The 57,332-nt window shown below is 72.8% G+C and carries 48 protein-coding genes and 1 pseudogene (1 of these 49 running past the window's edge); 32 read left to right on the forward strand and 17 right to left on the reverse strand.

Annotated features, from left to right (window positions below; genetic code table 11):
* The 4 genes and pseudogenes from AC3EUJ_RS26395 to AC3EUJ_RS26410 all read left to right on the forward strand — a co-directional run.
* Window positions 1-154: pseudogene (locus AC3EUJ_RS26395) on the forward strand (flavodoxin-dependent (E)-4-hydroxy-3-methylbut-2-enyl-diphosphate synthase); the annotation flags it as partial.
* Between the two features lie 129 nt (window positions 155-283).
* Window positions 284-1,129: a GNAT family N-acetyltransferase gene (locus AC3EUJ_RS26400; RefSeq protein ID WP_431965507.1), complete on the forward strand. Its 846-nt coding sequence runs from the start codon at window positions 284-286 to the stop codon at window positions 1,127-1,129.
* A gap of 14 nt (window positions 1,130-1,143) precedes the next feature.
* The gene (locus AC3EUJ_RS26405) at window positions 1,144-1,677 is read left to right on the forward strand and encodes a GNAT family N-acetyltransferase (RefSeq protein ID WP_431965509.1); all 534 of its coding nucleotides are present in this window, start codon (window positions 1,144-1,146) and stop codon (window positions 1,675-1,677) included.
* Window positions 1,678-1,747: 70 nt separating this feature from the next.
* Window positions 1,748-3,436, forward strand: coding sequence for a proline--tRNA ligase (locus AC3EUJ_RS26410; RefSeq protein ID WP_431965511.1), 1,689 nt, complete (start codon window positions 1,748-1,750; stop codon window positions 3,434-3,436).
* 506 nt (window positions 3,437-3,942) lie between these two features.
* Here the strand turns inward: AC3EUJ_RS26410 and AC3EUJ_RS26415 are convergent.
* From AC3EUJ_RS26415 to AC3EUJ_RS26425, 3 genes are read right to left on the reverse strand one after another with little or no spacing between them, the layout of a single operon-like run.
* Window positions 3,943-4,878, reverse strand: coding sequence for an aminoglycoside phosphotransferase family protein (locus AC3EUJ_RS26415; RefSeq protein ID WP_431965513.1), 936 nt, complete (start codon window positions 4,876-4,878; stop codon window positions 3,943-3,945).
* A gap of 23 nt (window positions 4,879-4,901) precedes the next feature.
* Entirely contained in the window at window positions 4,902-5,348 is a 447-nt protein-coding gene (locus tag AC3EUJ_RS26420) for a ferritin-like domain-containing protein (protein ID WP_431965515.1), read from the reverse strand.
* Between the two features lie 8 nt (window positions 5,349-5,356).
* A complete protein-coding gene (locus AC3EUJ_RS26425) occupies window positions 5,357-5,917 on the reverse strand; it encodes a hypothetical protein (protein WP_431965517.1) in 561 nt (186 codons plus the stop codon).
* A 148-nt stretch (window positions 5,918-6,065) separates the two neighbouring features.
* Between AC3EUJ_RS26425 and rimP the strand changes: the two genes are divergently transcribed.
* From rimP to AC3EUJ_RS26470, 9 genes are all read left to right on the forward strand, one after another.
* Window positions 6,066-6,590, forward strand: coding sequence for a ribosome maturation factor RimP (gene rimP, locus AC3EUJ_RS26430; RefSeq protein WP_431965519.1), 525 nt, complete (start codon window positions 6,066-6,068; stop codon window positions 6,588-6,590).
* A gap of 2 nt (window positions 6,591-6,592) precedes the next feature.
* Window positions 6,593-7,579, forward strand: coding sequence for a transcription termination factor NusA (gene nusA / locus AC3EUJ_RS26435; RefSeq protein WP_431965521.1), 987 nt, complete (start codon window positions 6,593-6,595; stop codon window positions 7,577-7,579).
* A 78-nt stretch (window positions 7,580-7,657) separates the two neighbouring features.
* Entirely contained in the window at window positions 7,658-7,939 is a 282-nt protein-coding gene (locus AC3EUJ_RS26440; protein WP_431965523.1) for a YlxR family protein, read from the forward strand.
* A 154-nt stretch (window positions 7,940-8,093) separates the two neighbouring features.
* Entirely contained in the window at window positions 8,094-11,177 is a 3,084-nt protein-coding gene (gene infB, locus AC3EUJ_RS26445; RefSeq protein WP_431965525.1) for a translation initiation factor IF-2, read from the forward strand.
* Between the two features lie 144 nt (window positions 11,178-11,321).
* Window positions 11,322-11,615 carry a DUF503 domain-containing protein gene (locus AC3EUJ_RS26450; RefSeq protein WP_431965611.1) on the forward strand — a complete coding sequence of 98 codons (294 nt, stop codon included), beginning with the start codon at window positions 11,322-11,324 and terminating at the stop codon, window positions 11,613-11,615.
* A gap of 42 nt (window positions 11,616-11,657) precedes the next feature.
* On the forward strand, window positions 11,658-12,116 hold the full coding sequence (gene rbfA / locus AC3EUJ_RS26455) for a 30S ribosome-binding factor RbfA (protein ID WP_431965527.1): 459 nt from the start codon (window positions 11,658-11,660) through the stop codon (window positions 12,114-12,116).
* Window positions 12,113-12,994: a tRNA pseudouridine(55) synthase TruB gene (gene truB, locus AC3EUJ_RS26460; protein ID WP_431965529.1), complete on the forward strand. Its 882-nt coding sequence runs from the start codon at window positions 12,113-12,115 to the stop codon at window positions 12,992-12,994. The genes rbfA and truB overlap by 4 nt, the downstream gene beginning before the upstream one ends.
* Before the next feature lie 682 nt (window positions 12,995-13,676).
* The gene (locus AC3EUJ_RS26465) at window positions 13,677-17,333 is read left to right on the forward strand and encodes a serine protease (RefSeq protein ID WP_431965531.1); all 3,657 of its coding nucleotides are present in this window, start codon (window positions 13,677-13,679) and stop codon (window positions 17,331-17,333) included.
* Window positions 17,334-17,553: 220 nt separating this feature from the next.
* A complete protein-coding gene (locus AC3EUJ_RS26470; protein WP_431965533.1) occupies window positions 17,554-18,507 on the forward strand; it encodes a bifunctional riboflavin kinase/FAD synthetase in 954 nt (317 codons plus the stop codon).
* A 77-nt stretch (window positions 18,508-18,584) separates the two neighbouring features.
* Here AC3EUJ_RS26470 and AC3EUJ_RS26475 read toward each other — a convergent pair whose 3' ends face one another.
* From AC3EUJ_RS26475 to eccE, 3 genes are all read right to left on the reverse strand, one after another.
* Window positions 18,585-21,119: an SCO5717 family growth-regulating ATPase gene (locus AC3EUJ_RS26475; RefSeq protein WP_431965535.1), complete on the reverse strand. Its 2,535-nt coding sequence runs from the start codon at window positions 21,117-21,119 to the stop codon at window positions 18,585-18,587.
* Between the two features lie 321 nt (window positions 21,120-21,440).
* A complete protein-coding gene (locus tag AC3EUJ_RS26480) occupies window positions 21,441-22,286 on the reverse strand; it encodes a hypothetical protein (RefSeq protein ID WP_431965537.1) in 846 nt (281 codons plus the stop codon).
* Window positions 22,286-23,623, reverse strand: a complete 1,338-nt coding sequence (gene eccE / locus AC3EUJ_RS26485; protein WP_431965539.1) for a type VII secretion protein EccE — start codon at window positions 23,621-23,623, stop codon at window positions 22,286-22,288. The genes AC3EUJ_RS26480 and eccE overlap by 1 nt, the downstream gene beginning before the upstream one ends.
* A gap of 267 nt (window positions 23,624-23,890) precedes the next feature.
* On the opposite strand from eccE, the gene eccB reads away from it, so the two are divergent.
* The 11 genes from eccB (at window position 23,891) to AC3EUJ_RS26540 (ending at window position 34,661) form a co-directional block, all read left to right on the forward strand.
* The gene (gene eccB, locus AC3EUJ_RS26490) at window positions 23,891-25,423 is read left to right on the forward strand and encodes a type VII secretion protein EccB (RefSeq protein ID WP_431965541.1); all 1,533 of its coding nucleotides are present in this window, start codon (window positions 23,891-23,893) and stop codon (window positions 25,421-25,423) included.
* Window positions 25,424-25,652: 229 nt separating this feature from the next.
* Complete coding sequence (locus AC3EUJ_RS26495) at window positions 25,653-25,979, forward strand: WXG100 family type VII secretion target (protein ID WP_431965543.1); 327 nt, start codon at window positions 25,653-25,655, stop codon at window positions 25,977-25,979.
* Between the two features lie 74 nt (window positions 25,980-26,053).
* Window positions 26,054-26,344, forward strand: a complete 291-nt coding sequence (locus AC3EUJ_RS26500; RefSeq protein ID WP_431965545.1) for a WXG100 family type VII secretion target — start codon at window positions 26,054-26,056, stop codon at window positions 26,342-26,344.
* Window positions 26,345-26,459: 115 nt separating this feature from the next.
* A complete protein-coding gene (gene mycP / locus AC3EUJ_RS26505; RefSeq protein ID WP_431965547.1) occupies window positions 26,460-27,731 on the forward strand; it encodes a type VII secretion-associated serine protease mycosin in 1,272 nt (423 codons plus the stop codon).
* Between the two features lie 22 nt (window positions 27,732-27,753).
* Window positions 27,754-28,074 (forward strand): hypothetical protein, encoded by a 321-nt coding sequence (locus AC3EUJ_RS26510; protein ID WP_431965549.1) that lies wholly within the window; start codon window positions 27,754-27,756, stop codon window positions 28,072-28,074.
* 81 nt (window positions 28,075-28,155) lie between these two features.
* Window positions 28,156-29,622, forward strand: coding sequence for a hypothetical protein (locus AC3EUJ_RS26515; protein ID WP_431965550.1), 1,467 nt, complete (start codon window positions 28,156-28,158; stop codon window positions 29,620-29,622).
* 83 nt (window positions 29,623-29,705) lie between these two features.
* Complete coding sequence (locus tag AC3EUJ_RS26520; protein ID WP_431965552.1) at window positions 29,706-31,064, forward strand: S8 family serine peptidase; 1,359 nt, start codon at window positions 29,706-29,708, stop codon at window positions 31,062-31,064.
* Window positions 31,065-31,202: 138 nt separating this feature from the next.
* The gene (locus AC3EUJ_RS26525; RefSeq protein WP_431965554.1) at window positions 31,203-31,928 is read left to right on the forward strand and encodes a hypothetical protein; all 726 of its coding nucleotides are present in this window, start codon (window positions 31,203-31,205) and stop codon (window positions 31,926-31,928) included.
* A 37-nt stretch (window positions 31,929-31,965) separates the two neighbouring features.
* Window positions 31,966-32,253 carry a WXG100 family type VII secretion target gene (locus tag AC3EUJ_RS26530; protein ID WP_431965556.1) on the forward strand — a complete coding sequence of 96 codons (288 nt, stop codon included), beginning with the start codon at window positions 31,966-31,968 and terminating at the stop codon, window positions 32,251-32,253.
* A 54-nt stretch (window positions 32,254-32,307) separates the two neighbouring features.
* Window positions 32,308-33,558, forward strand: coding sequence for a hypothetical protein (locus AC3EUJ_RS26535; RefSeq protein WP_431965558.1), 1,251 nt, complete (start codon window positions 32,308-32,310; stop codon window positions 33,556-33,558).
* A gap of 2 nt (window positions 33,559-33,560) precedes the next feature.
* Window positions 33,561-34,661 carry a hypothetical protein gene (locus tag AC3EUJ_RS26540; protein WP_431965613.1) on the forward strand — a complete coding sequence of 367 codons (1,101 nt, stop codon included), beginning with the start codon at window positions 33,561-33,563 and terminating at the stop codon, window positions 34,659-34,661.
* A 91-nt stretch (window positions 34,662-34,752) separates the two neighbouring features.
* Here AC3EUJ_RS26540 and AC3EUJ_RS26545 read toward each other — a convergent pair whose 3' ends face one another.
* From AC3EUJ_RS26545 to AC3EUJ_RS26565, 5 genes are all read right to left on the reverse strand, one after another.
* Window positions 34,753-35,439 (reverse strand): hypothetical protein, encoded by a 687-nt coding sequence (locus tag AC3EUJ_RS26545; RefSeq protein WP_431965560.1) that lies wholly within the window; start codon window positions 35,437-35,439, stop codon window positions 34,753-34,755.
* A gap of 19 nt (window positions 35,440-35,458) precedes the next feature.
* Window positions 35,459-37,732 (reverse strand): hypothetical protein, encoded by a 2,274-nt coding sequence (locus AC3EUJ_RS26550; protein ID WP_431965562.1) that lies wholly within the window; start codon window positions 37,730-37,732, stop codon window positions 35,459-35,461.
* A gap of 88 nt (window positions 37,733-37,820) precedes the next feature.
* Window positions 37,821-38,258, reverse strand: coding sequence for a hypothetical protein (locus AC3EUJ_RS26555; protein ID WP_488180968.1), 438 nt, complete (start codon window positions 38,256-38,258; stop codon window positions 37,821-37,823).
* 305 nt (window positions 38,259-38,563) lie between these two features.
* Window positions 38,564-39,259, reverse strand: coding sequence for an alpha/beta fold hydrolase (locus AC3EUJ_RS26560; RefSeq protein WP_431965566.1), 696 nt, complete (start codon window positions 39,257-39,259; stop codon window positions 38,564-38,566).
* Between the two features lie 13 nt (window positions 39,260-39,272).
* Window positions 39,273-39,677, reverse strand: a complete 405-nt coding sequence (locus AC3EUJ_RS26565) for an SRPBCC domain-containing protein (RefSeq protein WP_431965568.1) — start codon at window positions 39,675-39,677, stop codon at window positions 39,273-39,275.
* A gap of 135 nt (window positions 39,678-39,812) precedes the next feature.
* Here AC3EUJ_RS26565 and AC3EUJ_RS26570 point away from each other — a divergent pair, with 135 nt between their 5' ends.
* Window positions 39,813-40,322, forward strand: a complete 510-nt coding sequence (locus AC3EUJ_RS26570; protein ID WP_431965570.1) for a GNAT family N-acetyltransferase — start codon at window positions 39,813-39,815, stop codon at window positions 40,320-40,322.
* A 430-nt stretch (window positions 40,323-40,752) separates the two neighbouring features.
* Here the strand turns inward: AC3EUJ_RS26570 and AC3EUJ_RS26575 are convergent, their stop codons facing one another.
* Window positions 40,753-41,262 (reverse strand): cupin domain-containing protein, encoded by a 510-nt coding sequence (locus tag AC3EUJ_RS26575; RefSeq protein WP_431965572.1) that lies wholly within the window; start codon window positions 41,260-41,262, stop codon window positions 40,753-40,755.
* Window positions 41,263-41,482: 220 nt separating this feature from the next.
* Here AC3EUJ_RS26575 and AC3EUJ_RS26580 point away from each other — a divergent pair, with 220 nt between their 5' ends.
* Window positions 41,483-41,920: a hypothetical protein gene (locus tag AC3EUJ_RS26580; protein WP_431965574.1), complete on the forward strand. Its 438-nt coding sequence runs from the start codon at window positions 41,483-41,485 to the stop codon at window positions 41,918-41,920.
* 77 nt (window positions 41,921-41,997) lie between these two features.
* Here the strand turns inward: AC3EUJ_RS26580 and eccCa are convergent, their stop codons facing one another.
* The gene (eccCa, locus tag AC3EUJ_RS26585; protein WP_431965576.1) at window positions 41,998-45,948 is read right to left on the reverse strand and encodes a type VII secretion protein EccCa; all 3,951 of its coding nucleotides are present in this window, start codon (window positions 45,946-45,948) and stop codon (window positions 41,998-42,000) included.
* A gap of 295 nt (window positions 45,949-46,243) precedes the next feature.
* Between eccCa and eccD the strand changes: the two genes are divergently transcribed.
* The 6 genes from eccD (at window position 46,244) to AC3EUJ_RS26615 (ending at window position 53,400) form a co-directional block, all read left to right on the forward strand.
* Complete coding sequence (gene eccD / locus AC3EUJ_RS26590) at window positions 46,244-47,713, forward strand: type VII secretion integral membrane protein EccD (RefSeq protein ID WP_431965578.1); 1,470 nt, start codon at window positions 46,244-46,246, stop codon at window positions 47,711-47,713.
* 199 nt (window positions 47,714-47,912) lie between these two features.
* Complete coding sequence (rpsO, locus tag AC3EUJ_RS26595) at window positions 47,913-48,200, forward strand: 30S ribosomal protein S15 (protein WP_361804583.1); 288 nt, start codon at window positions 47,913-47,915, stop codon at window positions 48,198-48,200.
* Between the two features lie 292 nt (window positions 48,201-48,492).
* Window positions 48,493-50,727 (forward strand): polyribonucleotide nucleotidyltransferase, encoded by a 2,235-nt coding sequence (locus AC3EUJ_RS26600; RefSeq protein ID WP_431965581.1) that lies wholly within the window; start codon window positions 48,493-48,495, stop codon window positions 50,725-50,727.
* Window positions 50,724-52,100, forward strand: coding sequence for a M16 family metallopeptidase (locus AC3EUJ_RS26605; RefSeq protein WP_431965583.1), 1,377 nt, complete (start codon window positions 50,724-50,726; stop codon window positions 52,098-52,100). The genes AC3EUJ_RS26600 and AC3EUJ_RS26605 overlap by 4 nt, the downstream gene beginning before the upstream one ends.
* 56 nt (window positions 52,101-52,156) lie before the next feature.
* Window positions 52,157-52,909, forward strand: a complete 753-nt coding sequence (gene dapB / locus AC3EUJ_RS26610; RefSeq protein WP_431965585.1) for a 4-hydroxy-tetrahydrodipicolinate reductase — start codon at window positions 52,157-52,159, stop codon at window positions 52,907-52,909.
* A 38-nt stretch (window positions 52,910-52,947) separates the two neighbouring features.
* Window positions 52,948-53,400, forward strand: a complete 453-nt coding sequence (locus AC3EUJ_RS26615; RefSeq protein ID WP_431965587.1) for a hypothetical protein — start codon at window positions 52,948-52,950, stop codon at window positions 53,398-53,400.
* Between the two features lie 12 nt (window positions 53,401-53,412).
* Here the strand turns inward: AC3EUJ_RS26615 and argB are convergent, their stop codons facing one another.
* The 4 genes from argB to AC3EUJ_RS26635 form a co-directional block, all read right to left on the reverse strand.
* On the reverse strand, window positions 53,413-54,291 hold the full coding sequence (gene argB, locus AC3EUJ_RS26620; protein WP_431965589.1) for an acetylglutamate kinase: 879 nt from the start codon (window positions 54,289-54,291) through the stop codon (window positions 53,413-53,415).
* A gap of 170 nt (window positions 54,292-54,461) precedes the next feature.
* Complete coding sequence (locus tag AC3EUJ_RS26625; protein ID WP_431965591.1) at window positions 54,462-55,280, reverse strand: ABC transporter ATP-binding protein; 819 nt, start codon at window positions 55,278-55,280, stop codon at window positions 54,462-54,464.
* Entirely contained in the window at window positions 55,277-56,302 is a 1,026-nt protein-coding gene (locus AC3EUJ_RS26630; protein WP_431965593.1) for a FecCD family ABC transporter permease, read from the reverse strand. Before AC3EUJ_RS26630 ends, AC3EUJ_RS26625 begins: the two co-directional genes overlap by 4 nt.
* On the reverse strand, window positions 56,299-57,332 hold the 3' portion of the coding sequence (locus AC3EUJ_RS26635; RefSeq protein ID WP_431965615.1) for a FecCD family ABC transporter permease. 1 nt of this gene lie beyond the right edge of the window; the window shows 1,034 of its 1,035 coding nt (coding positions 2-1,035); the start codon is cut by the window's right edge — 2 of its three bases fall inside, at window positions 57,331-57,332; it ends in the stop codon at window positions 56,299-56,301. The genes AC3EUJ_RS26630 and AC3EUJ_RS26635 overlap by 4 nt, the downstream gene beginning before the upstream one ends.

Genomic DNA, 57,332 nt, shown 5'->3' on the forward strand with positions numbered 1-57,332 from the left:
CGGCAAGGGGCAGATCTTCGTCAAGGGCGAGGTCATCAAGACCGTGCCGGAGTCGAAGATCGTGGAGACCCTCATCGAGGAGGCCATGAAGCTCGCCGAGCAGATGGAGGCCGACGGCGTCACCTCCGGCGAGCCCTCCGTCTCCGTCAGCTGACCCATCATCCCCTCCGCGTCCCGGACCCCCGGTCCGGGATACGGGCGGGCACGGGCGGAACACGCGTTCCCGAGGTAAGGTTCGGGGACTTCCCCCGACCGCTGCGGCCCGTACGGTGAGGCGCCCCACGTGTTGACGACCACGACGACCAAGGTCATGGAGCCCGGCGAACTCGACGCCGCCTTCGCGGTGCTCGACCGCGATCCGGTGGCCAACGCGTTCGTCGCGTCCAGGGTCGCCGTCGCCGGACTCGACCCCTGGCGCCTCGGCGGCGAGATGTGGGGCTGGTACTCCGGGGGCCGTCTCGAGGCGCTGTGCTACGCGGGCGCCAACCTCGTCCCGATCTGCGCCGGCCCCGAGGCCGTGCGCGCCTTCGCCGAGCGGGCGCTGCGCGCCGGGCGGCGCTGCTCCTCCATCGTCGGACCCGCCGACGCCACCGCGGCGCTGTGGTCGCTGCTCGAACCCAGTTGGGGACCGGCCCGCGAGGTCCGCGCCCACCAGCCGCTGATGGTCACCCGCTCGCTGCCCACACGGGTCGAGCCCGACCCGTACGTGCGGCGGGTCCGGCGCGACGAGATGGACGTGATCATGCCGGCCTGCGTCGCCATGTTCACCGAGGAGGTCGGCGTCTCCCCGCTCGCCGGCGACGGCGGTCTGATCTACCAGGCCCGCGTCGCCGAACTCGTCGGCTCCGGCCGGGCGTTCGCCCGCATCGAGGACGGCAAGGTCGTCTTCAAGGCGGAAATCGGCGCCGTTACCCGGCACGCCTGCCAGATCCAGGGCGTCTGGGTCGCCCCCGAGCACCGCGGCCGCCGCCTGTCCGAGACCGGCATGGCCGCCGTCCTGCACTACGCGCTGCGCGACGTGGCCCCCGTGGCCAGCCTCTACGTCAACGACTTCAACGCGCCCGCCCGCGCGGCCTACCGCCGCGTCGGCTTCACCGAGGTCGGCGCCTTCATGAGCGTCCTGTTCTAGTAGTGTCGCCGCCCATGGAGGACGTGGCGGTCGAGCCGATCGACCTGGCGGCACGGGTGGACGAGGCACTGGCCGTCCAGGCGGTCGCCTTCGGGCTGGGCGCGGAGGAGGTCGCCATCCGGCGCCAGATCGTGCTGCGGCACCTCTGCTTCCCCGGCGTCCGCGCGCTCGGCGCGCTCACCCCCGGCGGACGGCTCACCGGTTTCGTGTACGGCATGCCCAACAGCCGCACCCACTGGTGGTCCACGGTCGTCGAGCCCTACCTGCGGCGCGCCGGCACCGAGGCGTGGCTCGACGACTCCTTCACCATCACCGAACTGCACGTCCACCCCGACTTCCAGGGCCGCGGCCTCGGCCGCGCCCTCATCACCACCATCACCGACAGCGCCGACGAGCCCCGCAGCATCCTCTCCGCCATCGACACCGAGAGCCGGGCCCGGCGGCTCTACCGCGCCCTCGGCTACATCGACCTGGCCCGGCCCGTGCACTTCCCCAGCGCGGCCAGCCCCTACGCGGTCATGGGCGCCCACCTCCCACTCGCGCGATAACGCGTTTCCGGCGGCGCCCCGCGGCTCGATATCCTCGGCGGAACGGTACGAAACCCCCTGGAGAGCCCCCATGGTCCTGCGCATGTCCCGGCTGATGCTCAAGACGCTGCGCGACGACCCGGCCGACGCCGAGACCGCGAGCCACAAGCTCCTGGTCCGGGCCGGATACGTCCGCCGCTCATCGGCGGGGGTGTGGACCTGGCTGCCGCTCGGCAAGCGGGTGCTGGAGAACGTCGCACGTGTCGTCCGCGAGGAGATGGACGCCATCGGCGGCCAGGAGGTCCTGCTGCCCGCGCTCCTCCCGCGGGAGAACTACGAGGCCACCGGGCGCGCCGAGGAGTACGGCGACCTGCTCTTCCAGCTCCGCGACCGCAAGGGCGCGCACTACGTGCTCGGGCCCACGCACGAGGAGATCTTCACCCAGGTGGTGAAGGACCAGTGCACGTCCTACAAGGACCTGCCGGTGATCCTCTACCAGATCCAGACCAAGTACCGCGACGAGGCCCGGCCCCGGTCCGGCGTGCTGCGCGGCCGCGAGTTCCAGATGAAGGACTCCTACTCCTTCGACACCACCGACGAGGGCCTCGCCGAGGCCTACCGGCTGCACCGCGAGGCCTACATCAAGATCTTCTCGCGGCTCGGCTTCGACTTCCGCGTCGTCTCCGCCGTCTCCGGCGCGATGGGCGGCTCGGCCTCCGAGGAGTTCCTCGCCCCCGCCGCGGCCGGCGAGGACACCTTCGTGGACTGCCCCGCCTGCGACTACGCGGCCAACACCGAGGCCGTCACCACGGTGGTGCCCCCTGTCGACGGCGCCGCGCACCCGCCGCTGGAGGAGGTCGACACCCCCGGCACCCCCACCATCGAGACCCTCGCGGCGCACCTCGGTGTGCCGGCCTCGGCCACCCTGAAGAACCTGCTGGTCAAGGTCGACGGCGAGATCGTCGCCGTCGGCGTCCCCGGCGACCGCGAGGTCGACCTCGGCAAGCTCGGCGAGCACCTCGCCCCGGCCGAGGTCGAGCTCGTCACCGCGGAGGACTTCACCGGCCGCCCCGACCTCGTCCGCGGCTACGTCGGCCCGCAGGGCCTCACCGGCGTCCGCTACCTCGCCGACCCGCGCGTCGCCCCCGGCACGGCCTGGGTCACCGGCGCCAACAAGCCCGACACGCACGCCCGCAACGTCGTCTGCGGCCGCGACTTCGAGGTCGACCAGTACCTCGACGTCGTCACCGTCGAGCCCGGCGACCCCTGCCCGCGCTGCGGCGCCGGCCTCAGGCTGGACCGGGCCATCGAGATCGGCCACATCTTCCAGCTGGGCCGCAAGTACGCCGACGCCTTCGAGCTCGACGTCCTCGGCCAGAACGGCAAGCCGGTCCGGGTCACCATGGGCTCCTACGGCATCGGCGTCTCCCGCGCGGTCGCCGCGCTCGCCGAGCAGACCGCCGACGGGCAGGGCCTGTGCTGGCCGCGCGAGGTCGCCCCGGCGGACGTCCATGTCGTGGCGGCGGGCAAGGCGCTGCAGACGGAGCTGGCCCTCGAGGTGGCGGAGAAGCTGCACGCGGCCGGGGTCAGGGTCATCGTCGACGACCGCGCGGGCGTCTCGCCGGGCGTGAAGTTCACCGACGCGGAGCTGCTCGGGGTGCCGACGATTCTCGTCGTGGGGCGAGGGGCGGCGGACGGGGTCGTCGAGGTCAAGGACCGCCGGAGCGGGGAGCGGGAGGAGTTGCCGGTCGCGGAGGCGGTTTCCCGCCTCTCGGCGTAGCGGCTGCGGGCCGCTGCGCCGGGCTGCCCGGTTGTGGTGGTGCGCGGCGCCGTTGTGGTCGGGGTTGCGGTTTTCTCCCCCGCCCGTGCCGGCACGATCCGCCCGGCGGCCGCCTGCGGCAGCGGAGCGTACGCCGCAACCGCACCGGCTCCGGCCGGCCCCGGTCCGACGCGGCCTACAAGGCGCCGTGCCCCCGTCGATGCCCGACCACCGGCGACAGCTCGACCAGGTCTTCACCGGCCCGTCTGCACACAGCACCGCGTCGGCGAGCTCGAAGAGCGCATCGGCTTGGCTGTACAAGCAGTCGTAGAAGTCGACCCGAAAGCGGGACAACACGTCCAACGCAGTACCTGCGGGCGGCGTCTCGGCGGGGAGACTCCTGGGCAGCGGCCGTTCTCCCGTGCTCCGTGACCCGACCTCTCGAAGGGCGGAGAACGGCCGCCCCCACTGTCCCGAGAGGAACCGCAGATCAGCAGGTCGAGTGACCTGCGAGGTAAAATGTAGAGTCAAAGCCAGGCCGCGAACTCCAGCAGCAACTCCCCGCCCTGACGGTCGCCCACGGAGAAGGCCCACACGCCCGCCTCCACGGCGCGGAACAGGGACCAGGCCCGGACGCGGTCCCGGTCGACCTCGAGGGAGTCGGAGAGTTTGGCGACCCTCCGGCGGGCCGCGGACTGCGACCCCGGCGTCGCGACCAGCGTCTCCAGGCGGTCGCGGACGAGCCACGCCAGGTCGTACGCGGGGTCGCCCGCGACCGGCTTGGGGTCGATGGCCAGCCACGGCACGCGGTCCGCGGCGAGCACGTTCCCGTGGTGGTAGTCGCCGTGCAGCAGTACGGCCTCGCCCGGGGCGGCCGCGCACAGTTCGTCGCGGACCGCGAGGGCCTCGTCGACCAGGGCCCGGGCCTCCTCGGGCACGTACGGCTGCTCGCGCCGCTCCCGCAGCAGCGCCGCCAGGCGCGCCGTGCGCTCGGCGACCGGCACGAACGGGTGCCCCTCGCCCGGGGGGATCCAGAGCCGCCGCAGGGTGGCGCAGGCCTCGAGCATCGCCTTCTGCTCGGGCAGTGAGCGCAGCGACACGTCGCTGTGCAGGCGCTCCAGCAGGAGCGCCCCCGCTTCGGGGTCGGCCTGCAGCAGGCGGACCGCGCCGCGGCCGTCCCAGCGGGCGAGGGCGGCGTGCTCGTGCCGGGTCTCGTCCGTGACGAGGCCGACCTTGAGGGTCGCGGGGGTGCCGTCGGCCTGCCGTACCAGGACGACCATGCTGATCTGGCCGCCGGGGGAGAGAACCCGCTCCGGCCGCAGCTCCCAGCGCGTGAGATGGTCCGCGACGCGCTCGGGGAGGCCGGCGAGCCAGGCGCGGCCCGCCTCGCCCTGCCAGGCGCTGACCGTGCGGACCAGCCGCTCGGGCGGTTCCAGGTGCTGGGGCTGTGGTGCCGAGGCCATGCGTGGGTACGTCCCTCCTGGTGCTAAACGTTCTCCGCGGCCGTCCGCGCGCGTTCGGCCAGCCCCGGGAAGGCTACGCTGCCCCCGCGCCAGCGCACGGCGCGGACCGCCGCCTCGCGCAGCGCGTCGGCGGCCTCGCGGCGCAGGTCGGCGTCGGCGGCGCGCACGAGGTCCGCGTAGACGCCGGCGACCCGGTCCTCGATCTCCGCGGCGAGGCGCACGGCCGCCGCGCCGTCCGGTACGTCGAACGGCAGGGCGTACGCGGGCTCGGCGGCCACGGGTTCGGCGCCGAGGTCGCCGACGGTGCGGCGCAGCGAGTCGCGGCGGGCGCGGTGCGCGTCGTACGCCTGCTGGGCCTGCTCGCCCCGTTCGCCGCCGACGCGGGCGCCGACGATGCCGTAGCCGTACACGGCGGCGTGCTCGGCGGAGAGTGCGGCCTGGACGGCCTTGAGCAGCGCTTGCTGTGCCATGAGTCGGGTCAGTGCTCCTTGAGCAGCAGGACGTGCCCGGCGCCGCAGGCGGCCACCGAGGCGAGCAGGCGGGCGAGTTCGGGCGGCGCGCCCAGGAGCACGGCGGCCCGGGCGTCGGCGAGGGTGCGTTCGGCCGCCGACAGCGCGGACAGCGCGTCCCCGGCCCGCGCGGGGACGGACGGCGAGGAAGTCGGCGACGGGGTGGACGACGGCGAGGACGACGACGAAGGCGCGGCGGACGGGGACGCGGCCCGCCCGGACGTGCCGAACGCCTCGACGTGGCGGGCCACTTCGGCCCGCAGCGGCCGCAGTCGCTTCGCCAGGTCCGGATGCGCCGCGATGGTGGCGTCGTAGCGCGCGAGCAGCGCCGCGCTGTCCCGCACGGCCCGCCTGCGCAGCGTCACGTTCGCGTCGGCGGACGGCGAGCCCTTCGCGGAAGTCCCCTCGGGCGGTGTCTCGCTGGAGCAACCGCCGAGCAGTCCGGCCGCGGCCGGCAGGACGAGGGCGGCGCGGACCGCGCGCCGGCGGGGAATGTTGCTGAGCGGCACAGTGCCCCTTCCCGTGATCACCTCACGTGAGGGTACCCGCGCGGCGCCCGGGGGCCGTGACGGCGCCCTCCGCTGTGCCGAATCGTCGTTCCGGGGCCCGAACCGATAGGCTTTGGCCCGACACACGACCTTCCACCACAACAGCACACGCGGCCGAGGAGTCACCCGGATGAGCACCACCCAGAGCGAGAGGCTGCGCGGGCTGCTTGAGCCGCTTGTCGCGAAGACGGGGCTGGAACTGGAAGAGGTCAAGGTGACCGCCGCCGGCAGCCGGCGGCAGCTCCAGGTGATCGTGGACTCCGACGAGGGCGCTCCGCTGGACGCGCTCGCGGAGCTGAGCCGGGAGATCTCGCAGGTCCTCGACGACGCCGACGCCATGGGTGGGTCGCCGTATCTGCTGGAGGTCTCCTCGCCGGGCGTGGACCGCCCGCTCACCGAGCCGCGCCACTTCCGGCGCAACGAGGGCCGGCTGGTCAAGCTGACGACGGCCGCCGGTGAGCAGCTCGTCGCGCGGATCCTCGCGGTCGACGAGGAAGGGCTCGACCTGGAGGTCCCGGGTGTCAAGGGACGCAAGCCCAAACCCGCCCGTGTCGCCTTCGGCGAGATCGCCAAGGCGCGGGTGGAGATCGAATTCAGTCGCAAGGACCCGGCCGGTGCCGATACTGACGGCGACGAGAGCACTGAGGAGGCGTAGCCGTGGACATCGACATGAGTGCCCTGCGGGGTCTGGTACGGGAGAAGGAGATCTCCTTCGACCTGCTGGTCGAGGCGATCGAGTCGGCGCTCCTCATCGCGTACCACCGCGAACCGGGCAGCCGCCGCAACGCGCGCGTGCAACTGGACCGCACCAACGGCCACGTCACCGTGTGGGCCAAGGAGGACCCGTCGGAGACCCCCGAGGGCTCCGAGCCCCGGGAGTTCGACGACACGCCGAGCGGCTTCGGCCGGATCGCCGCGACCACGGCCAAGCAGGTCATCCTGCAGCGGCTGCGGGACGCGGAGGAGGAGATCACCTTCGGTGAGTACGCCGGCCGTGAGGGTGACATCGTCACGGGTGTGGTCCAGCAGGGCAAGGACCCCAAGAACGTGCTGGTGGACATCGGCAAGCTCGAGGCGATCCTGCCCGTGCAGGAGCAGGTGCCGGGCGAGGACTACAAGCACGGCACGCGCCTTCGCTCGTACGTCGTCCGGGTGGCCAAGGGGGTGCGCGGTCCGTCCGTGACGCTCTCGCGCACCCACCCCAACCTGGTGAAGAAGCTCTTCGCGCTGGAGGTCCCGGAGATCGCGGACGGTTCCGTCGAGATCTCCGCGATCGCCCGCGAGGCCGGCCACCGCACGAAGATCGCCGTCCGTTCCGGTCGCTCCGGGCTCAACGCCAAGGGCGCCTGCATCGGCCCGATGGGCGCCCGGGTGCGCGCGGTGATGGCCGAACTGAACGGCGAGAAGATCGACATCGTCGACTGGTCGGACGACCCGGCGGAGATGGTCGCCAACGCCCTGTCACCCGCTCGGGTGAGCAAGGTGGAGATCGTCGACATGGCCGCCCGCTCCGCGCGGGTGACCGTGCCGGACTACCAGTTGTCGCTGGCGATCGGCAAGGAAGGGCAGAACGCCCGCCTGGCCGCACGGCTCACGGGCTGGCGGATCGACATCCGGCCCGACACCGAGCAGGTCGAGCGGTAGCACCGGCGGGTAACCAGGGAACAACCGTGCGTCGAATAACCCGGAGGGGTGAGGTCGGCGCGGGGAGGTAGACTAAGGATGTCTGGCCGGACGCATGTCTCAGCACGCCCGGAGCGCACGTGCATCGGGTGCAGGGAGCGAGCGGCCAAGCGCGATCTGCTGCGTGTGGCGATGGTCGGGGAGTGCTGTGTTCCCGATCTTCGCGGTACGCTGCCCGGTCGGGGTGCGTACGTGCACCCCGACACCGTCTGTCTCGACCTGGCGGTCCGCCGCCGGGCGTTCCCACGGGCCTTCCGGGCCCCGGGACCGCTGGACACCGCGGACCTCCGTGGGTACGTCGAGCCGGCACACCGTGAGTAGGCAGGAAGACCGCTCGGGCGACCGTGCGGTCAGTACCCCGCGAGTTGGAAGTAGGTCGAGATTGCGATGAGCACTCGATGAGCACGCGATGAGTACGCCCATGAAGTAGCGACGGTCCGGCGGACGACCACCCCGGACCTCATGAAGGAGCGAAGTGGCTAAGGTCCGGGTATACGAACTCGCCAAGGAGTTCGGAGTTGAGAGCAAGGTCGTCATGGCCAAGCTCCAAGAACTTGGCGAATTCGTCCGTTCGGCGTCCTCGACGATCGAGGCGCCGGTTGTTCGCAAGCTGACTGACGCACTGCAGGGTTCCGGTGGTGGCTCCGCCTCCTCGAAGCCCTCGGCTGCCAGGCCCGCGGCGCCGCGCAAGGCCGCGCCCGCAAAGCCGGCCACGCCCACTCCGGGTGCGCCGGCCCGTCCCGCTGCTCCGGCCCCGAAGCCGGCCGCGGGACCCGCCCCCACTCCCAAGCCCGCCGGTGGCGCGCCGACCCCGGGCCCGCGCCCGACTCCGGGTCCCAAGCCGGCCCCGGCCAAGCCCGCCCCGGTCACCCCGGTGCCGCAGGCGGAGTTCTCCGCCCCGCCGGCCCCGGAGCGGCCCGCTCAGGAGCGTCCGGCCCAGGCCGAGCGCCCCGCCGCCGCGCGTCCCGGTTCCCCCGGCCCGCGTCCCGGCACCCGTCCCTCCGGTCCCGGTCAGCGTGACGGCGGCCGTGGCCAGGGTGGCCCCGGTGCCTCGCGTCCCGGTGGCCAGGGCCAGCGTCCGGGTGCCCCGCGTCCGGCCGGTCCCCGTCCGGGCAACAACCCCTTCACCTCCGGCTCCACCGGCATGCCGCGCCCGCAGGCTCCGCGTCCCGGCGGCGGCCACGGTGGTGCCCCCGGCCAGCCCGGCCCGCGTCCCGGTGGCGCCCCGGGTGCCGCCGGTCCTCGTCCGGGTGGCGCTCCGCGTCCCGGTGGCGGTGCCGCCTCCGGCGGTCCGCGTCCGACCCCGGGCGGCATGCCCCGTCCGCAGGGCGGCGGCCCGCGTCCGAACCCCGGCATGATGCCGCAGCGTCCCGCTGCCGGCGGCGGCCCCGGCCGTCCCGGTGCCGGTCCGCGTCCGGGCCCGCGCCCGGGTGGCGGTGCCGGTCGTCCCGGTGGTGGCGGCGGCTTCGCCGGTCGCCCCGGTGGTGGCGGCGGTCGTCCCGGTGGTGGCGGCGGCTTCGGCGGTCCGCGTCCGGGTGGTGCCCCCGGTGGTGGTGGCGGCGGCTTCGCCGGCCGCCCCGGTGGTGGCGGCTTCGGTGGTCGTCCCGGTGGTCCGGGTGGCCGCGGTGGCACGCAGGGCGCATTCGGCCGTGGCCCCGGTGGTCGTCCGGCCCGTGGCCGCAAGTCGAAGCGGGCGAAGCGCCAGGAGTACGAGGCCATGCAGGCCCCGTCCGTGGGCGGCGTGCTGCTGCCCCGCGGCAACGGCGACACCGTGCGCCTGTCCCGTGGTGCCTCGCTGACCGACTTCGCCGAGAAGATCGGCGCCAACCCGGCGTCGCTCGTCCAGGTGATGCTGAACCTCGGCGAGATGGTCACCGCGACCCAGTCCGTCTCCGACGACACGCTGCAGCTGCTCGCCGACGAGATGAACTACACCCTCCAGATCGTCAGCCCGGAGGAGGAGGACCGCGAGCTGCTCGAGTCCTTCGACATCGAGTTCGGCGAGAACGAGGGCGGCGAGGAAGCGCTCGTCGCGCGTCCGCCGGTCGTGACCGTCATGGGTCACGTCGACCACGGAAAGACCCGCCTGCTCGACGCGATCCGCAAGACCAACGTGGTCGCGGGCGAGGCCGGCGGCATCACCCAGCACATCGGTGCCTACCAGGTGGCCACCGAGGTCAACGGCGAGCACCGGGCGATCACCTTCATCGACACCCCCGGTCACGAGGCGTTCACCGCCATGCGTGCCCGTGGTGCCAAGTCCACCGACATCGCGATCCTCGTGGTGGCGGCGAACGACGGCGTCATGCCCCAGACGGTCGAGGCCCTGAACCACGCCAAGGCGGCCGACGTGCCGATCGTGGTCGCGGTCAACAAGATCGACGTCGAGGGCGCGGACCCGACGAAGGTGCGCGGTCAGCTGACCGAGTACGGCCTGGTGGCCGAGGAGTACGGCGGCGACACCATGTTCGTCGACATCTCCGCCAAGCAGGGCCTGCACATCGACAGCCTGCTGGAGGCCGTGGTCCTCACCGCGGACGCCGCCCTGGACCTGCGGGCCAACCCCGAGCAGGACGCACAGGGCATCGCGATCGAGGCCCACCTCGACCGCGGTCGCGGCGCCGTGGCGACCGTCCTGGTCCAGCGCGGCACCCTGCGGGTCGGCGACACCATGGTCGTCGGCGACGCCTACGGCCGTGTCCGCGCCATGCTCGACGACAACGGCAACACCGTCGACGAGGCCGGCCCCTCGACCCCGGTCCTGGTGCTCGGTCTGACGAACGTGCCGGGTGCCGGCGACAACTTCCTGGTGGTCGACGAGGACCGTACGGCCCGTCAGATCGCCGAGAAGCGTGCCGCCCGCGAGCGCAACGCGGCCTTCGCCAAGTCCCGTCGCCGGGTCAGCCTGGAGGACCTGGACAAGGTGCTCAAGGCCGGCGAGGTCCAGCAGCTCAACCTCATCATCAAGGGCGACGCATCCGGTTCGGTCGAGGCCCTGGAGTCCTCGCTGCTCCAGCTCGACGTGGGCGAGGACGTGGACCTGCGCATCCTCCACCGGGGTGTCGGTGCGGTCACCGAGACCGACGTCACCCTGGCGGCGGGCTCCGACGCCATCATCATCGGCTTCAACGTGCGGGCCGAGGGCCGCGCCACGTCGCTGGCCGAGCGCGAGGGTGTCGACGTCCGCTACTACTCGGTGATCTACCAGGTCATCGACGAGATCGAGGCGGCGCTCAAGGGCATGCTCAAGCCCGAGTACGAGGAGGTGGAGCTCGGCACCGCCGAGATCCGCGAGGTCTTCCGCTCCTCCAAGCTCGGCAACATCGCCGGTGTGCTCATCCGCTCCGGCGAGGTCAGGCGCAACGCCAAGGCGCGCCTGCTGCGCGACGGCAAGGTCGTCGCCGAGAACCTCAACATCGAGGGTCTGCGGCGCTTCAAGGACGACGTCACCGAGATTCGTGAAGGTTTCGAGGGCGGTATCAACCTCGGCAACTACAACGACATCAAGATCGACGACGTCATCGCGACCTACGAGCTGCGCGAGAAGCCTCGCGTCTGATCGAGGGACACATGACCGGGGCCGGTTGGCGGAGGGTAAATTCCGTCGATCGGCCCCGGCCGTTGCCTTTACTGTGGTGATTGCTGTTCACGGTGTTCGCACCGTTCACGACGAGGCCCCACAGGTCGGCTTGACCTGATGCCCATGTATGTAGGGACGCTGTCCTTCGACCTGCTTCTCGGCGACGTCCGCTCGCTGAAGGAGAAGCGGTCCGTCATCCGGCCGATCGTGGCCGAGCTCCACCGCAAGTTCGCGGTGAGCGTCGCCGAGGTCGACCACCACGACCTCTACCGCAGGGCCGAGATCGGCGTGGCGGTCGTGTCCGGGGACCTCGGGCACATCAAGGACGTCCTCGGACGCTGCGAGCGCTGGATGGCCTCGCGCCCCGAGGTGGACCTGCTGTCGGCGCGGCAGCAGGTGCACGGGGACGACGACTGACACTCACGTACCGAAGCGTGAAGAGAAGAGAGAAGAGCACGCATGACCGACACCGCGCGGGCGCGCAAGCTGGCGGACCGCATCCGGGTCGTGGTCGCGGAGACGCTCCAGCGGCGGATCAAGGATCCGCGGCTGGGCTACGTGACGATCACGGACACCCGGGTCACCGGTGACCTCCGGGAGGCGACCGTCTTCTACACGGTCTTCGGTGACGACGAGGAGCGGGCCGCCTCGGCGGCGGCGCTGGAGAGCGCCAAGGGCGTCCTCCGCTCGGAGGTCGGACGGCAGACCGGCGTGCGCTTCACGCCCACCCTGACGTTCGTCGCCGACGCGATCCCGGAGAACGCGCGCACCATCGAGGATCTGCTCGCCAAGGCCCGCCTGGCCGACGAGGAGGTCCGCAAGACCGCCACGGACGCCTCCTACGCCGGCGACGCGGACCCGTACCGCAAGCCGGCCGAGGACGAGGGCGACGACGAGGGGGAGGACGGCGCCCGATGAAGGACGGGCTTGTCATCGTCGACAAGCCGGGCGGTATGACCTCGCACGACGTCGTGGCCCGGCTGCGCAGACTGGCCGGGACGCGGCGCGTGGGGCACGCGGGCACGCTGGACCCCATGGCCACCGGCGTCCTCGTCATCGGCGTCGAGAAGGCCACCCGGCTGCTCGGGCACCTCGCGCTCACCCGCAAGGAGTACGAGGCGACCATCCGGCTCGGCCGGAGCACGGTCACGGACGACGCGGAGGGCGAGGTCACGGCCGCGGTCCCCGCGGACGGGGTCACCCGCGAGGCGATCGACGCGGCCATCGCGCCGCTGACCGGCGACATCCTGCAGGTGCCGTCCAAGGTGAGCGCGATCAAGGTGGGCGGCGTCCGGTCGTACGCCCGCGTGCGCGGAGGCGAGGACTTCGAGCTGGCGGCGCGACCGGTGACGGTCTCGTCGTTCGTCGTGCGGGACGTCCGGCACGTGCCGCTCGAAGGCGGCGACGTGGTCGACGTCGACGTCACGGTCGAGTGCTCCTCCGGCACGTACATCCGGGCCCTCGCGCGTGACCTGGGCGCCGGGCTCGGCGTAGGCGGCCACCTCACCGCGCTGCGGCGCACCCGCGTCGGGCCCTACGGTGCTGGCCTCGCCCGCACGCTGGAGCAGCTGACGGAGTCCTTCGCGGTGCTGCCCATCGCGCAGGCCGCGGCGGCGGCGTTCCCCCGGTGGGACGTGGACGCCCGGCAGGCGCGGCTGCTCGGCAACGGCGTGCGGCTGGACGCGCCGCCGTCCCTGGGCGCGGTGCCCACGGCGGTGTTCGGGCCGGAGGGGGAGTTCTTGGCGCTGGTCGAAGAGCGGGAGGGCCAGGCCAGGATCCTCGCCAACCTCGGGTGACGCTGCGCTGCGCTCGCGTGCCAAGTGGTTGTGGTTGCGGTCCGTTGTCGTGTGCGGGTTGTCTGCGCCTGCGGCGGAGTTCCCCACCCGCCCACCCGCCCGCCCGATTGCCCGGCACGATCAGTGCGGGCCTGCGCGCGTGCGTGGATGGGCCGGGAACGGGGCCTCCGGGGCTGGGCATTCTGGACCGCATACTTATGTGCATGGCGGGCGGTTCAGGTTGTGCCGTCTGTGCTGCACAACACATATGCGTCAGGGTCCAGAACGCCCACCCCTACGACCCCGCCCCCTCCGTCGGTTCCGCGGCCAACGGCCGGTGGGGGCGTGGGCAGGCGGTTTCACCGCATGCGCAGGGGCACCCCCAGTGATAGCCGGGTGCACAACCACAACGGCGCCGCACGTGGCCGGAATGCCCACCCCAAAGGCCCCGCTCCCGGCCCACCTCGCACGCGCGCAGGCCCGAACCAAGAACCGTGGAGCGCGGGCCCTCCCCCCTCGCGGCCCGCGCCGCACGATCCCCCTCCTCCCGTCCCTATCCACCCCACAAGATCAATTCACTCCAACGGGCAGGCGCTCGGAGTGAAGAGAGGGAGCGCTCGGGGGCGCTTTCGACATGGGACCTGTTGTGTCGATCAACGGACGTCTACGGTCGAAACGGGCACTGTGGCGGGGAGGTACGCAGATGGCGGTACTGCCCGCCGATGTCGACAGGGCGCTGGTGCGCGTCCGTGACCTGGCCGGACGGCCGCGGGGGACGGGGTTTCTGGTCGAGGCGCGGGACGGGCGGGGGACGCTCGTGACGAGCCACGAGGCCGTGGACGGCCTCGTACGGCTCGTGCTGCACGCGCACGGGGAGCAGACGATCCTCGTCGAGGCGCCCGCGATCACGCCGCTGCCGGAGCTGGGGCTCGCGCTCGTGGCGACGGAGGGGCTGGACGTACCGCCGCTGCCCGTGGCCGGGTTCGCGCGGGCCGACGGGCCCGGCCGCTGCGTGCGGTTGCGCGGCGCGGCCTGGGTGAATGCCACAATCGCGGGGACGGCGCCGGTGACGTACACCGCGACGGACCGCTTCCACCTGCTCGACACGGCGTACGAGCTCATAGGTTCGCGCGGCGACGACGAGCCGCTGCGCGCGGTCGCCTCGGGGGAGCCGGTGATCGACGCGGAGACCGGTGCCGTGCACGGCCTCGTGGTGACCGCGCTGCACGCGGGGCGGCGCGCGGGTGGATTCGCCGTGCCGTTGCGGGCGCCCGCGGAAAGCGGGGTGCTCGCGGACGTGCTGGCGCGCAACGCGGCGACCGTGCCCGCGTACGGGCCGCACCTGAACATCGCCGGCGCGCTGCTGCTGAGCGCGACCTCCGTAGGCAGCGCGGCCCGGCCGCGGCCCTGGCGCGAGACCGTCGCGCGCCCGGACACGGAGGCGGAGCTGGCGCGCTTCACGGAGGAAGGACGCGCCCATGTGCTCGGCCTGGTCGGCGCCCCTGGCAGCGGCCGCACGACCGAACTGGAGGCACTGGCCGCCCGCCGCGCCGCGGGTCCGGACCCGGCGCCCACGGTGTGGCTGCGCGGGGCGGAACTGCGGGCGGCAGACGCCGGGTTGAGGGAGGCCGTGGAGCGGGCACTGGCCGCCGCGGGACGCGTCCTGCACGCCGGGAAGGCGCCGGAGCTCGCGCCGGCCGACGCGTCGCCCGATGCCGTCGCCCGCCTGGCGCGCGCCGTGGGACGGCCGCTGCTCGTCGTCCTGGACGCTCCCGAGGAGATGCCGCCGCTGCTCGCCCACGCGCTGCCCGAGTGGACCGCGGAGACGGCGCGTTGGCTGCGTGTGGCGGGGATGCGGCTGATCGTGGCGTGCCGCCCCGAGTACTGGGAGCAGGCCGGCACGCTCTTTCCGCCCGGCCTGCTCCACGACGCCGGCACCCCGCCGGGGGCCCGGCCGCTGCCCGCCTGCCTCCGCCTCGGCGCCCTGCCGGAGGAGCCGGCGAGGCTCGTCCGGGAGCGGCACGGGCTGCCCGCGGGTGCCCTCGCAGGGCAGGACGCGGTTCATCCGCTGGCGCTGCGGCTGCTGTCTGAGGTACGGGCCGCCGGAGGTGGCCTCACGGGACGGCCCGGCCGGGCCGAGGTCTTCTCGGCCCACCTGGACCTGGTCTGCCTGCGGATCGCGGGCCGCATCGCGGCCGCCGCGGCCCACGCCCCGGCCACGGAGGTACGGCGGCTGGCCGCCCGCGTCGCCGGTCAGGCGCACGAGGCGGCCCGGCGCTGCCTGGGCCCCGGGCAGGGCGAACTGGACCGCGCGTCCTTCGAGGAGCTGTTCCCGTGGCGCCCCGGGTGGGCGGCCGCGGTGCTCACGGAGGGGCTCCTGGTGCCGGCCGGCGCCGGGTACCGCTTCGCCCACGAGGAGTTCGGCGACTGGCTTCAGGGCTGCCAGCTCGACCTGGACGAGGCACTGTACGCCCTGGTCCACCGCTGGTCGGCCGGCGACCGGGACGGCTGCGCCGAGGTCCCCGTGCGGCTGCCCGCCCGGGCCGGGGCGCTGCCGCGGCACACCGCCGTGCCGCCGGTGCCGCCCGCGCCGCCGCTCGCCCCGCCCTCCGCGCCGCGCTGCCTGCCCGTGCCGCGGCACCGCATCGGCCCCGTCGTGCAGGCGCTGCTGCTCACCGCGCGCCGGCCGGGGCCGGAAACCCTCGCCCGCAGGCTGCGGCAACTGGTCCTGGTGCTCGACCGCGACGCCGCCTCGCCCGCGCCCCGCGACGGCGGGACCGTCCCGCTCGACGGTGTGCCCCGGCAGCGCGGGGAGGCCGGGGGCGCGGCGCGTACGGCGGCCCGGCGCGCGGACGCGGTGTGGTGGGCGGCGCATCTGCTGGGGGAGACCCTGCTCGGGGTGCCGGACGCGACCCCGTACCGGGACGTGCTGCGGCTGCTGGCGGAACGCGTCACCGCCCGCTCGATCGAGGCCGGTGGCTTCCACGAGGGCACGGGGCTGGGGGAGTTCGGGCCGTGGTTCTGGCGGCGGCTGCGGCTGTCCCCGGAGGAGCGCCTGGCGCTGCTGCGCCTGCTGCTGCCCGCCGACGGCCCGCCCCGCGCCGCGGACGGCCCGCGGGAGCGGTTCCTGACGGCGGCAGGCGAGGTGCTGGCGGCGGCGCCGCGGCCGTCGCTGCCCGCGCTGTGCGACTGGTTCGCCGACGAACGGCTGCTGCAGTCCGCACCCTCCGGTCCCCGGCCGACGGTCGCCACGGCGGCGCAGGCCCTGCTCCACACGCACCGGAGGCAGGCCGTGGACGACCTCACCGAGGTTCTGGCCGCCACGGACCACCCACGTGCCCGGGAGGTGCTGGCGGCCCTCGCCGAGGACGAGCCGTCCGCCGTGTGCCGCGCCGTCGACCGCTGGGCGCACGACGACCGGCCGGAGCGGCACGCCGCCGCGGCCACGTACGGCCTGCTGGCCGCCCCGCACGCCGCGCTCGCCGCCGACCGCGAGCTGCTGCGCCACGCGGCCCTGGCCATCCTGGCCCACCCCGCCGACCGTGCCCTGCACGGCGCCGCACTCGGCCTCCTGGTGCGGGACCCGGCGACCCGTTCCCTTCATCTGCGGGCCGCGCTGGACGGCTTCGCCGCGGGCGACCCGCTGCTGCCGGCCGCGGCGCTCGCCGCGGCCCTCCCCACGCACCCCGAGCAGGTGCTCGCCGCGTTCCACTCCCGGCTGCGCGAGCCCGGCCCCGGCGCCGCCGAGGTGCTGCGCGAACTGGCCGAGGTGTCCACCCCGGCGCTCGCCCGCCGGGCGGCCGCCCTGGTGTGGGACCATCTCGCTCACCGCCCGGAGGACGCCGGGCACGCGGCGGCCTACCTCGACCGCCGCCTGGAGCACGGGCCGGCCGCCCGTGCCGTCCTGCTCCCGCTGGTCACCGGACTGCTACGGGAGCACCCGCCGCAGGTGCGCAGAGTGCTGGCGCCCGTGCTGGCCGCACCGGGCAGCCATGTCTCCCGACCGCTGCGCCGGGAGCTGCTGGACGTCCTCCTGGGTCAGGAACGCGACCCGGCCGTGCTGGACGCCCTCCTCACCGCGGCCGCCGACGGGTGCGCCGGGCGGCCGGCCCGGACGACCCGCGATCTGGTGCACCGGGTCGGCCTCATGCTCTGCCGTACGCCCGAGGGTGCGGCCCTGTTCGACCGGCGGCTGGTGCAGCTGGTCAGCGGGTCGCCTGGATTCGCCCGGCAAGTGCGCGGATGGCTGACCGCGGACTGCCCCGACGGCGCGGGCCCTGGGGTCTGGGACGCGGTCATCGGCCCCAGCGCCCGGCGCATGTGCGACCAGCTGGCGCCCGCCGAGGCGGTGGGTCTGTGACCGGCCCGCACCGGCCCCGGGCTGCCCTGGTGATCAGCACGGCCGCCTGGGGCGGCACGGTCGTGTGCCACCCGGATGTGGTCCGGCTCGCGGGCGGCCCGGCCGCCGAGGACGCGCCGCAATGGCGCGGTCAACGGGGGCGCCGCGCCGGGGCGCGCCCCGGCATGGCAGGCTTGGACCTGCACATCGAAGAACCATCGGCGGTCGAGGAGCGGTCACTGTGCAGCGCTGGCGAGGCTTGGAGGACGTCCCTGAGGACTGGGGACGCAGCGTCGTCACCATCGGCTCGTACGACGGCGTCCACCGCGGGCACCAGCTGATCATCGGCAGGGCCGTGGAGCGCGCCCGTGAGCTGGGCGTCGCCTCCGTCGTCGTCACCTTCGACCCGCACCCCAGCGAGGTCGTCCGGCCCGGCAGCCACCCGCCGCTGCTTGCGGCCCACCACCGCCGCGCCGAGCTGATGGCGGAGCTGGGCGTCGACGCGCTGCTCATCCTTCCGTTCACGGCCGAGTTCTCGCGGCTCTCGCCGGGCGACTTCATCCGTACCGTGCTGGTCGACGCGCTCCGCGCGCGGGCCGTCGTCGAGGGCCCGAACTTCCGCTTCGGGCACAAGGCGGCCGGTGACGTGGAGTTCCTGGCCGCGATGGGGCTGAAGTACGACTACGAGGTGGACGTCGTCGACCTCTACCTGACGGGCGAGGCGGGCGGCGGCGAGCCGTTCTCCTCCACCATGACCCGCCGACTGATCGCCGAGGGCGACGTCGCGGGCGCCGCCGAGATCCTCGGGCGGCCGCACCGCGTCGAGGGCGTGGTCGTCCGCGGCGCGCAGCGCGGCCGCGACCTCGGCTACCCCACGGCGAACGTCGAGACGCTGCCGCACACCGCGATCCCCGCGGACGGGGTCTACGCCGGCTGGCTGCACGTCGAGGGCGAGGCCATGCCCGCCGCGATCTCCGTCGGCACCAACCCCACCTTCGACGGAACCGCCCGCACCGTGGAGGCGTACGCCATCGACCGCGTCGGGCTGGAGCTGTACGGGCTGCACGTCGCCGTCGACTTCCTCGCCTACCTGCGGGGCATGGAGAAGTTCGACACGATCGACGCGCTCCTGGAGCGGATGGCCGGCGACGTCAAGCGGGCCCGGGAACTGGTCGACGCCTACGGCGCGAAGTGAACCGGCGGCCGGTGCGCCGCTGACCGCACCGACGGGAAGGGCCCGTCCCGCCACGACGGCGGGACGGGCCCTTGCGCTCACTGCTGCTGGGTCCAGCCCGGCGGGACGGGCCCCTGCGGCGGGGGCTGCTGCCCGGACTGCGCCTCATGCGGGGGCGGGGGCGGCTGCTGGGTCCAGCCCTGGGGCATGCCGCCCTGCGCGGTCGGGGGCGGCGGGGCCGGCTGTCCGTAGGGCTGCTGCGGGTAGCCGTACCCCTGCTGGGGAGGCATCGGCTGCTGCGGCGGGTACGGCTGCTGCCCCTGCTGGGGCGGGTAGCCGCCCTGCTGCGGCGGCATCTGCTGCTGGGGCGGGTAGACGCCCTGGGCCTGCTGGGCGCGGACGAAGTCCTCGGCGACCAGCGACGCCAGGTGGAAGTACGCCTCCCGGGTCTTCGGCCGCATCATGTCGAGGTCGACCTCGGCACCCGCGGCGAGGTGCTCGTCGAAGGGCACCACGACGACGCCGCGGCAGCGGGTCTCGAAGTGCGCGACGATGTCGTCCACCTTGATCATCTTTCCGGTTTCGCGGACCCCGGAGATCACGGTGAGGCTGCGCTGCACCAGGTCGGCGTAGCCGTGCGCGCCGAGCCAGTCGAGGGTCGTGCTGGCGCTGCTGGCACCGTCCACCGACGGGGTGGAGATGATGATCAGCTGGTCGGCCAGGTCGAGCACGCCGCGCATCGCGCTGTAGAGCAGTCCGGTGCCCGAGTCGGTGAGGATGATCGGGTACTGCTGCCCGAGCAGGGCCAGCGCGCGGCGGTAGTCCTGGTCGTTGAAGGTGGTGGAGACGGCCGGGTCCACGTCGTTGGCGATGATCTCCAGACCGGAGGGCGCCTGCGAGGTGAAGCGGCGGATGTCCATGTAGCTGTTGAGCTGCGGGAGCGCCTGGACCAGGTCGCGGATCGTCGCCCCCGTCTCGCGGCGCACGCGGCGGCCGAGGGTGCCGGCGTCCGGGTTGGCGTCGATGGCGAGGATCTTGTCCTGGCGCTCGGACGCGAGCGTGGAGCCCAGGGCGGTGGTGGTCGTCGTCTTGCCGACGCCGCCCTTGAGGCTGATCACCGCGATCCGGTAGCAGGACAGCACCGGGGTGCGGATGAGGTCCAGCTTGCGCTGGCGCTCCTGCTCCTCCTTCTTCGCGCCGATCTTGAAGCGCGACGGCTGGTTGTTGTTCTTGCGTGCCTTCGGCTGCTGGCGCAGCAGGCGGTCCGAGGACAGCTCCACAGCCGCGTTGTAGCCGAGCGGCGCGCCGTGCATCACCCGCTGCTGCTGTTCCTGGCCGGGACCGGGGCCACCCCAGCCGGCGGCCGTGCGCGGGTCCACGGGCGGGGTGGGCTGCTGCTGTGGCTGGGGCTGCACCGGCGGCTGGGGCTGCGGCTGGGCGTGCGGGCCCGGGCCGGGCTGCGGGTAGCCGTAACCGTACGGCGGCGCCGGGGGATTGGGGCCGTCGGCGTAAGGCGGCACCGGCCGCTGCCCCTGCTGCGGGGCCGGCCCGGGGCCGGGTGCGGGAGCCGGGGGCTGCTGCGGGGCCGACTGCGCGTACGGCGGCATGGGCGGCTGGGGCTGGGCCTGCGGACCGGGCCCGGGCTGCGGGTAGCCGTATCCCTGCTGCGGGTACGGAGGTTGGGGCTGCGGCTGGGGAGGCTGCTGCGCGTTGGGGTCGCCCCACGGCGCGCCCTGGTCCGGCTGCGGGTAGCCGTAACCGTGCGGGGGCGGGGCGGGCTGGGGGTAGCCGTAGCCGTACGGCGGCTGCGGCGTCGGCGCGTTGGGGTCGTTCCACGGCGCGCCCTGGTGCGGCGGCTGCGGGTAGCCGTACCCCTGCTGCGGCGCGGGCGGCACCGGAGCGTGCTGCCGCGGCGCCTCCTGCGGGGTGGCCGGCTGGTACTCCGGCGGCAGCGGTGGCACCTGGGACTGCGGCGCCGGCGCGGGCGGCGGGGCGACGGGCGGCTGCGGCCCGGGCTGTTGCTCGTCGGGGGCGGGCGCGGCCTCCGCCTCGGGTGCTTCCCCGGGTTGCGGCACGGGCGGCCGCGGCAGGGCGTCCGGCTCCGCGGGCTCCGCTTCGGCGGGCTCGGCGCCGGCTGCGACCGGCGCGGACTCATCCGCCGACGGCGGTTCCGCCGACTGGGACTGCGCCGGCTGGGGCTCCACCGGCTGCGGGTGCACCGGTTGCGGTTCCTCGGCCCTGGCGGGCTCGGGGGCGGCGAAGACCGCCGCCGCGGCCGCCTCGCGGGCGGGGTCGGGGGCCACCGGAGCGGGCTGCGGTTCCGCCGGTGCAGGGACGGGCGGTTGCCCGGCCCGCGGCTGACGGGGGATCTGCGGCTCCTGCGGCGTCGCCTCGGACGCGGCCGCCACCGGCGGTGCCACGGGCGGACCCACCGGGGGCCCGACGGGCGGCGGCGGGCTCACCGCGGGACCCGGGGCCGGGGGAGCGGGCGTCGGCGCTCCTCCGCCCGCCTGCTGGGTGTACCAGGACGGCGGCGCGTAGTCGATCTGGAACTCGCCCGTGAGGTCCGCGTCGGACTGTTCCCCGTCCGGGACGGCCCCGCCCGTGCGGATGTCGTCCTGATCGCTGCTCACTGTGCCTCCTGGTCAACTGATGTACGCGCCTCTTCCGTCGGAGCGGACGCGATTCCCCCGTCTCGGAGTTCCCGCGGCACAGCCGCCGGCGGCTCACCCGAAGAGCCTAATCACCCGGCCCGCCGGTAGGGCAAGCGCCGGCGGCATGACGACCGGCACGCCGCGGTGATGCCCCCTTTGCCCCCCACGAGGGCCGTGCTGCCGGCGGGTTGACGCGACCGCTGCGGACCCCGGGACCCCTGAGCCCCATGCCCCGTGCCGCGGCGCGGAAACCGCCGCGGCACGAGCGCGTCCGGAACGCCCCGCCGGGCCGGCCCCGGATCAGTCCACGCGCCGGGCCGGGCCGAGAAGGCCGGACTCCGCGTCGGTGGGCTGCGTCATCACGAACTGCCGGTGCTTGCGCGTGCACCACATCGTCACGTTGTCGCCGAGCGTCGGCAGCGCGGCCACGTCGGCCTCCGACAGCCCCATGACCCGGCCGATGACCTCGGCCTCCTGGGGAGAGACCCGCTGCAGCCCGACCACGTCGGCGCCGGCGAGCAACCGCGGGGCCGTGGGCCCGAGGTACGGCAGCAGGGTCACGACCGACTGCCAGGACTGCGCCGCCACCCGGCTGCGCGGCGGACGGGCGCCGCAGTCACGGACGATGACGACGGGGCTGTGCACCGAGGGACCCTGCGGGGCGATCCGCCCCACCTCGTGCACCGTCACGCACTGCTGGCCGCCCCCCGCCGCCTGTGCCATCGGCGCCCACGACTGGGGCCGGGCGGTCTCCACCGCGACCCGCGCACCGGTCGCGGCCGCGCGCAGCGACAGCACCTGCGCCAGCCACATGCTGCCGACCAGCACCACGTCGAGCCGGGCCGGGCGGCTCAGCGCCAGCACGGCGGGCTGGTTGGCGGCGTCGATCCCGATGACGACACCGTCGTCACCGATCGGCAGGGACAGCCCGGAGAGCTGCCCGGGAGGCAGGGTGTGCCGGTCTCGGCGCGGCCCGAGCAGCCCGAAGGCGGCGCGCAGCGTGCGCCGTCCGGCGCCGGCGAGTGAGGAGCCGCGCGGGTCGGTGCCCTGCGGCAGGTGCGAAGGGCGGGGTTCGGCGCCGCCGGGGAGGCCGGAGCCCGCGCCGGGGCGCTGTCCGCCGAAGGCGGGAACGGTCGGAGCCGGCATCAGCGGGTACCTCCCAGGGGCAGCGTGGCGAGGATGCCGGGCACCTGCTCGCGGTCCAGCCGCACCAGGCCCAGCCGGGACGCGGTGGCGCGGCGCTCCAACTGGCGGCGCGCCTCCACCAGTTCGTTCTCGCTGCGGCCGGTCAGCCGTACGTACCCGGACAGCAGCGCCGCGCGGCTGCCGCCCGGTGCGAGGACCAGCGAGAAGGTGCTGGCCAGCGCGGGCGAGGAGGTGAGCAGGCCGACCAGATCGGGCAGCGCGGTGGCGCCGGAGCCCAGTTGCGGCCAGCGACTCACCCAGTACGTGGTGTGCCAGCGGTCGTCGCAGCGCCAGGCCCGCGCGCTCTCCGAGGTACGGCGCGCCTGGCGGCTGCCGTCGAGGGCGGCGCCACCCGTCGTGGCGAGCGGGTTCACGCAACTCGACGTCGCCACCGCGGCGATGATCTCGGGCTCGGTCAGCACACGGGCCTCCAGACCGGTGCCCACCAGCCGGCTCACCAGGTGGTCGGCGGCCCGCAGCAGGGCGCGCCGCGCTCCGGCCATGCCGCCGCCGCGCGCCCGCACCGCCTCGGGGCAGAGTTCGGGGTCGAGTTTGATCGCGATCCAGGTGAGCCGCAGCCCCGGCGTCTGGCTCTGCGCCTGCAGCGGCGCGTAGGAGCGCGCGGCCACCGCCTGCGGGGGCAGGTGCGGGGCGGGCGCGGGCTGCGTGTGCTGGACGACCTGGACCGACGCGAGCCGGATGTCGTCCACCGTCAGCAGGCCGTTCAGCAGGTCCAGGGGGAGCGAGCGGACGCCGCGGGCCGGGCGCAGCGGCTCGTCGACCGCCTGCACCTGGACGACGGCCGTCAGGAAGGTGCCGTCGCCGACCATGCCGATCTCACGCTGTTCGCGCTCGTCGGTGTACCCGTAGGTGCGCAGTGCCGGGTCGCACTCCACGACCGGCACGAAACCGGGGTCGGTGCCCTGCGGGACGCCGACGGCGTTGCGCCGCTGACGGGCCTTCAGGGCACGGGCGGCGGCCATCCACTCCGGCATCGGGCGGCCGCGCCGCCGCACCAGGCCGAACAGCACCAGCGGCAGGGCGATGACCGCGGCCACGACGGGCCCGGCCACCTTGTGGATCAGCCAGCCGCCCAGCAGCAGTGCGAGTGCCAGCTCGATCAGCACGAGCTGCTGCACCCGCACCGGGCCTATGCTCCCGGGCCTGCGGGTCATCACCGGGGCCGCCGCCCCGGCCCGCGCCGCGGGGGAGTCGCCCCGCCCGTTCCCGGGTGGTCCGGCGTACTGTTGCGATGGCTCGTCCCCCGGACTGCGCCGGGAACTCGTCGCGGTGGTCATCCCCCGTACAACCCTTCTGCTTCTGCCGGTACCTGTGCCGCGTGGGTGGCGTCCGGCGTCGTCCAGCGCTCGCTCGCGTCCGCTTCGCCCTGCCGGGGTGGGACGCTCCGGGTGCCGCTGGCGGGCCGATCGCGCTACCCCGTACCGTACGGTGCGATCGTCACACGGCATAGTAGGGGTCCCCCTCACCACAGCCGTCACCGCGCGGACCGACGGGGCCGGGGAACGCCACGACAAGGCAGCGACACACGGGGAGTTGACGCAGGGATGGCGACACGTAGGGATGAGCTGAACGCCTACTCGTTCGCGCGGAGGCGCACGGTGGCCGCGTTTCTCCAGCCCTCCCCGCACGGTTCGGAGGAGGCCGCGCCGCGACCGCTGAAGACGGTCGCCCCGAGTCTCGTCGTGGGTCTGCTGGTCGTGGTCGGCTTCGGATTCTGGGGCATATTGAAGCCCTCGGCGCCCAAGGGCTGGGACACTCCCGCCCAGAAGGTCATCGTCGGGGACGAGTCCACCACCCGTTACGTGGTGCTGAAGACCAACGGTGAGGCGCAGCTGCACCCGGTTCTCAACCTCGCCTCCGCCCGACTGCTGCTCGACCCCGAGAAGTTCGAGGTCATCAAGGTCAAGGAGTCGGTGCTCGACAACAGCGGCATGACGCTCGGCACCACCATCGGCATCCCCTACGCGCCGGACCGGCTGCCCAGTCAGGGCGACGCCGGCAAGCCCAAGACCTGGGCGCTGTGCGAGACCCCGGGCGGCGGCACGGACCGGTCGGCGCAGCGGGCGGTCCTCGTGATCAACCAGCAGAAGCCCAAGGAGGCGGCCCTCGTCGGGGGCGGGAACCGGCTCCGGGACGACGAGGCCATGTACATCGAGGTGCCCGGCGGCGCCCAGTACCTGGTGACGGACCGGGGCTTCACCTACCTGCTCGGCGGCCCCGACTGGAAGCAGGAGCCCGAACTGGTCAACACCCTTCGCCAGGTCATCTTCGGCGCCTCGGCGCAGCCGCAGAAGGTCGACGCCGACTTCCTGTCGACCCTCAACAACGTGCCGGGTGCCGCCATCTCCTTCCCGCCGGTCGACGGCATGGGCGAGTCGTCCACCGCGCCGGGCCTGAGCCCCGAGCACGCGAAGGTCGGCCTGGTGCTGAAGGCCAACGAGGACCAGTACGTGGTGCAGCGGGACCGGGTCGTGCGCGTCACGGACTTCATGGCGAAGCTGCTGCTGAACAGCCCTCAGGCGAGCTCGCTGTACAGCGGATCGCCGGAGGCGGTCTCCGTCAACGTGGGCGAAGTCACCTCGGCCCAGGCGAGCGAGACCTTCATGGACGACCTCGGCTGGCCGCAGAAGGCGGTCACGCAGGCCAACACCCAGGACGAGAAGGACGGCCGCAAGGTCGCCTGCAGCGTGTACGGCGGGGTCGACGACAAGCTGACCAAGAAGCCGGCGATGACGATGTGGGCCGGGAGGAAGTTCCCCCGGGACGTGGCGCAGAGCGGTACGAACACCTACGTCTCGCCGGGTAGCGGCCTCTTCTACAAGGCGTACGACGGCACCGACAAGCGCATCGGGTCCATCTTCCTGGTCACCGACACCGGACTGCGTTACTCGGTGCCGACGACCGGCGACAGCGACAGCGGCGGCGCCGCCAAGCAGGACGACGCGGTCGGCGTCGTGCAGACCAAGCTCGGCTACGCGAAGAACTCCCCGGTGCCGGTGCCGCGGATCTGGTCGGACCTTCTCGCGAGCGGACCGACGCTCGACGTGAACGCCGCAAAACAGGCCCAGGGCTCCTGAACTGGCATTTCCGCAAGGCTTCACGGATATTGATTGAGTATTTGACAATCCATTGGCCACGCCATCAACTCTCGTGCCAACGTGAGGGTTTGGTGATGAAGGTCAGGATCCCGATACGGATCCGGGTACCTGTTCGCCTTGTCACTGCTATTGGCTAGAGTTGAAGACCGGCGACATCTTCCGATGTACGTCGAATCCGATCTTCTACGTCTCATGGGGGACGCGACACATGGCTGGACAGCAGTTCACCATGACCGAGGAGGAGATGGTTGCTTTCAGCAACCGCATCTCCACGGTCAACTCCTCGATCCAGGGCGAGATCCGCCGCCTCCAGACCGTGATCGACACGATCACCTCCGGGTGGAAGGGCTCCGCCGCGACGGCGTACAACAACCTGCAGACGCAGGTGAACGAGGACGCCAACAAGATCAACCAGATCCTGGGCGACATCAAGGAAGCCGTGGACGCGAGCACCAAGAACTACTCCGCCTCCGAAGAGGAGCAGCGCGCGTCCATCCAGGGCATCTCGGCGCAGGGCGGCAACCCGTTCGGATGACCTTCCCCGCGCGGTGATCTGACGCCGCGCCGGCCGGATCACGCATCCGAATCCAACATCTGAGGAGACATCACATGTCCGGGCAGATCCTGGTCAACTTCCAGACCATCTCCCAGGCCGCGAGCGACGTGCGTACGACGGCCAACAACATCAAGCGCCAGCTGGACGACCTCGAGTCCGGCGTCAAGAAGATCGCGACCACGTGGGAGGGCTCCGCGCAGGAGGCCTACCGCGCCAAGCAGACCGAGTGGGACCAGCGCGCCGCGTCCATGCACCAGACGCTGGAGGCCATCGCCCGTGCCCTCGACACGGCCGCGCAGAACTACCAGGCCACCGAGAACAAGAACCGGCAGATCTGGGGCTGATTGCGCGCCTGGCCGCGTAATACGTGATGAGGGCGGGCGTGTACGGAAGACGTACGTGCTCGCCCTCATCGGCGGTTTGACCACGAACCGCGCACAACGGGAGGACGGAACACCAATGGGATCGCACGCCGTGAGGCGCACCGCCGCAATCGCCGCGACAGCGGCGCTCGCCGCCTTCGGCCCGCCGGCCTCCGGCGTCGCCTCGGCGTCGTCCGCCGGCGACGTACGCACGGTCATCGCCGACGACGGCGACGCCGAGCGCTTCCAGATCGACGACACCCAGTGCTCGTTCCCGTCCGACGTGATCAAGGGCACGCCGTGGTCGCTGCAGCGCATCGTCCTGGACCAGCTGTGGAAGGACACCCAGGGTCTCGGGGTGAAGGTCGCCGTCATCGACACCGGCGTCGACAAGAACAACCGGCAGCTCGCCACCGCCATCCAGTTCCGCGGCGGCAAGGACCTGATCGAGCGGGGCAGGACGAACGACGGCACCAAGGACCCGGTCGGCCACGGCACCAAGGTCGCCGGCATCATCGCCGCCCGGCCCTCCAGGGAAACCGGCTTCGTCGGCATCGCCCCGCGCGCGTCGATCCTCGCCATCCGCCAGAACGACAACCAGGGCGGCGGCACGGTCAGGACGATGGTCGAAGCGATCAAGTACGCCGCGGACGCCGGCGCCCAGGTCATCAACATCTCGCAGGACACCGCCACGGCGATGCCGCCCAACTCGGCGCTGGAGCAGGCCGTCAGGTACGCCCAGGAGCGCGACGCCCTGATCGTCGCCTCCGCCGGCAACGACGGCGCCGGTGGCCAGGTCAAGCTGACCTACCCCGCCTCCTACGACGGCGTCCTCGCGGTCGGCGCCTCCGACCGCGACAACGCCCGCGCCAACTTCTCCCAGCCCGGCCCCTTCGTGGGCATCGCCGCCCCCGGCGTCGACATGGTCTCCACCGTCCCCTTCGGCGGCCACTGCATCGACCAGGGCACCAGCTTCTCCGCGCCGTACGTCTCCGGTGTCGCCGCCCTCATCCGGGCCAAGCACCCGGACTGGAGCTACCGCCAGGTCATCACCCAGATCGAGCAGACCGCGGACCGCAGCAAGCCGGGCCGCGACGATTTCGTCGGCTGGGGCGTGATCGACCCCGTGGCCGCCGTCAACGACGACGCCACCACCCCGAAGGACGCCCCGACGCCGGACCCCGTCGTCAACGCCGGCGCCCGGGAGAAGATCGAGGCGGCGACCGTCATCCTCGGCGAGAGCCCCCAGGAACGCACCGAGCGCTACGCCGTGTACACGGTCGGCGGCGCGGTCGGCGGTGTCGCGCTGCTCGTGGGCGGCGGCGTGGTGCTCGGCGACTGGCGTCGCAAGCGAGGGATCAACACATGAGTAGGAACGGGGAAGCGACACGATGAGTGACCAGTACAAGGTCGATCTGAGTGAGCTTGAGGACACGATCACCAAGCTCAACGGCGTCATCAGCCAGCTGGGTGTGGCCAACGTCTGCGCCAAGAACGACACCTACCTGCCGCCCGGCGCGCTCGGCGCCGGTTTCGAAGAGGCCGAGAAGCTGGCGCGTGCGCACGAGGACATGAAGACGCACATCGAGGCGGTCGTCACCTACATCCACGGTGTCATGAACGATTTCGGCGACAAGACGAAGAAGGTCCACGGCCACTATTCGGACGCCGAGTACGACGCGCAGGGCGGCATGTCCGGGTCCGGTCGGTGAACGGGGCCATGAGCGTCGCCGAGGCCGCAGCAGTCAGGGCAGTGAGGAACGTCGTGCCGGTCGCCAAGGGGGTAACGCACCATGACTGACAACGCGGGGACGTACTACGAGTACAACGCCCCGACCCAGTGCTACGCCGGTGAGCACACCACCGACTTCGCCGGCAGCAAGAACATGGACCAGATGAAGGGCATGCTCGCCAACGCCGACCATGTCGAGGTCGAGTCCTGCGCCAAGGGCTGGATGGACGTGCACGACCAGCTGGTCGTGGGTTCGGGCAGCGCCAAGTCGGTGTTCGACGCGGCGGTCGAGCACATCACCCAGCACTGGGACGGCGCGGCGGCCGAGGGCTTCAAGGCCCAGGCCAGGGTCATCAGCAAGATGATCAGCGACTGCTCGACGTACGCACGGTACACGTCGCAGGCGATGACCAACGCGGCGTCCATCCTGAAGGCGATCAAGCCGCAGGTCGACGCGATGGAGAAGCCCGGCACCCTGTCCAGCTGGGGCGACGCCCTCGGCGACGGGTTCGACCGCAGCGACGCGCAGCTTCACGCCGACCTCGGCAACGGGATGGGCACGCAGTCCGCCCTCGACAAGAACCGCGGTTCGCTGTCGGCGGGCAAGGAAGCGCAGCTCGAGATGGCTGTGAAGATGGAGCAGCTCGGCGCGGGCTACAACGCGCAGTCCATGTCGATGGGGTCGTGGACGAAGAAGCCGATGCCCAAGCGTTACGACGAGAAGGACGACTACCCGGGTGACCCGGGCGGCGTCGCCCCCGTGCCCATGCCGATTCCTGCCGAGGTCGGCAGTCCCCGTCCCAGCGACGCAGGCCGCGGCAGGACGGGAGGCACCACCGGCACCCTCACGCCGTCGCGTGACGTGCAGTCGCCGCGTGAATCCGGCATCACCGGTGGCGTGCAGAAGCCGGTGGCCAGCACCAAGCCGCAGGTCGGCACTGCAATCGACGGCATCGCCGGGGGCACGACCGGCGCCGGCGGGTACGGCGGCGGGACCGCGGGCGTCGGAGGCGGAGCCGGCGGTGCCGGCGGCGTGGGTACCGGAGGCACGGCCGGTGCCGGTGGTTACGGCGGTGCCGGCGCGGGTGTTCTGGGCGGCCTCGGTGGGCGCGGCGCCATGGCGGGCGGCGCGGGTGCGGGTGGCGCCGGTCGTGGTGGCGCCGCGGGCCGGAGCGGTATGCCGGGCGCCGGTGGCGCGGGGGCAGGTGCGGGCGGCAGGGGCGGCGCGGCCGCCGGCCGCGGCGGCAGCCTCGCCCGACGCGGCGGCGGCGTCGTCGGTGCCGCCAAGGGCACCGGCTCGGGCACCCGCGGTACGCCGGGCGGCTCGGGCCTGCACAGGAGCCGTGGCGCGGCGGGAGCCGGCGGCGGCAGCAACGTCGGCAAGGGCGCGAACCGCATGATGGGCCGCGGCCAGACCGACCGTGCGGACGAGGAAGAGGGGCGCGAGGGGGAGCGTCCCGACTACCTGGTCGAGGACGAGGAGACCTGGACGCCCGAGCGCAACAACGCTCCCCGGGTCATCGAGTAGCGACGACGCGGCAGCATGTAGAACAGTGTGGGGGCTCGGCCGGCGAAGCCGCAGCCCCCACATCGCCTGAGAGAGGACAAAGGATGGCCTTCACACGGACGCTGCGCTCGGTGGGCGGCGTTGTGCTCGCGGGTGCGCTGATCTTCGCCGCTGCACCGGCCGCTTCGGCGGACCAGACCAGAGAAGACCAGTGGCCGCTGGAGGCCTTCGACGCGGCATCCATCTGGAAGGTCTCGAAGGGCAAAGGCGTCACCGTCGCTGTCATCGACTCCGGTGTCAATGCCGGTCACGTCGACCTCAAGGGCAATGTGATCGAGGGGAAGGACTTCATCGACGGCGGGTCCACCGCTCCCGACCCCGGCGACGATCACGGCACCGCCATGGCCTCGATCATCGCCGCCCATGGCCACGGCGCGGGTGGGGCCGACGGCGTCATGGGGCTCGCTCCCGAGGCCAAGATCCTCGACATCCGCGACGACGGACATCGCGACAGCGGGTTCGCCGAGTCGATCCGTTATGCCGTCGACCACGGAGCCTCCGTCATCAACGTCTCGTCCGGAGGCGCGGCCAAGGTCGAGGCGGAGGCGGATGCCGTCGCCTACGCACTCAAGAAGAACGTCGTCGTGGTCGCTGCCTCCGGCAACGAGGGTTCCGAGGTGAGCTACCCGGCGGGTCACCCCGGTGCGATCGCGGTGGGCGGAGTCAAGAACAACGGTGAAATCTGGGAGAAGTCCAACTTCGGCTCCGCGCTGCTGCTTTCGGCACCCGGAACCTTCATCGTGAGCGCCGGCGGCAAGAACAACGCGGCCTACCGCTCCGGCACCGGGACCTCGGACTCGAGCGCGTTCGTATCCGCGGCTGCGGCCCTCCTCCGGGCCAAGTTCCCGGACCTGAGCGCCGGGCAGATCGTCAACCGCCTGACCAGGTCCGCCGGCCTGCCCGCGTCGGAGAAGGGACTCTCCCTTCCCGACGAGCACTACGGCTACGGCTACATCCAGCCCCTCGCGGCGCTCACCCGGGACATCCCCGCGGGGCCAACCTACGGGCCCCTCAAGGTGCCGGAGTCGCTGCAGGCCGGGCAGAGCGGTGACGGCACGGGCGCCACGGACAATCCCTCCGCCTCCGCGCCCGACACCACCGGCGGGGGCATGAGCGATGACGAGCAGGCGGCCGCCGACCGCAAGCAGGTCATCGCGCTCAGCGTGATCGGCCTGGTGGGTCTCCTGGTGCTCGCCCTCGTCGTCTTCCTGATCGTGAAGCTCGCGCGCCGCAACAAGGGCAACAACGGTGGCGGCCCGGGCGGGCCCGGCACACCCGCGGGTTGGGGCGGCAGCGGTCAGCCGCAGTACGGCCGGACGCCGCACCAGCAGCAGCACCCGGGCCAGGGCGGCAATCCGTACCAGCAGCAGCCGCAGGGCCCGGGACAGTGGTCGAACCAGTAGCCGGGGCCCGATAGCGGCCCTGTGAACGGCAAACGGGGTGCAGTCCACGTCTTCCGGACCACGGCCGGCGCGGGCGGCCATTCGCCACGCCGCCGGGCCGGCGACATCGCGCCCCCTCCCCCACGAGCAGAGGCGGAGATGAACCCGACGAACCCGGGCAGTGCGAGCAACCACCAGTACGTCGTTCCCCCGCAAGGCGCGGCCGTCGACCGGGCGCCGTACTCGGTGTTCGTCAGCGCCCGTGGGCTGGCGGGTCACGAGCGGAGGGCGGCGGACGGCGCCCCCGCGGCGACCGTCGAGCGGACGGGGGAGGGCGGCGCGCGGGGCGGTGTCGTGGCCGACGTCCACGTCATGGCGGGGGCGGGGCGAGCGGCGGACGGGACGTGGCCTGGGTTCGCGTTGGTCGGTGCCGGTGACGGGGCGACGGTGTGCACGGTGCATCCCGTGGGCCCGCAGGCGTACGAGGTGCGGGCCGGCGATGGTGCGCCGCTGGGGCGGCTGACCCGGCGGGCGGGCGGCTTCCTGCCGCCCCGGCGGGTGCGGTGGACCGCGGAGGCGGTCCTCGGGCCCACGTGGACCGGCGCGGTCGGCCCGCGCAGCGCCTGGGCGGCGTACGTCCTGCTGTCGCCGGCGTGGTTCCCGCTGTGGCTGGTCCTGGTGGCGTACTCGTACGTGGACGCCCTGCTGGACGGCGGCCGCGCGGACTGGGCCGTCCGGCTCACCGGTCCGGTCCGTACGCGCTGGCGGGCCGCGGGGGGCGGTGGCGGGCTCGGCTTCAAAGGCCCGCGCTACCGGATCGAGCCGGACCGCATCGACCACCGCCTCGCCCTCGCGCAGGCGGTACTGCACGCCTCGGACCGCTGACCGTCCGGGGAACTTCGGAATGACCACGGGGAGACAGATGTCCGACTTCAGGATCGACGTCGATCGCATGCGGGACCTGGTCAACAAGCTGGACCAGGCCGACGACCGCATGCGCGGGGTCTGCGAGCGGCTCAAGAAGGTCGGGCCCAACGGCCTGGGCACCGACGACCTGGACGACGCCTGCGACGAGTTCCAGTCGCAGTGGGGTGACGGCATCAAGCGGATCGCCGACGCCTCCAAGACGATGCACGACAAGCTCGAGCTGACGCTGGAGGCGTACACCGCCAACGAGGACGAGACGAAGAAGGTCTTCGACGGCAAGTAGCCGTCGGCCGGCCACAGGGAACGGTACCGGGAGAACGGGGAGAACGGGGAAGAGATGGGTTCGGACGCGAACTGGCCCGGGCTGGGCTTCAATCCCGCCAAGGGCGAACTGCACACCGTCCAGTCGCTGGCGTACGACGTGAAGTCGGTCGGTGACGAACTGGACGACCTGCACCGCCTGCTCACCGACATAGGCAGGACGGACGGGGTCTGGGAGGGCCAGGCGGCGCAGGGCTTCTCGCGCAAGCTCGGGGAACTGCCCAGGTACCTGAAGCAGGGCACGCAGTCGATGCACGACTGCGCCAAGGCCCTCAACACCTGGCACACGCAGCTCACCGACTTCCAGCAGCGGGCGAGGGCCCTGGAGTCGGACGCGGTCGAGGCGCGTGCGCGGGTGGCGGCGAAGACCGCGGCCAACGACCGCGTCAACGACAGGATCAACCAGATCAACCTCTCGGGCAGGCTGCTCACCGAGGCCGAGGCCGCGCAGTTGCGCGAGGAGAGCAGTTCCGCGGTGAGCGCCGCCAACGCGGCGGTCGACGCGCTCGACAAGATCATCGACCAGGCGGAGAAGCTCCAGGCGAACTGGAAGGACCGTGCGGGTGAGGCGGAACGGGCGATCCTGAAGGCCTCCGAGAACCACCCGCCGGACCTCCACTGGTGGGACCGCGCCCTGGACGGGCTGACGGGCGCCTGGCGCGACTTCAAGGACTGGCTGGTGGAGAACGCGGACCTGCTCTCGACCATCTCCAGCGCACTGGCCGCCGCCGCGCTCGCCATGCAGTTCATCCCGGTGATCGGCCAGGCGGCCGGCGCCGTACTCGGCACCGCCTCCGTGATCTGTGCCGCGGGTGCCCTGGCGGGCCACTGGATGGGCAACGCGCGCGGCAACGGCACACCCGCGTGGAAGATCGGGCTCGATGCGCTGGGCGTGATGCCGGGTGTCGGCGCGGGCGTGAAGGGCTTCCTGTCCTTCGGCAAGGCGGCGAAGGCTGCCGCGGGTACCGGCCGGCTGGCCCGGATGATGGAGGGCGGCATGGAGGGGCTGAACAACCCCCTCAGCATGAAGATGGCGAACAAGGTCGCCGGGATGTTCGGCAAGGAGATCAACACCGTGGGCACCCAGCTCGTCATGAAGACGGGCTCCGCCCTGCACGGCGCGTACAAGTGGGCGACCGGCGGGGACGAGGGACGGGCACCCGCCGCGGCCCCCGCCGCGCCGGCCACGCCGACGGCGCGGGCCGACGTGTCGATCCAGCCCTACCCGGCGACCTCCCGCCCGTTCCACAGCGCACTGGCGGCGTGACCATGACCGACCTCGTGCCCGTCGAGGGCGGCGGGAAGCTGCACGTCGGCTGGTTCATGCCGCCCTTCTTCCACGAGCTGCCCGTCGACACCGACGACCCGGACGAGGGCGCGCGCCGCCTCGTCGCCACGGCCAAGGAGGTCCTCGCGAACGGCAGCGAGGACGAGCAGATGCGCATGGCGCTCCTGTACGCGAGCATCATGGGCGACCTGCGTGACGCGGGTGCCTGCTACGCCGGCTTCTGCGTCCTGGACATGGACGGCCGCAACAGCACGGCCACCGTCGCGGTGTATCGGACACCGCTGCCGGAGGAGACGACCGCGGCCGAGGCCGTGCCGGAGATGCTCGCCGCCTTCTCGCGTGCCTACCCCGAGGACGACGTCCAGGTCAGCGAACTCCCCTGCGGCCGGCCGGGAGTGGTGCGGATCGGCTCCGCGCCCTTCGATCTGCCTGCCGAACTCTCCCCGTCGGGGGAGGCTGTTGCCGTGGACCGTGGCCTGATCCAGGTGTACGTCCCGCTGCCCAACGACGCGGAGATGGTGACCTTCGAGCTGAGCACCCCGTCCATGGAGGACTGGGACCTGTACTCGGAGCTCTTCGCCGAGATCGTGCGCGGTCTCGACTGGGGCACCGAGGAGGAGGTGGCGCTGGCCACCGCCCTCGAGCAGGTCCCGGCGCCGCAGGAACCGCCCGCGCCGGAACCGGAGGTAGCGCGGGGGCTGTACGACCGCTCCAGCCGCTTCCTGGACGCGCTCGGCGTGCGCGGGCGTATGGACCGGGGGAACGAGCTGACGGCGGTCACCTGCCCCGATTGCTGGGGAAAGGGACTGCGTTCCGCCTGCTCGGCCCGCCACCGCTGGCGGATCGACGAGGTGGAGGAGGCGCTGCTGGCCCCGGCCGTCGCGCGGGTGGAGGCGTTCGCCGCCCAGGGCGGCTGGACTGTCGCCGACGCGGCCGGGCTGCGCCTGACCGTCCACGAGGAGGGCGAGGGGGCGCACCGGGTCACGGTGACGGCCGTCGCAGGGGAGGGCCGTATCACCGTCGAGGTGCTCGCCCCCTGCCACCGCACGGTCCGGCCCCCGTCCGGTTCGGCGTTCGGCTGACCTCCCGCGCCCCCGACGGGCGGCCGGGTCCGTGCCGTGCGGCCCCGCGCCGCCGTCCATCGCCCCGCGCGGCGGCGCGGATCACGCCCGGTCAGCCCGCGGACCGCTTCAGGGTCGGAGCCGTACGGGGAAGGGCATCGGCGTCGAGGCACTTCGCGGAGTGCCCCGCCACGTAGCGCGCGGCGTCGGCGGCGAGCTCCGCCATGGCCTCGCGCGCCTTGCGGGCCTCCTCTTCGCCTTCGCGCAGGGCCGGGGCGGCGACACTGATGTACAGGGCGTACCCGCCCTTCTCCCCCTGGCCCGGCGCGGTGCCGGCGAGCGTGCAGGGGGCGGTCAGGGCGGCGAGTTCCGTGCCGCCGCCGGAGGTGACGTAGCCACGGGCCGGGCCCCAGTCGAGGGCGGCACCGCCGGCTCTCACCCGCTGGGCGACGGCCTGTTCGTCGATGAGGTCCTCGCGCAGGGCGGACCGGATCTGGACGGCCTCGCCGTCGATGAGCAGCGAGCAGTACTCCCCGTCCTCGCCCACCGACCGCTCCGTGAGCGGTGCCTTGAGGCCGCCTCCGCCGCTCTCGGTCTCCACGACCTCGGAGCGGGGCGGCTGATGGAACAGGGCTATCGGCTTCGTGGACACCGAGGTGCCGCAGAGCCCGGCGGGCAGCGCGGGCGAGGACGACGGGCTCGGGGGCCCCGCTTGGGTTCCCCGGCCGGACGTGCAGGCGACACCCGCGGACGCCATGAGCAGGAGGCCCGTGAGGACCTGGACCGTCTTCTTCGTCACTGCGTGTCTTCCCTCGTGGTCAGCCATGCCGGGAGTCCTCGGCCTTGGCGCCGGCCGCGTGACTCTGCTGGGCCTCGCGTCCGGCGGTGTCCTGCAGATCGCTGATGGTTTCCGTCCCGTGGTGACCGTGCGCGCCGGCCTGCCGTACCGCCTCCCTGGCGGACCGCACGGCCTCCTCCTGGCCGTCGCTGTAGCCGCGTCCGGCCTCGTGCTCGGCCTCCGTGGAGCTGTCCTGCTTGATGGACTCCAGCACGCTGCTCTGCACGTCCTCGATCATCCAGCCCGCGACGTCCCCGACGACGGGCACCTTGATCGCGCCGGTCACCAGTCCCGCGCCCCGCCCGACCCATTTGCCGACGTCTTCGCTGTTCTTGTTGAAGTCCTCGTCCTCCGCGCGCTTGGTGTCCCACACCGCGTCCGCGCGTGCCTCGCTCATGATGCCCGCGACGGTCGCCCCCGGGTGGACGGCGCTGGCCACCCGGTCGCTGACGGGCACATGGGTGTCGGTCTCCCCGTTCATGGCCCGGTCCACCAGACCCGTGGTGTACGCCTGCTGGGACGCGGTGATGGCCCGGTAGGCGTCGGGGTCCTGCCCGACCTCCGCGAGGAAGGCCTGCGTGGCGGCCCGGTCGAGATGCGCGGACGCTCCGTGAACGGGCAGGTCGTCGTCCCCCGAGACACCCCGCTGGACGTCACCCATGTAGCCGGCCGCGATGTGCCCCAGGCTGTCGCGCATCGGCTCCAGGGGCGCGCCGTCCTTGCCGTTGAGGAGTTCACCGCCGCCCTCGCCGCCGAACTTCTCCACGATGTCGTTCACCAGCCCGGCCTGCGCCTGGCTGTGCTCGGGCATGTCCGAGCCCTCGTAGTCGTACGCCACGCCGCTGGTCGCCGCCTCCAGGGCGTGGCCCAGGGCGTCGGGGCCGTGCGCGGTGGCCTTGGCGCTCTCGTCGAGGTCGCGGCTGGCCGTGTCGGGGACCCAGTCGCGGTCGGGGTCGGTGAAGTAGTCCAGGTAGGAGCCGACGTCCTTCTTCCCGTCGCCGTGGTCCACCCTGACCTCCCCGTCCGGATCGACGGTGCCGTCGCGGTGGTAGGCGACCACGTCGCCGGTGAAGAAGTCCTCGGCCGCCCCGGGGCTGTGGCCGAGGCCCTCCAGGATGCCGGTCATGGGGTCGAAGCCGTCGCCGCCCTTGCCGGAGGGGTTGGACGTGATGTCCTCGTTCAGCGAACCGCGCGGGGAGTTCTCGATCCAGATGCCGGGGTTCTCCGCTTCCAGGGAGACCGCGTGCTGCGCGATCGGCGTGAGGAAGCGCGAGTCGTACTCGCCGTACCGCAGGATGCCGCCCAGGACCTGGTAGCCGTACGGCTGGTACGGGTAGCCGGGGTTGTCGCTGACCGTGAACTTCTGGGCGCCCTGGGCGCGCAGCTCCGCGTTCCACGCGTCGGACAGGTGTGGCTGCTTGTCCGGGTCGGTGGCGGTGGCCAGGGAGTAGCCGAGGTTCTTCTGGAGTTCCTGCACTTCCTTGAAGCGCTTGGAGTCCGGTTCCTCGTCGGCCTGGGCGGTGAGGTTCGCGTAGAAGTCCAGGGTCTTGCGCGGCCCGAGCCTGTCGTAGAAGCCGGTGGTGAAGTCGGAGTCCTTGCTGTTGGCGTGGAGGATCCGGTTCAGCTTGTCGAGTTCGGCGTCCGTCGCCTGGTCGCCCTTGGCGGCGATGGCGGTGGCCTGGTCGATCTCCACGGCGTCGAGGCTGGTGTAGACGCTGGTGTTGAACGATCTGCTGTCGCCGTTGGCGTCGCGCTCGAGGGCGGCGCTCGCGGCCTCGTCGGCGGCGGTGGCCTGTTCGAGCACGCTCTTCAGGCGTGCGGACAGCGAGTCCAGCTTCTCCTTGCGCTCGGTGGCGAAGCCCGGGGAGGCGGAGGCGGTCGGGCTGTCCCAGCGGGAGTCGACGTCCTGGATCGCGCCGTCATCGCAGACGCGGAAGCTGTCGCGGCGGGCCTCGTCGAGCAGGGTGCGCAACTGCCTCTGGTAATGGGAGAACTCGGTATGGGCGTCCTGGAGCAGTTTGGCGACCCGGCCGGCCTCGGTGGCGGCGTTCTCGTACTCGGTGCGGGCCTTGCCCATGGTGGCGAAGGCCGCGGTCGCGGCGTCGCCCTCCCAGTGGCCTTTGAGGTGGTTGATGACGCGCTGCTCGAACTCGTGCTGGAGGGCCTCGTACTTGGCGGGCAGCGCGCCCCACGAGGCGGCGGCGTCGGCCAGTGGGCCGAGGTCGGCCTTGTCGAGGTAGGGGATGGACACCATGTGTGCGTCAGCTCCTGTCCGTCCCTGCGGACGGGTGTGGGTTTGCGTTGCGGCCGTGCCGTCTGGCCCGCGGGCCGGAAGGCGGTCCCTATCCGAAGGGGGTGTGGATGGAGGCCTGGCGGGCCTGTTCCTCCTGCTCGGTGCGGGTGTAGTGGCCGGTGCTGGCGTGGAGCTTGTCGCTGATGTCCTGCAGCATGCGCTTGAGGTTGACGACCTGGTCGCCCCAGCGGACGTCCATCGTCACCAGGGAGCCCGCGGTGGCCCAGGAGCCGCCCTCGGGAGGACCGGGGGCGGTGTGCTTGTTGAGGCCCGTGACGGCGCCGAGGGTGTCCTCGTCGGCCTTGTTGTCGACGTTCTCGGTGTCACCGCGCAGTTCGACCAGCGCGTTGGCGGCCTCGTCCAGGCGCTGGGTGTCGACCTTCGTCGTTCCTGCGGACGTTCCGCCGCCGCCCGGATCCGCCGGTACGGAGTTCAGCCGCATCCGGGCGGCGCCACCCTGCCGTGACGTGTCAAAGGGAGAACTCATCCCTGTACCAACCCCGTTCGCTGCGACCGCCCGGCTGGTGTGCCGGGCGGGCAGGCACCGGGTTTCACCCCGGCCCCCGTCGTTTTAACGCGCGCATGCCAATCGCGCCACGACGATACCGGATCCCGCCGGCCCGGCGACGCGCCGTCCCGTCGCAGCCCACCATCGATCCGGGGGGGATCTCGTTCCCCGCACCCGCGCCGGCCGGGGACGGGCGCCGCCCGCCCGCCCGCACGGCGCAGGCACGGGGCACCGGGCGGGACTGGTGAGCCCCCGGCGCCCCGCACCCGCGCGAGGCCGCCGCCTCAGCCCGGCAGGCACCCCACCAGCAGGTCGGCAAGCCCGCCCGGGTCGGCGAGCGCCAGCAGATGCCCGCCCGGCAGGACGTCCGCCTCGACGCCGATCCGCTCCCGGGCAACACCGCGCTGGAAAGCGGCCGGGAACAGTCGGTCGTCGCGGCCCACGACGACGCGGGTGGGCACGTCCGGCCACGTACGCAGCGGGAAGGGCACGCCGAACGGGGTGTCCGACTGCCGGTTCTCCTGGGCCAGGGCCTCGTCCGCCACAGGCCGCGGGAGGTCGTGGAAGAAGGTGACGAGAGGGTCGAACTCCCCGTTGGCCGGCCGGCCCTCGGCGAGGTCGAGGGCGCGCCGGGCCTCCGGCTGGCCGGTGGCGGCCCACCATTGTCCGGCGGTCTCCCCGGGGGCCGGGACCATCGCGTTGACCAGTACGAGCAGCACGAGCCGGTCCCCCAGAGGTGCGCAGGCCAGGGGCGCGCTGAAGCCGGCCATCGACTGGGCGACCAGCACCAGCGGCGCGCGGTCGCCCGCGGCGGCGACGATCGCGTCGGCGTACTCCCGCAGCCCCGCGCAGTCGTCCCCGGTGGGAAGGTCCACCGCGACGGCGGCGTGGCCGCGCCGGCGCAGTTCCGGCACGAGGAGGTGCCAGTACCAGGTGCCGCCCCCCGCGCCCGGGACCAGGACGAAGGTCGTTTCCGTCACGTTCGCCCTCCCGTCAGGACGTCGCCAGGACGGAGGTGAAGCTGTCCAGGATGTGGCCGGCGCCGGCCTCCGCCGTGGCGCAGTGCTCCTCGGGGACGCCGGGCTGGCGGTAGACGACCTCGGTCCTGTCGCCGTGGTCGGTGAAGGTGGCGTCCATGACGACCTCGGGCGCGCCGGGGACCTCCATCGTCCACACCAGCCGCTCGTGCACCTCCACCTCGCGGTACACCCCGCTCAGCGGCATCTCGCCCTGCGGCGTGGTGACGGTGGCGCGCCAGGCGCCGCCGGGGCGGACGTCGATGGCGACGGTGGGCAGCGGGGCGCCGAACCACTGGGCGAAGTACTCCGGCTCGGTCCACACCTTCCACACCTTGGCGAGCGGAGCGTCGAAGACCCGGGTAATGCTGATGTCGTTCATGGTGCTGCCTTCCTGGTCGGGCCGGGCCACTGCGGAACGGCTCCGGGGATGGGACCGGGCGGGTCGGCGGAACTCATCGGTGGCGGTGTCCGACGCGTGTGGTGTGATCGGCAGGAGCGACGAGGGGAGCGGAAGATGGCCGCGCGGGTACGGATCGAGCCGTGGTCGGAGGGCGACCTCGACCTGCTCCGCCGGGCGAACGCGCCCGCGATGATGCGCCACCTCGGCGGCCCAGAGACCGAGGAGCAGCTGCTCGTCCGGCACGAGCGGTACCTGGCGAGCGGGAGCGAGGAGGGCGGCGGGATGTTCAGCATCGTGCTGCTGCCCGAAGGGGTGCCGGCCGGGAGCATCGGCTACTGGGAGAGGTCCTGGCGGGACGGGACGGTGTACGAGACCGGCTGGGGCGTCCTGCCCGAGTTCCAGGGGCGCGGTGTCGCCGCGGCCGCCGGGGAGGCCGTCATCGCGCGGGCGGCTGCCGACCGGGGCCCGCGCTTCCTGCACGCCTTCCCCAAGGTCGACAACCACCCCTCGAACGCGATCTGCCGCAAGCTCGGCTTCACGCTGGTGGAGGAGTGCGACTTCGAGTACCCGCCGGGTCACCCCATCCGCTGCAACGACTGGTGCCTGGAGCTGTACGCCCCGTGACGCCGGGCGCGCTCCCCGCGGTCGCCGAGCACGCCGAGGGCCGCCGCGCAACCCGCGCGCGGCCCCGTCCGCGCCCGTCCGCGCCCGTCCGGGGCTGCCACGATCGACGCATGCCGACCCTTGGGACGATCATGCTCGCACTGACGGACGTGCCGCGCGCCGCGGCCTTCCGGGGCGCCGCCCTCGGCCACGTGCCTGCGTGCCCCGTGACGGCGAGGTGCGGGCGGAGGACGACTGGGCGGTGCCGGTGCCCGCCGCGGGAGCGGCCGGGCCGCGGATCGCCCCGGCATCAGCGTCCCCCCGGTGCGGGGAGCACCCCCGGGGTCCACCTGGACCCGTACGTGGACGACGCCGCCGAACAGGCGGCCGAGGTGGAGCGGCTGGTCGCCCTGGGCGCCGGGCGGGTCGGCCGCAGACCGGCCCGGGCGCGTCACAGCGGCTCCGGCCCGGCCTGCGGCGGGTCCACGAAGAAGCTGTCGTGACGGAGCAGGAACTCGCCGAACGCCGCGCCCCCGCGCTGCGCCATCTCGCAGGCCCGCTCGAAGTACTCCTCCCGGGGCGCGCCGGGCGCGAAGAGCAGCAGCATCGACACGGGTTCGTCGGAGTCGTTCTGGAAGGCGTGCAGCCCGCCGGCCGGCACGTGGAGGAAGTCCCCGGGACGCGCGGTGATCCAGCGCTCCCCGTCGAAGAGCTGCACCGCCCCGGACAGCACGAAGAAGGACTCGGAGATCGACCGGTGGAAGTGGGTGCTGGGGCCGGGGGAGCCCGGGCCCATGTCGATCCGGTACAGGCCGAAGTCGCCGCCCGTCGACGCGTGCGTGGCGAGGTAGTGGGTGCGGTTGCCCGAGGGCGCGATCACGTCCGCGGCGGTGTCGGCGGAGCGGAACAGCGCGCTGGTCTCGCCCTGTTCTCCGAGGTAGCGGGGCTCGGGGTAGGACATGGCGCTCGTCGCCTCCTTCGGCATCGGTCAGACAGACCGTGCCACATCCGATCGGGGAACTCCGCTCAGCGCTCCGGGAAGGGCAGCCGAAAGGTTGACGAAGCGTGTCCACGCTGCCCGCTCAGGCGGCGATCCCGTCACCGTGGTCGCGGCTTCCCCTTGATGGCACGATGGCATCCGCACTCTTGTCACGACACTCTCGACCGGGGGAACGGATCCGATGAGCAAGGAGATCAGCGACGCGGACCTGATGGACGTCGCGGACGACCCCGCGCAGGCCCGCCGGCTGCACAAGGCCCTCAGGACGCTCGCCGACAACCCCAACGCGGACGGCACGCTCAAGGAGATGGCGCGGGAGGTGCTCTCCGGTCGCCTCGGCATGCGCGAGGCACTGGGTACCGGCGCCTACCTGGGCGCACTCGGCGACCGGATGGCCGAGCTGAAGCGGACCGACGAGCGGCTGACGCCCGAGGAGCGGGCGGCGCAGGAGGAGCGCGCCCGGCGCTGGTTCGAGCAGCGAGCCGACGAGGGGGCGGCGGAGGCGGCGGAGGCCGAGGACGCCCGGGAGGACGAGGCCGCCGGTGGCCACCGCCGGGCCGTGCGGCGCGACCCCCGGGACGTCCCGCCCGCCTACCGGCCGCCGTCCTCGCGGGACTGAACGCCGACACGCGAGCGGGGGCGGGCCGTCCGGCCCGCCCCCGCTCGCGTGTCCCGGCGCCGCGCGCCGGAACGGGGTCACCTCTCCGGCAGGAAGCCGGTCTGGATGAGCTGGTTGCCACGGCGCCGCGTGATGAACTGCGCGCGGCCCGGCGGCAGCTTGGACGCCTTGACGTTGCCGAAGACCGGGCCCTCGCCGGGATCGCCGGAGAGCAGCACACCGGTGGCGCCCAGCTCCTTGACGCGAGTGAGGAACGGCTCGAAGGATGCCCGCGACGCACCCGAGGTGCTGCGCGACAGCACGATGCGCAGCCCCAGGTCACGGGCGAACGGCAGGTACTCCATCAGCACCTGCATCGGGTTGCCCATCGAGGTGGCGACCAGGTCGTAGTCGTCCACGAAGACCCAGGCGTCCGGCTCGCTGTACCAGCTGCGGTTGCGCAGCTGCTCGGGCGTGACGTCCTGGCCGGGCATCCGGCGGCCCATGGAACCGGCCAGCGACTCCATGACCTCCTGCAGCTGCGGGCCGGAGGCGCAGTACTTGTACACGTGGCTGTCCGGGACCTGGCCGAGCAGCGCCCGGCGGAAGTCGGAGACCACGAACAGCGCCTTGCCGGGCTCGTAGCGCTCGCTGACCTGCTGGGCGATGAGCCGCAGCAGCGAGGACTTGCCGGACTCGCTCTCGCCGTAGATGACGAACAGCGGGTCGGTCTCGAAGTCCACGAACACCGGCGACAGGGTGAGCTCGTCCACTCCGATCGCGATGCCGCGGTCGGAGAAGTCCCCACCGCGGGGCAGTTCGCTCGACGGCAGCATCGTCGGCAGCATCCGCACCTTGGGCGCGACGGGGCCCGGCCAGTTGGAGTTGACCGTCGCCACGAACTGCGCCATGCCCTCGGAGAGGTCCTCCACGCTGGAGGAGGCGTCGACGCGGGGCAGCGCCGCCAGGTAGTCCAGCTTCTCCGGGGACAGACCGCGGCCCGGCTTGCCGACCGGCACGTTCTCGGCGCGCCTGCGGTCGAACTCGGACTCCATCGGGTCGCCGAGCCGCAGCTCCAGCCGGCTGAGGACCTGGTCGCGCAGCGCGGGCCGGATCTCGGTGTAGCGGGTGGCGGTGATGACCAGGTGGATGCCGAAGCCCAGACCACGGGTGGCGATGTCGTTGATGACCGGGTCGAGCATCTCGTAGTCGGTCTTGAAGGTGCCCCAGCCGTCGATGACGAGGAACACGTCGCCCCACGGCTGGTCGGGGAAGTGCCCCGAGGCCCGGCGGGAGCGGAAGGTGTTCATGGAGTCGATGACGTTGGTGCGGAAGAACTCCTCGCGCGCGTCCAGGATGCCGTGCACCTCGGCCACCGTACGGCGGACCTTCTCCGCGTCCAGCCGCGAGGCGACCCCGCCGACGTGCGCCAGCCCGTCCAGCGCCAGCATGCCGCCGCCGCCGAAGTCCAGCGCGTAGAACTGCACTTCCTTCGGGGTGTGGGTCAGGGCGAAGGAGGCGATGAGCGTGCGCACCAGCGTCGACTTGCCGGACTGCGGGCCGCCGACGATCAGCGCGTGACCGCCGGAGCTCGACAGGTCCGCGTACAGCACGTCGCGTCGCTGCTCGAAGGGCTTGTCGACCAGGCCGACCGGCACCTGGAGCTTGCCGGTGGCGGTGTAGCCGTCGGCGTGCAGACCCCGCTCGGCGCTCACCGTCAGCGGCGGCAGCACCTGGTCGACGCTGAACGGCTCGTCCAGCGGAGGCAGCCACACCTGGTGGGCGGGCGGCCCCTGGCCCTCCAGCCGGCCGACGATGACGTCGAGCACCGTGTCGGCCAGGGCGTCGTCCACCTGCCCGGCGCGCTGCTGCGGCTCCGGCTCGGTGACGATGCGCACGGGCACCGGCGAGGCGGTGAACAGCACGGGGGAGCGGTCGATGCGCGCCCCGCTCGCGGTCCGGGTGCCCGGCGCCCGGTAGGTGCCGGACACGTACGCGGCCTTGAACTGCACCATCGTGTCGGTGCCGTACTTCAGGATGCCGGCGCCGGGGACGTTGGGCAGGTGGTAGGCGTCGGGCACACCGATCGCCGTGCGCGACTCGGCCGCGGAGAAGGTCCGCAGACCGATGCGGTACGACAGGAAGGTGTCCAGGCCGCGCAGCTTGCCCTCCTCCAGGCGCTGCGAGGCCAGCAGCATGTGCACGCCCAGCGAACGGCCGATGCGGCCGATCTGGATGAACATCTCGATGAAGTCGGGTTTGGCGGCGAGCAGTTCGGAGAACTCGTCGATGATCAGGACCAGCGAGGGCAGCGGGTCGAGCGCCGCGCCCGCCGCGCGGGCCTTCTCGTAGTCGGTGATGTTGGCGTAGTTGCCGGCCTGCCGCAGCAGTTCCTGGCGGCGGGTCAGCTCACCCGTGATGGAGTCGCGCATGCGGTCCACCAGGGTCAGCTCGTCGGCCAGGTTGGTGATCACCGCCGACACGTGCGGCATCGTGCCCATGCCGGTGAAGGTCGCGCCGCCCTTGAAGTCGGCGAGCACGAAGTTGAGGGTCTCCGAGGAGTGCGTCACGGCCAGGCCCAGCACCAGCGTGCGCAGCAGCTCGGACTTGCCGGAACCGGTGGCGCCCACGCACAGTCCGTGTGGGCCCATGCCCTCCTGCGAGGCCTCCTTGACGTCCAGCATCACCGGCTCGCCGGTCTCGCCCAGACCGATCGGCACCCGCAGCCGCTCGTGGAGCGTCCGCGGGCGCCAGGTCCGCGCGACGTCAACCGACGACGCGTCGCCGATCCCCATCAGGTCGGTGAAGTCCAGGTTCGCCAGCAGCGGTTCGTCGGCGTCCGCGGCGCCCAGCCGCAGCGGTGCGAGCTGCCGCGCCAGCGACTCGGCCTGCACCAAGGACAGCACGTCGGGGACACCGGTGAAGGTGCCGGCACCGGCCTCCAGGTACAGCTGGTCGCGCCACACCTGGATGGACAGCGAGCCGCGCGCGTCGTCCAGCTCGCCGGGGACGACCTCGAGGATCGTGACGCCCTGCAGGCCCTCGGCGGAGGCGATCACCGAGTCCGGCGGCACGCCGCCGCCGTCCAGCACGATCACCACGTGCGGTTGGTCCAGCACCGGCTGGCCCTCGCGGTTGAAGCGCGGGCGGCCGTCGAGCTCGTCCGCCAGCAGATCCTCGACCTCACCCAGGTCGCCGCAGATCAGACGGCGCGAGCCCGCGCCGTCGTGCTCCTTGTGCTGCGCGTGCGGCAGCCACTTGACCCACTCCCACTCCGACTGGGCACCGGGCGCCGCCACGACGGCGACCAGGAGGTCCTCCGGCGAGTGCAGGGAGCACAGCTGGCCCACGATGGAGCGGGTCTGCCCGTAGACGGTGTCCGGGTCCCCGGAGACCGTCACGTGGTAGAAGGAGCGCAGCCCCACCGCCAGCGGCAGGTTGTCCAGCGAACCGTGGGCCGCGATGAACTGCTGCATCGAGTGCGCGGTCAGCGGCTCCAGTTCGTCCACCGGGGCGGTCTCCGGTGCCACCAGCGGCGTCGACAGCTGCTGTGGCCCGAGGCCCACCCGTACCTGGGCGAAGTCCGCGTCGGTGGAGCGTCGTTCCCACACCCGTGAGCCCTCGGCGACCAGCGCCCACAGCTGTTCGGGCGCCGGGTGCAGGTAATACTGCGCGTCACGCTGCTTGCGGGCGGTCTTGCGCACCCCACGGCGTATTTGTGCCAGGTACTTCAGGTAGTCCCGGCGGGCCTCCGCCATCTGTCCCGACGGCCCCTTGCGGGCGCGCACGATCTGGGCCACCACCATCGCCACGGTGGAACCCATCATGAGCACGCCCATGACCTTCATGAACCCGCCGGACGTCCCCGACCCCGTGGGCAGAAAGAAGAACGCCGCCGACGAACCCATGCCGAGCATCGGCAGCAGATTCATCAGCAGGCCCTGGTCCTCGCCGCGTGGCAGTTCGGGCGGGGCTTCGAGCCGTACCTCCTCACTCGGCACCTCCGGCGGGTAAACCCGCGGCGGGCGCTTGATGACGACCACGCTCACCGATGCACCAGTCCTTCACGCGAATCGCAGTTTCGGGCCGCCCCCGTGGCGACGGTCCCCCGTATGACACGTCCCGGTCGCGCTCCACCCCCGCGCGGGGCGGGCATTGGACCACAGGCAGGTGGCGATCCTACTGGGCATGACAGTCCCAGGGCACTGGGACGGGTGGGGGACAAGGGACTTGGGGTACCCGGTAGGGTGACGGATCGCGAAGCGCGGACGGGGGTCCGACCCTGGACGGCCGCGTGGACCTCACCCCAACCCACCCATCACCGGACGAGGGGGACCACTCCAGGTGAGCACGATCTCAGCGACGGGATTCTGCAGAGTCACGGTGGCGGCGCCGAACAGCCGGATCGATGTGGCACTCCCGGAGGATGTGCCGCTGTCCGACATCCACCCCGAGATACTGCGCCTGTCGGGCCAGACACCCGACGAAGCCGCCCCCACCGGCTACAACTTGGTCCGACGTGACGGGCGTGTCCTCGACGGCACCCTGTCCCTGGCCGAACAGCGCGTGCACGACGGGGAGTTGCTGCTGCTGCGTCCGTTCGCGGACTCGCTGCCGCCCGCCGTCTTCGACGACGTCGTCGACGCCGTCGCCGCCGCCGTCGAGACCGACCGCCGCAGCTGGAACGACGGCCTGATGCGCGGCGTGGGCCTGACCGCGGGCGTCATCCTGCTCGCCCTCGTGGCCTTCGTGCTCTGGTTCTCCGAGCCGGTCAAGCACGACATGCACGGCCTGCCCGGCATCCTCGCCGGCGCCGCGGGCCTGGTGCTGGTGGCGCTCGCCTCGGTACGCGCCCGCGTGTACGACGACCGGCACTCCGCCGTCGCCCTGGGCCTGGCGTCCCTGCCCCTGCTGCTCGTCGCCGGCTCCGGGATCATGGGCCTCGGCGAGAACGAGGGGCCCGGCCGGCTGCACTTCCTCATCGGCTGCGTGGTCGTGCTCATCGCCGCCGTACTGCTCGTGCTGATGCTGCCGCAGGGGGACGCGCCGTTCGTCGCGGCCTCCTTCACCGCCGGCGTCGGCACCGTGGCCACCTTCGTGGCGATCCTCACCGACGCCGCGCCGCGCGAGGCCGCCGCCGTCACCGCCGTCGTCATGATCGCCGTCATCGGCTTCCTGCCCGGCTGGTCCGCCCGCTTCGCCCGGCTGCCCATCGGCTTCCGCTCGCCCGACCAGGTCCAGGCCCGGCACCGCGGCGACGGCGACCGGCACGGCGAGGAGGAGCCGGTCGACTTCGACCGGATCACGGGCCAGGCCCGCCGGGGCCACGAGCTGCTGCTCGGCCTGGTCGGCGGCTGCGCCGCCGCGATCGTGGGCTCCGCCGGCGTCGTGCTCGGCTTCTCCGACAGCACCTGGGCGCAGTTGCTCGCCCTCGCCATGGGCCTGGCGACGCTGATGCGCGCCCGGCTGTTCCGCTACACCTCGCAGGTCGTGACGCTGATGGTCGCCGGTGTGGTCACCATCGCGCTGCTGATCATCGGCCTCTCCCTCAACCTGCCGACCGACGTCCTCACCGACCTGCTGCGCGGCAACCACTCCTCGCTCGACATCCGCACCGTGTGGTTGTCCGCGGCGGTCGCGCTCGGCGCCGCCCTCCTGGTCGCGATCGCCCTCATCGTCCCCAGCAAGGGCGTCACCCCCTTCTGGGGCCGGATGCTCGACCTCGCAGAGGCGACCGTGCTGCTCTCCCTGATCCCGCTCGCCCTCGCGGTCCTCGACCTGTACGCCGAGGCCCGCGGCATGACCAGCGGCTGAGCCGGGCGGCCCCAGGCCGCCCGGGGCACCCGCGGCACCCGCCACCCCGGCCCCGGACATCGCACCGGGCCCGGGGTGGTACTCTGTGTAGTCGATGCGTCCGCCCATGTGCGGCGCGTCATGCCTTCCGGGTCATCGAAGCTTCTCCTGTGACGCAGACCAGGGGCGCTCGGAGGCACCGACACCACAAGGAGACCGTATGTCGCTCGACGTCGCGACGAAGAAGCAGATCATCGCCGAGTTCGGCACCAAGGAGGGCGACACCGGCTCCCCCGAGGTCCAGGTCGCGCTGCTCTCGCGCCGCATCTCGGACCTGACCGAGCACCTCAAGACCCACAAGCACGACCACCACTCCCGTCGTGGTCTGCTGATCCTGGTCGGCCAGCGCCGCCGCCTGCTGCAGTACCTGGCCAAGAAGGACATCCAGCGCTTCCGCGCCCTGGTAGAGCGCCTCGGCATCCGCCGCGGTGCGGCCGGCGCCCGCTGAGACGCCGTAAAGGGAGCGGTTCCCACCCGGGAGCCGCTCCCTTGGCGTACCCACGGGACCGCGCTGGGCGCGAGACCGGGACAGAAGCTTTGTAGTCTGGTCCCATACACAACGCCATAGAGCATGAGGAGGGAGCGTCCTCCTAAGCGCCACCAGAGCCGGTCCTCGGTAGTGGCCGCCGGGCAGCACGTACGTCCCGGAGGCTTCGATCGAAGACCGGCCCGGCGGGACGCCCCTCCACCGACGGCCACCGGGAAGACGCCCGGCGGCACGAAAGAGGAGAATCCCCATAGTGGAGAACGAGACCCACTACGCCGAAGCCGTGATCGACAACGGCAGCTTCGGCACCCGTACGATCCGCTTCGAGACGGGCCGCCTGGCCCGTCAGGCCGCCGGCTCGGCCGTGGCCTACCTGGACGACGACACCATGGTGCTGTCGGCCACCACCGCCTCGAAGCACCCGAAGGACCAGCTCGACTTCTTCCCCCTGACGGTGGACGTCGAGGAGCGCATGTACGCGGCCGGGCGGATCCCCGGCTCCTTCTTCCGCCGTGAGGGCCGTCCCTCCGAGGACGCGATCCTCACCTGCCGCCTGATCGACCGCCCGCTGCGCCCGTCCTTCAAGAAGGGCCTGCGCAACGAGATCCAGGTCGTGGCGACGGTCATGGCGCTCAACCCCGACCACCTCTACGACGTGGTTGCCATCAACGCCGCCTCCTGCTCCACGCAGCTCGCCGGCCTGCCCTTCTCCGGCCCGATCGGTGGCGTCCGCGTCGCGCTGATCCGCGGTCAGTGGGTCGCCTTCCCGACCCACAGCGAGCTGGAGGAGGCCGTCTTCGACATGGTCGTGGCCGGCCGCACCCTCGAGGACGGCGACGTCGCGATCATGATGGTCGAGGCCGAGGCCACCGACAAGACGATCAAGCTCGTCGAGGGCGGCGCCGAGGCGCCGACCGAGGAGGTCGTCGCCGCGGGTCTGGAGGCCTCCAAGCCCTTCATCAAGGTGCTCTGCAAGGCGCAGGCCGACCTGGCCGCCAAGGCCGCCAAGGAGACCGCCGAGTTCCCGATCTTCCTGGACTACCAGGACGACGTGTTCGAGGCGCTCGAGGCAGCCGTCGCCGACGAGCTCAAGCAGGCGCTGACCATCGCCGGCAAGCAGGCCCGCGAGTCCGAGCTGGACCGCGTCAAGGGTCTCGCCGCCGAGAAGCTGCTGCCGCAGTTCGAGGGCCGCGAGAAGGAGATCTCCGCGGCCTACCGCTCGCTGACCAAGAAGCTGGTCCGCGAGCGCGTCATCAAGGACAAGGTCCGCATCGACGGCCGCGGCGTCACCGACATCCGCACCCTGGCCGCCGAGGTCGAGGCGATCCCGCGGGTGCACGGCTCGGCCCTGTTCGAGCGCGGCGAGACCCAGATCCTGGGTGTCACCACGCTGAACATGCTGCGCATGGAGCAGCAGCTGGACACGCTGTCGCCCGAGACGCGCAAGCGCTACATGCACAACTACAACTTCCCGCCGTACTCCACCGGTGAGACCGGCCGCGTCGGCTCCCCCAAGCGCCGCGAGATCGGCCACGGCGCGCTGGCCGAGCGGGCGCTCCTGCCGGTGCTGCCGGCCCGCGAGGAGTTCCCGTACGCCATCCGCCAGGTCTCCGAGGCGCTCGGCTCCAACGGCTCCACCTCCATGGGTTCGGTCTGCGCCTCCACCATGTCGCTGCTGAACGCCGGTGTGCCGCTGAAGGCCCCGGTCGCCGGCATCGCCATGGGCCTGATCTCCCAGGAGATCGACGGCGAGACCCACTACGTCACCCTCACCGACATCCTCGGTGCGGAGGACGCGTTCGGCGACATGGACTTCAAGGTCGCCGGCACCAAGCAGTTCGTCACCGCGCTGCAGCTGGACACCAAGCTCGACGGCATTCCGGCGTCGGTCCTGGCCGCGGCCCTCAAGCAGGCCCGCGACGCCCGTCTGCACATCCTCGACGTGATGATGGAGGCGATCGACACTCCGGACGAGATGTCGCCGAACGCCCCGCGCATCATCACCGTCAAGATCCCGGTGGACAAGATCGGTGAGGTCATCGGCCCCAAGGGCAAGATGATCAACCAGATCCAGGAGGACACCGGCGCCGAGATCACCATCGAGGACGACGGCACCATCTACATCGGTGCCGCCGACGGCCCGTCCGCCGAGGCCGCCCGCGCCACCATCAACGGCATCGCCAACCCGACGATGCCCGAGGTCGGCGAGCGCTACCTGGGCACGGTCGTGAAGACCACCACCTTCGGTGCCTTCGTCTCCCTGCTCCCGGGCAAGGACGGCCTGCTGCACATCTCGCAGATCCGCAAGCTGGCCGGTGGCAAGCGTGTGGAGAACGTCGACGACGTCCTCGCCGTGGGCTCCAAGGTCCAGGTCGAGATCGCCGAGATCGACCAGCGCGGCAAGCTGTCGCTGATCCCGGTCATCGAGGGGGACGAGGCGTCCGACGAGAAGGCCGACGACAAGGCCGAGGACGCGTCCGAGAAGTGACCACCCGCACCACTCGTGTGACGGCCCGCCCCTCCACCAAGGGGCGGGCCGTCCGCACGCAGACCCTCCTGCCCGGCACCGACGGCATCGGCACGGTCCGGCGCAGCGTCCTGCCCGGGGGACTGCGCGTCGTCACCGAGACCCTGCCGACCGTGCGCTCCGCGACCTTCGGCATCTGGGTCGGCGTCGGCTCCCGCGACGAGACCCCGGCCCTGAACGGCGCCACGCACTACCTGGAGCACCTGCTCTTCAAGGGCACCTCCCGGCGCAGCGCGCTGGAGATCTCCTCGGCGATCGACGCCGTCGGCGGTGAGATGAACGCCTTCACCGCCAAGGAGTTCACGTGCTACTACGCGCGTGTCCTCGACACCGACCTGCCGCTCGCCATCGACGTGGTCAGCGACATGCTGACCGGCTCCCTGATCCGCCAGGAGGACATCGACGCCGAGCGCGGTGTCGTCCTGGAGGAGATCGCGATGACCGAGGACGACCCCGGCGACCAGGTCCACGACCTGTTCGCCACCTCCATGCTGGGCGACTCCCCGCTGGGCCGCCCGGTCCTCGGCACCGTCGACACCATCAACGCCCTCACCCGCGACCAGGTCGCCCGCTTCTACCGGAAGCACTACGACCCGACGCGGCTGGTCGTCGCCGCCGCGGGCAACATCGACCACGCCACCGTCGTCCGCCAGGTCCGCAAGGCCTTCGAGGACGCGGGCGCCCTCCGCGACACGGACGCCGTGCCCCGCGCCCCGCGCGGCGGCGTTCGCACGATCCGCGGCCAGGGCAGGGTCGAGCTGCTGGAGCGCCGTACCGAGCAGGCACACGTCGTGCTCGGCGTGCCGGGGCTGTCCCGGCACGACGACCGGCGCTGGGCGCTGGGCGTGCTCAACACCGCGCTCGGCGGCGGCATGAGCTCCCGGCTGTTCCAGGAGGTCCGCGAGAAGCGCGGCCTCGCCTACAGCGTCTACTCGTACACCTCGTCCTTCGCGGACTGCGGCCTGTTCGGCGTGTACGCCGGCTGCCAGCCGCGCCGCGTCCACGAAGTCCTCAAGATCTGCCGCGAGGAGCTGCACCAGGTCGCCGAACACGGGCTGAGCGACGAGGAACTGCGCCGCGCCATCGGCCAGTTCTCCGGCTCGACCGTACTCAGCCTGGAGGACACCGGCGCGCTCATGAACCGGATCGGCAAGAGCGAGCTCTGCTGGGGCGAGCAGATGTCGGTGGACGCCACACTGGAGCGGATCGCCGCGGTCACACCCGACGAGGTGCGCGCGGTCGCCCGCGATGTCTTGGGACAGCGTCCCTCACTGGCCGTCATAGGCCCGCTGAAGGACCGGCAGGCCGCTCGACTGCACGAGTCCGTCGCCTGAGCCCGAGCCTGAGCCGTACCGACCGTCTCGAACGTCTGGACCGGAGGACTGGAACGATGAGCAAGATCCGCGTGGGTGTGATCGGGGCCCGGGGCCGCATGGGCGCCGAGGCGGTCAAGGCCGTCGAGGCCGCGGACGACCTGGAGCTGGTGGCGGCGATCGGCCGCGAGGACAAGCTGGAGGTCATGGCCGAGAACGAGGCCCAGGTCGCGGTGGAACTGACCACCCCCGGCTCGGTCATGGGCAACCTCGACTTCTGCCTGCGGCACGGCATCCACGCGGTCGTCGGCACCACCGGCTGGACCGACGAGCGCCTGGACACCCTGCGCGGCTGGCTCGGCGCGGCGCCGGGCACCGGTGTACTCATCGCGCCGAACTTCGGCATCGGCGCGGTTCTGGCCATGCGCTTCGCCCGCCAGGCGGCCCGCTTCTACGAGTCCGCGGAGATCGTCGAACTCCACCACCCGGACAAGGTCGACGCCCCCAGCGGCACCGCCGTCCGCACCGCGCAGCTCATCGCCGACGCCCGCCGCGAGGCCGGGCTCGGCGAGCAGCCGGACGCCACCGCGACCGCCCTGGACGGCGCGCGCGGCGCCGACGTCGAGGGCGTGCCCGTGCACGCGGTACGGCTGCGCGGTCTCGTCGCCCACCAGGAGGTGCTCTTCGGCGACGCCGGCGAGGTACTCACCATCCGTCACGACTCCATGAACCGCGGTTCCTTCATGCCGGGCGTACTGCTCGGCGTGCGCAGGATCGTCTCCACGCCGGGGCTGACCTTCGGCCTGGAGCACTTCATGGACCTCGACTGACCGACCGAGAGACACAGACTGGAGCCGGTTCGACCACCATGCGCGCAAAGATCACCTACTTCGTCCTCGCGGCCGTCCTGGTCGTCTACTTCGTGCTGGCCGGCGCCCGCGGCGTCTGGCTGATCCAGGACGGCCGCCCGGTCACGGTGGTCCTCGGCGTGGCCGTGCTCGTGCTGCCGCTGGTCGGCGTGTGGTTCCTGGTCCGTACGACGCAGTTCGCGCGCAACGCGGACCGGCTGGCCAGGGAACTGGAGGCCGAGGGCGGACTGCCGGAGGACGAACTGGTCCGCACCCCGAGCGGTCGCGTGGACCGGGCCTCCGCCGACGCGGTCTTCGCCCGGCGCAAGGCCGAGACGGAAGCCGCGCCGGAGGACTGGCGGACGTGGTTCCGGCTCGCGGTCGCCTACCACGACGCCCGCGACACCCCGCGGGCGCGCAAGGCCATGCAGCGGGCGATCGCCCTGCGCGGGAAGGCGCCGCAGACCCGCTGAGCGGGTCCGGGCTCAGCCCGGCAGGACGGTCGTCCCGGTCTCCCCGGGGGCGCCGGTCAGCGCCCGCAGCAGGACGTGCGGGGCACGCCCGTCCAGCACCCGCGCGGTTCGGACACCGGCGCGGACCGCGCGCAGGCAGCTCTCCATCTTCGGCACCATGCCGCCCCCGAGCGAGGGCAGCATCAGTTCCAGTTCGGTGGCGGTGAGCCGGTCCAGCACCCGCTCCCGGCGCGGCCAGTCCGCGTACAGCCCCGGTACGCCGGTCAGCACCATCAGGGACTCCGCGCCCAGCGCGACGGCGAGCGCGCCGGCTGCCGCGTCCGCGTTGACGTTGTAGACCTCGCCGTCCGTCCCGCGGGCGAGCGGTGACACCACAGGGACGTGGCCGTGGTCCAGCAGCACGTCCAGGGCCGCGGTGCTGACCTCCGTCACCTCCCCGACCAGGCCGATGTCCATCAGCTCCCCGCCGACCTCGGCGTACCTGCGCACCGCGGTGAGGGTGTGCGCGTCCTCGCCGGTGATCCCGACGGCGTACGGGCCGTGCTCGTTGATCAGCCGCACCAGCTCCCGCTGCACCTTCCCGGCGAGCACCATCCGCACCACGTCCAGCGTCTCCGGGGTGGTGACACGCTGCCCGCCCAGGAAGCGCGCCGGCACGCCGAGCCGCTCCAGCTGCGCGCTGATCTGCGGACCGCCCCCGTGCACCACGACGGCCCGCACCCCGGTTTGCCGCAGCCGCACCACGTCCTCGGCGAAGGAACGCAGCAACGGCGCGTCGGTCATGGCGTGCCCGCCGAACTTCACGACGACGGTCCGGCCCCGCAGCGGTTCCAGCGCGGGCAGTGGCCCAGGATGGCTGAGGAGCGTGTTCGGGTGGGGCGGTGCGAGCAAGAGTCGCTCCAGGTCCTCGGCGGGCCGGGTCGGCCGGACGCTAACAGCCCCAGGCGAACACCCGATGACGCTCGTCTGTCGCCCGCACAGCGCCCAACGGCGCGGCGTCACGGGGCCATCGCGCTGCTGCGGCGGGCTGTCGGCCCGGCACGGCCCGGGCCCGTGCCGGGTCACGGCGTGGCGCCCCGCAGGGGTTGGCGGGCGGTGGGGACGACGAGGGGGGTGCCCGTCTCGGGGTCGTCGATCACGCGGCAGCGCAGCCGGAAGACCTCCTGCACCAGGGCCTCGGTGACCACGTCGGACGGTGCGCCCTCGGCGACCACGCGGCCGTCCCGCATCGCGATGAGGTGCGTGGCGTACCGCGCCGCGTGGTTGAGGTCGTGGAGGACGGCGACGACCGTGCGGCCCTCCTCGTACAGCCGCGCGCACAGGTCGAGGACCTCCAACTGGTGCGTGATGTCCAGGTACGTCGTCGGCTCGTCGAGCAGCAGCAGGGGCGTCTGCTGCGCCAGGGCCATCGCGATCCACACCCGCTGCCGCTGTCCGCCCGACAGCTCGTCGACGGCGCGTTCCGCCAGGTCCGCGACGCCGGTGGCAGCCATCGACTGCGCGACGATCCGTTCGTCCTCCCGGGACCACTGCCGCAGCAGGCCCTGGTGCGGATAGCGGCCGCGCGCGACGAGGTCGGCGACCGTGATGCCCTCCGGCGCCACCGACGTCTGCGGCAGCAGCCCCAGTGTGCGGGCCACCTGCTTGGCCGGGAGCCTGCCGATGTCCTGCCCGTCCAGCAGCACCGTGCCGGCCACCGGCTTCAGGGTCCGCGACAGGGCGCGCAACAAGGTGGACTTCCCGCAGGCGTTGGGTCCGACGATCACCGTGAAGGAGGCGTCCGGAACCGCCACGCTCAGCCCCTCGGCGATGGTGCGCCGGTCGTAGGCGAGCGTGAGCGCCTCCCCGCCGAGCCGGGTCGTGTCGTTGGCCGTCGTCATATCCGTCCTGCCTTGCGTTCCGTCGCGAGCAGCCACACGAGGTAGCTCCCGCCCAGCACCCCCGTCACCACACCCACCGGCAGCTGCCGACCGGGGAAGACCGACTGCGCCGCCCAGTCCGCCGCCACCATCAGCACGGCGCCCGTGCACAGCGAGGGCAGCAGGTTCGGCCCCGGCGTCCGGGTCAGCCGGCGGGCCAGCTGGGGCGCGGTCAGCGCCACGAAAGCGACGGGCCCGGCCGCGGCGGCCGCGAAGGAGGCCAGCAGCACCGCGGAGGCCAGCAGTACCAGCCGGACGCGCTGGACGCGCACCCCGAGCGCGTACGCGGCGTCGTCGCCCATCTCCATGATCCGCAGGCCCCGGCCGCAGCCGAGCAGCACCACGGGCACCAGCACCGCCATCGCAGCGAGCAGCGGTCCGCAGTCCCGCCGGCCGCGGCCGTCGAGGCTGCCGGTCATCCACAGCAGTGCCCGGGCGGCGTCCATCAACTGCCCCTTGGTGAGCAGGTATCCGTTGATGCCGGTGAGGATCGCCGAGACGCCGATGCCGACCAGCACGAGCCGCCGGCCGTGCACGCCCCGCCGCCAGGCCAGCGCGTAGACCAGGACGCCGGTGACCGCGCCGCCGGTGACCGCTCCGCAGGCGAGCGCCGTGCTCCCGCCGCCGGTGACGACCACGACCAGTGCCCCGGTCGTCGCGCCCTGGGTGAAGCCCAGCACGTCGGGGCTGCCCAGTGGGTTGCGGACCACCGACTGGAAGACGGCGCCGGCCAGCGCCAGGGCCGCACCGGTGAGCAGCGCGGTCACCACGCGCGGCAGCCGCAGCTCGTTGACGATGAAGTCGTCGGCGGGGGCGCCGTTCCCGGCGAGCGTGCGCAGCACGTCCCCGGGGGCCAGCGGATAGTCGCCGGTGCCGATCGCGAGGACGCCCACCGCGAGCGCGAGCAGCGCGCATCCCGCGCCGACCAGCGCCGCGCGCGGCCGCAGGCGCACCGACCGGGTTCCGTACCGCAGGACGCTCATGCGGCCGCCACCTTCCGCCGACGTACGAAGTAGAGGAAGAACGGCCCGCCCACGACGGCGGTGACCACGCCGACCTGCAGTTCCGACGGCCGGGCGACGACCCGCCCCAGCACGTCCGCGCCCAGCAGCACCACGGGGGCCAGCAACGCGCTGTAGGGCAGCATCCACCGCTGGTCCGGCCCGGTCAGGGCCCGGACGAGGTGCGGCACCATCAGCCCGACGAACACCAGCGGCCCACAGGCGGCCGTCGCCGCCCCGCACAGCAACGTCACCGCGACGATGACCGCCGCGCGGGTACGGGCCGGACGGGCGCCCAGCGCGCGGGCGGCGTCGTCGCCGAGGGTCAGCGCGTTCAGCGGCCGTCCCAGGGCGAGTGCCGGCAGCAGCCCGGCGGCGACGAAGGGCGTCAGCCGGACCACCGTGGTCATGTCGGCGCCGGCCAGCGAGCCGACCGTCCAGAAGCGCATGCGCTCCAGGGCGGCCGAGTCCAGCAGCATGACGGCGTTGACACAGGAGAACAGGGCCGCGTTGACCGCGGTGCCCGCCAGCGCCAGCCGCGCCGGGGTCGCCCCCCGCCCGCCGCCGACGGCGTACACCAGCACCGACACGATCGCGGCGCCCGCGAAGGCGAACCACACGTAACCGGTGAAACTGCTCAGCCCGGCGAAGGCGATGGCGGTGACCACCGCCGCCGACGCGCCGGCGTTGATGCCGAGCAGTCCGGGGTCGGCCAGCGGATTGCGGGTGAGCGCCTGCATGAGGGCACCCGAGACGCCGAGGGCGGTGCCGGCCAGCAGGCCGAGCAGGGTGCGCGGCAGCCGCATCTCATGCACGACGGTGTACGCGGGCGAGTCGCTGTCGGTGAGCCCCTGCCACACCTCCTGAGGGGAGAGCGCCTTGGCGCCCACCGCGACGCCGGCGCCGAGCACGAGCAGCAGGAGCAGCAGGGAGGCGAGCAGCCCGGCGATCCTCGGCAGCAGCCGGGAGTGCCCGGCCCGGTTCGCGCCGGCCGCGGTCGGCGCCGTCGGCA

The sequence above is a fragment of the Actinacidiphila sp. bgisy160 genome (assembly GCF_057707815.1).

Coding starts and splice junctions, on each gene's coding strand:
- AC3EUJ_RS26530 (WP_431965556.1), top strand. CDS start 31,966: ATGTCCGACTTCAGGATCGACGTCGATCGCATGCGGGACCTGGTCAAC.
- AC3EUJ_RS26415 (WP_431965513.1), bottom strand. CDS start 4,878: ATGGCCTCGGCACCACAGCCCCAGCACCTGGAACCGCCCGAGCGGCTG.
- rimP (WP_431965519.1), top strand. CDS start 6,066: ATGAGCACCACCCAGAGCGAGAGGCTGCGCGGGCTGCTTGAGCCGCTT.
- AC3EUJ_RS26615 (WP_431965587.1), top strand. CDS start 52,948: ATGCGCGCAAAGATCACCTACTTCGTCCTCGCGGCCGTCCTGGTCGTC.
- AC3EUJ_RS26535 (WP_431965558.1), top strand. CDS start 32,308: ATGGGTTCGGACGCGAACTGGCCCGGGCTGGGCTTCAATCCCGCCAAG.
- AC3EUJ_RS26410 (WP_431965511.1), top strand. CDS start 1,748: ATGGTCCTGCGCATGTCCCGGCTGATGCTCAAGACGCTGCGCGACGAC.
- eccE (WP_431965539.1), bottom strand. CDS start 23,623: ATGACCACCGCGACGAGTTCCCGGCGCAGTCCGGGGGACGAGCCATCG.
- eccB (WP_431965541.1), top strand. CDS start 23,891: ATGGCGACACGTAGGGATGAGCTGAACGCCTACTCGTTCGCGCGGAGG.
- AC3EUJ_RS26405 (WP_431965509.1), top strand. CDS start 1,144: ATGGAGGACGTGGCGGTCGAGCCGATCGACCTGGCGGCACGGGTGGAC.
- AC3EUJ_RS26580 (WP_431965574.1), top strand. CDS start 41,483: ATGAGCAAGGAGATCAGCGACGCGGACCTGATGGACGTCGCGGACGAC.
- AC3EUJ_RS26420 (WP_431965515.1), bottom strand. CDS start 5,348: ATGGCACAGCAAGCGCTGCTCAAGGCCGTCCAGGCCGCACTCTCCGCC.
- AC3EUJ_RS26555 (WP_488180968.1), bottom strand. CDS start 38,258: ATGAGTTCTCCCTTTGACACGTCACGGCAGGGTGGCGCCGCCCGGATG.
- AC3EUJ_RS26625 (WP_431965591.1), bottom strand. CDS start 55,280: ATGACGACGGCCAACGACACGACCCGGCTCGGCGGGGAGGCGCTCACG.
- AC3EUJ_RS26550 (WP_431965562.1), bottom strand. CDS start 37,732: ATGGTGTCCATCCCCTACCTCGACAAGGCCGACCTCGGCCCACTGGCC.
- rpsO (WP_361804583.1), top strand. CDS start 47,913: ATGTCGCTCGACGTCGCGACGAAGAAGCAGATCATCGCCGAGTTCGGC.
- AC3EUJ_RS26480 (WP_431965537.1), bottom strand. CDS start 22,286: ATGCCGGCTCCGACCGTTCCCGCCTTCGGCGGACAGCGCCCCGGCGCG.
- AC3EUJ_RS26565 (WP_431965568.1), bottom strand. CDS start 39,677: ATGAACGACATCAGCATTACCCGGGTCTTCGACGCTCCGCTCGCCAAG.
- AC3EUJ_RS26495 (WP_431965543.1), top strand. CDS start 25,653: ATGGCTGGACAGCAGTTCACCATGACCGAGGAGGAGATGGTTGCTTTC.
- dapB (WP_431965585.1), top strand. CDS start 52,157: ATGAGCAAGATCCGCGTGGGTGTGATCGGGGCCCGGGGCCGCATGGGC.
- AC3EUJ_RS26510 (WP_431965549.1), top strand. CDS start 27,754: ATGAGTGACCAGTACAAGGTCGATCTGAGTGAGCTTGAGGACACGATC.
- AC3EUJ_RS26575 (WP_431965572.1), bottom strand. CDS start 41,262: ATGTCCTACCCCGAGCCCCGCTACCTCGGAGAACAGGGCGAGACCAGC.
- AC3EUJ_RS26540 (WP_431965613.1), top strand. CDS start 33,561: ATGACCGACCTCGTGCCCGTCGAGGGCGGCGGGAAGCTGCACGTCGGC.
- mycP (WP_431965547.1), top strand. CDS start 26,460: ATGGGATCGCACGCCGTGAGGCGCACCGCCGCAATCGCCGCGACAGCG.
- AC3EUJ_RS26500 (WP_431965545.1), top strand. CDS start 26,054: ATGTCCGGGCAGATCCTGGTCAACTTCCAGACCATCTCCCAGGCCGCG.
- truB (WP_431965529.1), top strand. CDS start 12,113: ATGAAGGACGGGCTTGTCATCGTCGACAAGCCGGGCGGTATGACCTCG.
- AC3EUJ_RS26440 (WP_431965523.1), top strand. CDS start 7,658: ATGTCTGGCCGGACGCATGTCTCAGCACGCCCGGAGCGCACGTGCATC.
- AC3EUJ_RS26450 (WP_431965611.1), top strand. CDS start 11,322: ATGTATGTAGGGACGCTGTCCTTCGACCTGCTTCTCGGCGACGTCCGC.
- AC3EUJ_RS26525 (WP_431965554.1), top strand. CDS start 31,203: ATGAACCCGACGAACCCGGGCAGTGCGAGCAACCACCAGTACGTCGTT.
- AC3EUJ_RS26520 (WP_431965552.1), top strand. CDS start 29,706: ATGGCCTTCACACGGACGCTGCGCTCGGTGGGCGGCGTTGTGCTCGCG.
- AC3EUJ_RS26465 (WP_431965531.1), top strand. CDS start 13,677: ATGGCGGTACTGCCCGCCGATGTCGACAGGGCGCTGGTGCGCGTCCGT.
- AC3EUJ_RS26570 (WP_431965570.1), top strand. CDS start 39,813: ATGGCCGCGCGGGTACGGATCGAGCCGTGGTCGGAGGGCGACCTCGAC.
- rbfA (WP_431965527.1), top strand. CDS start 11,658: ATGACCGACACCGCGCGGGCGCGCAAGCTGGCGGACCGCATCCGGGTC.
- AC3EUJ_RS26515 (WP_431965550.1), top strand. CDS start 28,156: ATGACTGACAACGCGGGGACGTACTACGAGTACAACGCCCCGACCCAG.
- AC3EUJ_RS26630 (WP_431965593.1), bottom strand. CDS start 56,302: ATGAGCGTCCTGCGGTACGGAACCCGGTCGGTGCGCCTGCGGCCGCGC.